Consider the following 55,077-nt stretch of genomic DNA (forward strand, 5'->3'; position numbering starts at 1 on the left):
AGGCTGGCTGCTTCCTGTTTGAACTCAGGAGAAAAAGAACGTCGCTTTCTGGTCATCAGACACCTCGTTTATGGTGGCGATATTACCACCTACGTTGGTGTCCGGAATCATTGAACCACTACACTTTTGCTTAGGTGCTGTGCCATTGACGCTCATTTTACGTGGTACAACGAGGCTATCCTCGTCTTCGTTGAGTTATCAGTGTTCTCACCTTTATCGGACAATCGAGTCTACCGATCTTAGGATATTTCCTGTGTTAGGGGCTTCCTCAATTCCGTTTTTCCTTGTGCTTGGGTTTGTTGAGGTCTCACTTCAGTTAGCACTAGGTGTTGTTGTTTCGGTTTTGGCTTCGCTCTTAATCGTTCATTCCGTGATGCTGAAAAGTGAGGTTGTACACTTCGACGGGAATGACAGTTTGTCTGGGTTCACCAGTCCGGTTTCAAGTTACAGTCTTTTCGGTGGGTTAATTCTGGGTGTTTTTTCTGCATTAGTTGTTTGGGGAGGGCCGGATGCGTTTCTCTTTGCGACTATGAAGCAAGCTGGTGTGATGTCGCTTGACCAGGATGTTTTCGTTGAGAAAAAGTATTGCCCTTTACTTGGTGATGCATTTGATCTCAAGTATGTCGATAACCATTGCTACCTCAAGGATGGCGATATCTTGTTCCAGGGCATGGGAGACAGGGTCTTGTTGGCAAACCTTGAGAAGGGGTATCGCATTTCTTTGCCCTCTGAATCACTTTTCGTGGTTGAGGGGTTTTCCTCGGTGGACAGTTCGTGGACACCAGAAACAACAAAGCCCGCACAAGGCGGGCTAAGTCGTTGAATCTTGGTGCCCGGAGGCGGAATCGAACCACCGACACGGGGATTTTCAATCCCCTGCTCTACCAACTGAGCTATCCGGGCATGTTGCGCTACTGCTGTGCAACGGGGCGCTATTAAACCGGTTTCGCTGTTTTGAGTCAAGGCTGAGCCGGAAAAATTTCTGAATCTTTTCAGGCATGCTCAGGCTTTGATCAATCCGGGGTTATTGTTCCGGTGGAACGTAGCCCTCGGCCTTGTCGAACGGTTCGTTGTTGAAGAAGTGTTCCATCTGCGCCTGCAGGTACTTGCGGGTGTTCGGGTCCATCAGGCTCAGGTGTTTTTCGTTGATCAGCATGGTCTGCTGGGCCTGCCATTCTTCCCAGGCCTGCTTCGAAATATTTTCGAAAATGTCCTGGCCCTTGGCGCCGGGCATAGGCGGGAAGTCCAGGCCTTCCAGTTCTTTCTGGTATTTGCGGCAGAAAACGGTACGGCTCATGGTGGCTCCTGTTGGCAAATGTTGCTGGCGGTGATGATAACAGATCGTTGCGGCTGAAGGCGCTCCCGGACCGGATCATCAAAGCAGGGCGGCTTGCTCCGGTTCGGTAAGCAGCGACCGGATCGGCGCCGGCAGACCAAGGTTCAGGGCTTCATGGCGGTGCAGCCATTTCAGATGATCCCTGTCTGCAACGGTGTTGGTGCCACCAGTGACGTTCAGACGGGCCGGCTGTATGTGCAGATGGTAATGGGAGAAGGTATGTCGGAAGCCGCTGATCAGCTCCGGCTCTCCGCAATCCAGCCCCAGGCTCTGTTCGCAGGCTTCCTGAAGCTCATCGGCGCCGTAGGCCGGGTCAAGTTCCGGCAGGCTCCAGAGGCCGCCCCAGATGCCACTGGGCGGTCGACGTTCCAGCAGGATGCGTCCCTCGCAGTCCTCGAGGATTACCATCCAGGTGGTTTTTTCCGGCTTGGCCTTTTTCGGTTTGGAGCCGGGGTAGAGTGATGTTTCACCCTGGGCGTAGGCCTTGCAGCCCTCTTGCAGCGGGCAGCTGTCACAGGCCGGCCGGCTGCGGGTACACACCATGGCGCCCAGATCCATAATGCCCTGGGTGTAGTCGCGCACCCGTTGTCCCGGTGTATGCTCCTCGGCCCGTTGCCAGAGCTGATTGAGAACGGCGTTCTGTCCGGGCCAGCCGGGGATGGCATGGTAGCGGGCCAGCACACGTTTCACGTTGCCGTCCAGTATGGCGGCGCGAATGCCGAAGGCCTGGGCCAGTATGGCGGCGGCCGTGGAGCGGCCGATTCCGGTCAGGGTTTCAAGCTCCTCCTGGGTCTGTGGAAATTCACCATCAAAGTCGCGAACCACCGTTTGCGCGGCTTTCTGCAGGTTGCGGGCCCGGGCGTAGTAACCAAGGCCAGACCAGTGGCTGAGTACATCATCCACGGGGGCTTCGGCCAGGGCATGGACGTCGGGAAAGCGTTCCATGAACGCCTCATAATAGGGGATAACGGTGGTTACCTGGGTCTGCTGCAACATGATTTCCGAAACCCATACCCGGTAGGCGTTTCGGTTGTGGTGCCACGGCAGGTCGTGCCGGCCGTGGCTGTCGTACCATTGCAGCAATTTGTCGGCGAAACGGTCGGGCATCAGTTGAACAGGCCCTTCAGCTTGTCGCCGACTTTGTCCTGTAGCTTCTCTTTCGCTTTCTCTTCGGCTTTTGCCTTGGCCTCGTCCACTTTTTCGTCAACTTTTGCCTTGGCGGCATTTTTTGCCATGGCTTGAAGGGTGTCGCGGAAGCGGGAGCCGTCAAAGGAACAAAGGCCAGCGGGATCTTCGGCGAAGTTGCCGCGGCACTCCACAGGAATAACCGCATTCTTCACGTATTCGGTAACACGGCAGGCGTTGTCCCTGTGGATTTCCCCGACGATCTTCAGGCCAACTTCGTAGTCCAGCTGGCTTTGGGCCAAATCGACGGTGCCATTGCCCTCAAGGCGCATCCCGGCCAGTGCTGCCACCAGATCGGTGTTGTTCAGGGTGTTGCCATTGATGTCGAGGGTGCCACGCATGTCGTTGAACGGTGTGCTGGTGCCCCAGTCTGTGGTTGTCAGATCCTCCTGGTTGACCAGAGCGATGCCCTGGCAGGCCATGCGGGTCAGGTTCATCTGGCGGAACTCGCCCTTCGCCAGGTTGAAGCTGATCTGGCCGTCGGCATTGCTGCGCAAGGCCGAGATGCGGTTGCCGGTGGTGGTGGCGTTCACCTTTAGGTTGGCGCCGCCGGCGAGCATCTCCACCTCCGCCAGATCGGTGAGCAGGGGCAGGGTCTGTACGTTGGTGACGTCTGAACCCACGGTCCATTTCGGATTATCGCTGCGGGCGTCGATGGTCACGTTGGCGCCAAAGCTGCCTTCATAGAGTTTGCCGCTGAACTCGTCAATTTTCAGAAGGCCGTTTTTTGCCGTTGTGCTGGCTTTGATTTCGTTGATGGTCAGGTTGCTGACGATCAGCTGGCCGAGGCCCAGATCAATATCCAGCAACAGGCTGCGAATGGTCTCCAGGGGCAGCAGATCGCCCTCCGGTCCGGCTGCAGCGGTTTCCTGGGATGCGGGTGCCTCCTCGGCTTCTCCCTCTGCCTGAGGTGGCAGGTACCGGTCGGCATTCAACTGGTCGCCCTGCAGATTGAAGACGATGCCTGAGTCGGCCAGGTTGTAGCTGCCGGAGCCATTGAAAGTGGTGTCATCCAGTTTGATGGTCAGGTCGGTAAGCTCCACCTTTCCGGCCGGGCCGCCAATGCCAGTAGAGAACGCGATAGCTTTCAGCACGTCCGGATCGCTGGTTTCCACCGCGGGCTGGCCGAGGTTGTTCAGCAGATCCTTCAGTGAGAACTCGGCGATGGACAATTCGCCACTCAGGGTTGGCTTGTCGCCGAAACCAGTGACATTCAGATCGGTAGAGAGTTTCAGATTGGCCAGGCTGGCGGTAAAGCCGCTCAGATTGGCGGTTTCGTTTTCCAGGTTTGCCCTGGCCGAGCCGCCAAGTTCAGCCGTCACCTTTTTGCTTCCAAATGGTTCGCCGGTCATGTCGAACACGGCATTCAGACCGGATACGGCGAACTCGTTGAGCGCCTCGTTGGCAGCAAGGCGCGCGCTAATGCTGCCATCCACTTCAAAGGTAGGTTGGGTGGTGGCAACCCGGAATCCGATCTCCAGCGGGAATTCGGAGCCCAGGGTGATGTTGCTGGCGTTAACGGTAAAGTTCTCCAGCGTAACCGACTGGCCGGTGCTCTTATCGGTGTAGTGCACCTGGGCATTGCTGATCTGAACGTTTTCAACGTTGAAGTTCAGAGGTTCGCTGCCGGCTCCCCCGTCTTCCTGTGCCTGCTCATCCTGGGTGCCGGCAGTTTCTTCCGTTGCCGCTCCGGCTGGCTTCTCGGGCATGATTCGGGTCCAGTTGCCGTTACCCTGTTCGTCAACTTCGAGGCGGGCGTCCAGGCCGTCCAGCACGAAGGTGTTTACCCTTGGCGACATGGCAATAAGCGACCAGAAATCGATCTGGGCAACCAACTGCTCCAGGGCCACAAAACGATCCCCTTCCAAAGTGGCTTCTACGGAATTCAGCTCAAGACCAAGCGGAATAAAAGACCAGCCAATGTCGCCTTCCAGAATCAGATCCAGATTCGTTGCATCTTCGACGGCCTGTTCAATTTGAGGCTTGTAGTCGTTGGGGTTGATCACGGCCATGGCGATGGCAACGGCGGCCACAGCAAGAACGACCAGTGCAACGACGGCAATCAGCACATAACGGACGGCTTTCATATTTCAGGCTTCCTTCCTAAAGTTGGGAGCTTGCAGTATTCGAGGCGAATACTGACGCCAATGACCCAAAGGATAACGCAGGGTTAACAAATTAACAGCGCGGAGTATGACAATGCGGTAGTGTTGGGCCAAAATACACCCCCTTAAAATTCCGACTACATTGATACCTATAAACACAAGAAGGAGTTGGCCGTGGCTATTACCGTTTCGATTGAGCTGAACCGGGAACTTGAGATTCCGGGAGGCTATGATGAAGTCTTTGATCTGCTGGCGGATGTGCCACGTTCTGCCAGTCATTTTCCCAAAGTTCACAAACTGACGGATCTGGGCGAAAACGCCTACCGCTGGGAAATGGAAAAAGTCGGCGTCGACAAACACGCAATCCAGTCGGTTTATGCCTGCAAGTACCATTCGGATAAGGACGCCGGGCGGATTACCTGGGAGCCGGTGAAAGGCGAGGGTAATGGTGTTGTGAGCGGTTCCTGGACCATCAAATCCAGGGGTGACAATGCCACTGCCGTAAAATTCCAGACCAGCGCCGAGTTGACTGTGCCCCTGCCCAGCCTGCTCAAACTGGCTATCAGCCCGGTCATCAAGCATGAGTTCAACAGCCTCGTGGATACTTACATGAACAATCTCAAGAAGGCCTTCTGACCAAGCCTTGCTTGCCGTTCACCCGCGCTTCGCTATCGTAGCGATTAAACCGGTTGTGGGACTCCAGCGGACATAAAAGGTATAATCGCCGGATAGAATTTTTCCGGCGATATGCCGCTCAATTGTCACGGAGTCCCCATGGCCGAACGTAAGGCTCGGGTAGAAAGAAATACCCTAGAAACCCAGATCACCGTTGAGATTGATCTCGACGGCACCGGCAAATCCAGTTTCGACACCGGCGTGCCCTTTCTGGAGCACATGATGGACCAGATTGCCCGTCATGGTCTGGTGGATCTGAACATCGTTTCCAGGGGCGATCTGCACATCGACGATCACCACACCGTGGAAGACATCGGTATTACCCTTGGCCAGGCCTTCAAGCAGGCCGTTGGCGACAAGAAGGGCATTCGTCGGTACGGCCACGCCTATGTGCCGCTGGATGAAGCTCTCTCGCGTGTGGTTATCGATCTGTCCGGCCGTCCTGGCCTGATGATGGATGTGCCGTATACGCGCGGCGCCGTGGGCGGTTTCGATGTTGATCTGTTCGAAGAGTTCTTCCACGGCTTCGTGAATCACTCCATGGTGACCCTGCACATCGACAATCTGAAGGGCAAGAACACCCACCACCAGATTGAAACCGTGTTCAAGGCCTTTGGCCGTGCCCTGCGCATGGCGATCGAAATGGACGAGCGCATGGCCGGCATTACGCCGTCCACCAAAGGTTCTCTGTAAAAGACTCGTCGCCAGAAGGCTCGCTTTAACCGGTCACTTGTGACCGGTCAATCAAGGACACCGCAACAACCATGAAAACCGTTGCCATAATCGACTACGGCATGGGCAACCTTCACTCTGCCAAAAAAGCGGTAGAGCACGTTGCCCCGGATACCACCGTACTGGTCACCGACAACGCCGAAAAAATTCGTGAAGCAGACCGTGTCATCCTCCCCGGCGTTGGCGCCATCCGCGACTGCATGGCAGAAATGCATCGCCTTGGAGTAGTGGACCTGGTCCGTGAGGTCTCTCAGGACCGCCCGTTCCTGGGCATCTGCGTAGGCATGCAGGCCCTGATGTCCCGTAGTGAGGAAAACGGCGGCGTCGACTGTATCGGCCTGTTCCCCTCGGAAGTGCGCTATTTCGGTGACCACCTCACGGAAAACGGTGAGCGCCTGAAAGTGCCTCACATGGGCTGGAACCAGGTGCAGCAGACCATTGATCATCCCCTGTGGAATAACATTCCCGAAGGGGACCGTTTCTACTTCGTGCACAGTTACTACGCAGAGGCCGAGGGCAACGCTGATATGGCGGGCCGCACGCACTATGGTGTAGACCTTGCGGCAGCGGTGGCACGAGACAATATCTTTGCGGTGCAATTCCACCCGGAGAAAAGTGCCCGGGCGGGCTTGCAGTTGCTTGAGAATTTTACGAACTGGACTGGAAAATGCTGATAATTCCCGCGATCGATCTGAAAGATGGCAAGTGCGTACGCCTTCGTCAGGGCCGCATGGACGACTCCACGGTGTTTGGTGACGACCCTGTCGATATGGCCACCCGCTGGGTGGAAGCCGGCGCCCGCCGCCTGCACCTGGTTGACCTGAACGGCGCCTTTGCCGGCGAGCCGGTCAACGGGGAAATCGTTCAGGCCATTGCCCGCAAATACCCGGATCTGCCGATCCAGATCGGCGGTGGCATCCGCTCGGCGGAAACCATCGAGGCCTATCTGAAGGCCGGCGTGCAATGGGTCATCATTGGCACCAAGGCGGTGAAAGAGCCGGAATTCGTGACCGAGATGTGCAAGAAGTTCCCGGGCCACATCATTGTTGGCCTTGACGCCAAAGACGGCCGCGTTGCGACCGATGGCTGGGCGGAGGTCTCTGAAGTGATGGCCACCGATCTCGCCAAACGGTTCGCCAACGACGGCGTGGACGCCATTGTTTACACCGACATCAGCCGCGACGGCATGATGCAGGGTGTAAACGTTGAGGCCACTGCGGCGCTGGCCGAAGAAGGGGGGATTCCCGTTATCGCCTCCGGCGGTGTCACCAACATGGACGACCTCAAGCGTCTGGCTGCCGTGGCGGACAAGGGTATCCTCGGTGCCATCACTGGCCGGGCTATCTATGAGGGTACCCTGGATGTGGCGGAAGCCCAGGCCTTCTGCGACAGTTTGAAGGGATAAGGACGACCTATGGCTCTGGCAAAACGCATCATTCCCTGCCTGGATGTCGACAAAGGCCGCGTGGTGAAGGGCGTCAATTTCGTTGATATCCGCGATGCCGGCGATCCGGTGGAAGTGGCTCGTCGTTACAATGAGCAGGGTGCCGACGAAATCACCTTCCTCGATATCACCGCCAGTCATGAAAGCCGTGACACCACCTATGAAACTGTGGAGCGGATGGCGGCAGAAGTCTTTATTCCGCTAACGGTTGGCGGCGGTGTTCGTACCGTGGATGACATTCGCAAACTGCTGAACGCCGGGGCTGACAAGGTCTCGATCAACACCGCAGCCGTGTTCAATCCGGAGTTTGTCCGGGAAGCGGCGGAGCGCTTTGGCAGCCAGTGCATTGTGGTGGCCATTGATGCCAAGCGGGTTAGTGAAGAAGGCGAGGAGCTCCGCTGGGAGATCTTTACCCACGGTGGCCGCAAGCCTACAGGGCTTGACGCCATTGAATGGGCGCGCAAGATGGTAGACATGGGCGCTGGTGAGTTACTGCTGACCAGTATGGACCGGGACGGCACCAAGGTCGGCTTTGATCTGGGGCTGACCAAAGCCATCAGCGATGCGGTGATTGTGCCGGTGATTGCCTCCGGCGGTGTCGGAGAGCTGCAGCACCTGGCCGATGGCGTCACCCAGGGCGGTGCCGATGCAGTTCTGGCGGCGTCTATCTTTCATTTCGGGCAGCACACCATTCCTGAGGCGAAAGCCTTTATGAAGGCTCAGGGAATCGAAGTCCGCGATTAATCCTTCTTCGCAAAAGCAGGTCGAATGGCCTGCTTTTCTCCCTCCGCAAACATCTCCCGATTGCCATTGCGCATGGCCCACAGGCCGCTGACGGTAGCAATGGCGATACCCTGCTCATCCAGTTTTGGCAGGTGCTTCTCCAGGTAATCCACGGTGACCTTGTGAGGATGGCCGATGCCTATGGCGCTGCCATTTTCCCGGGCGCGCTTGATCAGCAATTTGAACTGGCGGTCCACAAATTCCTCGGTTTGCTCATGGTCGAGAAACACGTCCCGGGTCATGGTAGGAATACGATAGGCGGCAGCGACATCACCGGCTACGGATGAGGCGATGGTGCGGCTGTCGATAAAGTACACCGGGTAGCGAAACAACTCCTTCATCACCCAGTCCATGGGCTGCAGCTGCTGGGTCAGCAGGCTGCCCATGTGGTTGTTGACTCCCTGAACGTGTGGGATGGACTGCAGTGCCCTGCGCAGCGTTGTTGCCATGCTCTGCTCGTTCATCTCAGGCGTCAGGCCACCCGGCCCGAGGCCGTAATTGCGGGTGTTGGCCATGGGAGCGTGCAGCATGATTTCCTTGTGCTGCTTGTGGGCGAGTCGGGCAAGGCTGTCCGTATGCCGGCGATAGGGCAGGAATGCCAGGGTGAGCGGCTGATCCAGATTGGCCAGTCGCTCACCTTCAGTCAGGCTGTGGCCCATGTCATCAATAATGATGGCAATGGTTGGTGGCAGGGCCTTGCTTGCCGGCTCCGCCGACACCGCGCCGGCGGCAATGCAGAATGCCAGGGCCAGCAGAGTACTCATTACTCTCACTGATCGCTTCCTTCTGCCTTGTCCTTTTTGTTCGGGTTCAGAATCCGGATGCCTTTAAGCAGGTTCAGTGCAGAGCGCAACTGATAATCCCGGTTCGCCATGGAGCCGGATTCGCCGTCTGCGCTGTTTTCATCCTCCTGTTGCTGGCCTTCATTCTGGCCTTCAAGATGCCCGCTCAGATCCGCTTCGGTAAAGAAGGGTTTGCTGTCGAGTTCTTTCAGCTCAGCAGGGCGCACTTCGATGTCCGGCTTGATTCCGGTCGCCTGGATGGAGCGGCCGTCCGGCGTGTAATAGCGCGCGGTGGTCATCTTGATGGCATGGGTCTCATCCAGCGGAATAACCGTCTGAACACTGCCCTTGCCGAAGGATTTGGTGCCCATTACCACGGCCCGTTCATGGTCCTGGAGGGCGCCGGCCAGGATTTCCGATGCGGAGGCGGAGCCGCCATTGATCAGAACCACAATGGGCGTGCCTTCCATGATGTCGCCGGCCCGTGCGCTGAAGCGCAGGCGGGAACTCTGGATACGGCCTTCGGTATAAACGATCAGCCCTTCATCGAGCAGGGCATCCGCCGTCTCTACAGCCGCCTGCAGCACGCCGCCCGGGTTGTTGCGCAGGTCGATGATGAGCCCATCAAGGTCCCGGCCCAGTTCGTCCTCCAGGCCGTTAAGGGCATTCTTGAACTGTGAGCCGGTATCAGCCTGGAACTGGGTAATGCGGACATAGCCGTAGCCATTTTCCAGCATGCGGGATTTCACGCTGGTCACTTTAATGATGTCGCGCTCGACTTCGATTTCGATAGGCGCGCTTTCGCCCTCACGCATAATGGTGAGCGTCAGTATGGAGCCTGGCTTGCCCCGCATAAGCTGTACCGCCTCTTCCAGGCTCATGCCCTTAACCGGCTTTTCATCAAGCTTGATGATCAGGTCGCCGGCCTGAACGCCCGCCTTCTGTGCCGGCGTGTCGTCTATGGGCGCAATCACTTTAACGAAGCCGTTTTCCATGCCCACTTCAATGCCCAGCCCGCCGAACTCGCCGGAGGTGCTTTCTTCCAGCTCTTCGTAGTCTTTGGGGGCCAAATAAGTGGAATGTGGATCAAGGTCTGACAGCATGCCTTTAATAGCGCTCTCGAGGAGTTTGCGATCGCTTACTTCCTCTACATAGGCATCTTTTATGCGGCTGAATACCTCGGTGAACTTCCGGAGGTCTTCCAGCGGCAGCTGTTTCTCGGGATCGGGCAGGTTGATTTCCACCCGTTCGCCGTTCTGGATACCTTCCAACAGCTGCTCGGTGGCGGCGCCTTCATCCTGGGCCCAGGCCAGTCCGGAAGCGGTTGCGAAACAGGTAGCGAGCGCAATGCTGCGTATTGGAAAGGCGTGGAGTGTACTTCTGACCCGTTTCATTCAGATATCCCGTTTTTATTCCGATAGTTGGACTGGATTCCCTGGCTCCGGACAGTATGGCGTTACCCGCGGCGTTTGTCAGCCCTCCCGGGGCTTCTCAGTTTGCCAGCCATCGGCCTGGATTGTCGGGCTTGCCATTGTGCCGGACTTCAAAATACAGGGCCGGGGAATCAGTGCCACCAGTTCGGCCCGCCTGGGCAATGGGTTCACCGGCGGCCACCCAGTCTCCGGGGCTGGTGAACAGGCTGCTGCTGTGGCCGTACAGTGTCATGTATCCGTCGCCGTGATCAATGATGGTGATCAGGCCAAACCCCCGAAGCCAGTTCGCAAACACGACCCGACCGTAGTGAATGGCGCGAATCTCTGCGGCGTCCCCGGTGGCGATGAGCAGGCCATTGCGTCGAAGTTTGCCGTCGGCGTAGCGGTCACCGTAGCGGCTCAATACCTGGCCCTTTACTGGCCAGGGCAGTTTGTTGCGCAGTGATGCAAATGGCTGGGATTCATTGGGTGAGGGGATGTTGTTGATTGCCTGCTGCACTTCCTCAAGCAGGTTTTCCAGCCGTTTGCGATCCGATTCCAGCTCCTCCCGTTCGCTGCGACGGTTCCGGATATCGGCATTCAGGGCGGCCAGTGTCTGCTGGCGCTCCTGCCTGGAGGCTGTCAGTTCCTGTTGGCGTTTGGCGACGCTTTCCTCGGTTCTGGCCAGCTCAACCCTGGTCGACTGCACTGCAGCCTGAGTGTTTCTTAGCTCTTGCAGGCTTTGCCTGAATGCCTCCAGTCGAGTGACTGTGTCCTTGCTGAGGTATTCGTAGTAGGTCATGGTCCGGGCAATCTTGTCCGGATCAATTTCATTGAGCAGAACTTTGACAGCAGGTGCATCCCCTTCCATCCAGGCGGCGCGGATCTGCCTCTTGAGGCTGTCTCGCTGGCGGTCGAGTGTGCGGGTGAGCTCCTGCGTCTCTTGCTCCAGTTCCCGGAGTCTTTGTTGCTGTTGCTCCGCCTGCTGGCGCAGGGAGCGGCGTTCACGGGTCAGGCGGCTGATGTTCTTCTCGGTCGCAGCAAGCTGCCGCTCCAGGGCGGAGCGGTCTTCTTCGGCATCCTCCAGCCAGTCGTCGATGTCCTCAATGCGTTCCTTGAGTTCCTCGATCTGGGCCGGGGTGACCTCCTGCTGGGCGAGTGCCGGCGCTGCACCCAGAGTGAGGGTGAGCGCCAGAATTGCGGTAAGTCGCAAAGGTTGGTTCCGTTCCCGGATCAGCCGATCTCGACCAGGCTGTGCCCGGTCATTTCCTCTGGTTGCTCCAGTCCCATCAGGGCGAGCAAAGAGGGTGCAACATCACTCAGGCTGCCGTCGTCTTTCAGCACAACCTTGCGATGGCCCGTGTACACCAGCGGCACCGGCCCGATCGTATGGGCGGTGTGAACCTGGCCAGAATTCGGATCGGTCATCTGTTCGCAGTTGCCGTGGTCGGCAGTGATCAGTGCTTCTCCGCCGACTTCATCCAGGGCCTCGACAACACGCTTCACGCAGTCGTCCAGGCATTCGGCCGCCTTGATAGCCGCATCCAGCTTGCCGGTGTGGCCAACCATATCGCCGTTGGCGTAGTTGCAGACCACCAGGTCGTATTTGCCGCTCTTGATGGCCTCCACCAGCTTGTCGGTGACCTCGGGCGCGCTCATTTCCGGCTGCAGATCGTAGGTCGCGACTTTCGGGGAAGGCACCAGGATCCGCTCTTCACCGTCGAACGGCGTTTCCAGGCCACCATTGAAAAAGAAGGTGACATGGGCATATTTTTCGGTTTCGGCGATGCGCAGCTGGGTTTTTCCCTGCTTGGCCATATACTCGCCAAGGCCGTTGCTGAGCTGCTCCGGCGGGTAGGCGCAGGAAGTTTTTATGTCGGCCGCGTACTCGGTCAGCATCACAAAATCGGCCAGTTCCGGGTGCTTCTTGCGCTCGAAACCGTCGAAGCCTTTCTCCACGAAGGTGCGGGTCATTTCCCGGGCGCGGTCAGCACGGAAATTCATGAACAGCACCGTGTCGCCATCGTTGATGGTGCCTTCCGGCTCCCCCGCGGCGTGGATGCGGGTTGGCGCTACGAACTCGTCGTTCTCTCCGCGCTCGTAAGCCTGTTCCAGCCCGGATACCGGATCGGCTGCGGTGAACTCTGCGGTGCCCTGGGTCATCAGATTATAGGCGGCTTCCACGCGGTCCCAGCGGTTATCGCGATCCATGGCATAGTAGCGGCCCACAATCGAGGCAACCCGGCCAACCCCAAGGCTTTTCAGCTTGGTTGCTGCCTTCTCCAGTGACGGTTTGGCGCTGCGGGGAGGCATATCGCGGCCATCGAGGAAGGCGTGAATGTAAACTTCCTTCGCCCCGCGGGCGGCGGCCAGTTCGGCAGCAGCAATGATGTGGTCTTCGTGGCTGTGTACACCACCGGGGGACATCAGCCCCATGAGATGTACGGCTCGGCCGCTCTGAACAGCTTTGTCGATTGCAGAGCAGAGCACTTCGTTTTTCTGGAAAGTGCCTTCTTCGAGATCCTTGTCGATACGAGTAAGGCTTTGATAGACCACGCGCCCTGCGCCCAGGTTCATGTGGCCAACTTCCGAGTTACCCATTTGCCCCTGCGGCAGCCCGACAAACATGCCTGAGGTGTTGATCAGGGTCTTGGGCTGGTTCTGCCAGAGTTGGTCCCAGAACGGGGTGCTGGCGTTGCTGATGGCGTTGTCTTCGGCCGGGTCGCGGTGGCCCCAGCCGTCCAGGATAATCAGTGCAGTCGGCTTGCGCTTTGCAGTCATCATTAAGTCCGGAAGTAAAATGTTAGTAAGTTTACTAAAACGAAAATGAAGTTTATCTATTTTCGCATTTACTGGCCACTTTCGTCACCTTCTGTCAGAGGAGCAGGCTGTGTATAATCCCGCCAAACTCATTATCAGGGTAAGTTCATGGACCGGTTGTTTGAATTTGTCGTTAACCACTACATTCTTGTGTCGCTGTTCGTGGCATTCCTGGTCGCCATCCTTATTCTGGAATCCCGCCGTGGCGGTGCCAAGATCTCGGCCCAGGGCGCGGTCAATCTGATCAACAAGGATGAAGCCGTTGTAGTCGACATCCGGGACCGCAAGGAGTTTGGTGAGGGGCGGATTACCGGCTCGATCAACATTCCTCTGAACAGCCTGAAGAGCCGCGTTGGCGAGCTGAGCAAGTTCAAGGACAAGCAGATCATCGTTGCCGACAAGATGGGCCAGCATTCCGCCATGGCGGTAAAGCAGCTGAACGCGGAAGGCTTCAGCAATGTGGTTCGCCTGAACGGTGGCGTGGCTGACTGGAAAGCCAGCAATCTTCCGTTGGTGAAGAAATAGGGCGGCCCTTGATCTGAAGAGCATTCTGCCGCACTGTTTCACATAAGCCGGCCCGGCCTGAACGTAAAATGTCCCGGCAGCACGCTCTAAAGCATCCCATAACAACGGGCCCCGAGCCCACGATCGAGAACGAAAGGACTGAAAATGGCTGAGAATCAGCAAGCCGCAGCAGGCAGTGACAACCAGAACCAACCCCAGTTTGCCCTTCAGCGCATCTATGTGAAGGACCTGTCTTTCGAGTCGCCCAACTCTCCAACTGTGTTTCAGGAGCAGTGGAAGCCGCAGGTTAACCTGGATCTGAACACCTCCCACAACAAGGTCAGCGACAACCAGTATGAGGTTGTGCTTTCCCTGACCGTCACCGCAAAAGTGGGTGAGAAGGTGGCTTACATCGTCGAGATCCAGCAGGGCGGCGTGTTCCTGGTGCAGGGCATCGAAGGCCAGCAGTTGGGCCAGATGCTCGGCGCCTACTGCCCGACCATACTGTTCCCCTACGCTCGCGAAGCAATTGACGGCATCGTCAATAAGGGTAGTTTCCCGGCCCTGATGTTGGCGCCGGTGAACTTCGATGCCATCTATGCCCAGGCGCTCAAGCGCAAGCAGGAAGAAACTGCGGGTGAGGCAAACGAAGAGCAGCAGACTCACTGATCTGCAGCAGATGAAGCAGTAATAGAAAAACCGGCTCCGGCCGGTTTTTTTGTGCCTATACAAAAATTCCAGCCCGGGCATTGATATAAATCTAAAATCAAACGATAATCGTTCGCACTAAGATCTGGGTCGTTTGGTTGGTTTATGTATTCTCGAATATCACATCTATCTTTGTCCTGCGCTTCCCTCATCGCCATGGTCTCCACGGCAACACTCGCCGACAGCCGGCCTGCCGGTTACCTGGATGAGCTTGTTGTCACCGGAACCCGCAGTGAGCGTCAGTTGCTGGACACCCCGGTGCGGACCGAAGTGGTTGCCGCCGAAGAGCTTGAGAAAACCCACGCTCGCAATCTGAAAGAGGCTCTGGAAAACGTGCCGGGTTTGCAGCTCCGGGAGATCCATGGCAAGCCCGGTTACGAGGTCTGGCTTCAGGGAATCGAATCCGAGCGTGTGCTGGTTCTGATCGATGGTCTGCCAATGACGGCCACCACCGGATCGACGGTGGACGTCAGCCAGTTGGCCGTGCTCGATATTGAGCGGGTGGAAGTGGTCAAGGGCGCTGTCTCTGCCCAGTATGGCAGCTCCGGTATCGGTGGTGTGGTTAATGTCATTACCCGTCCGCCGGCTTCCGGGCTCTCCGGCCAGTTCACCACCGATGCCGGTACCTATGGTGACCAGAATCCCTCGGGCGATGAAGCCGACCCCGCGCGATATTCCGCCCGAGCCACGGTCCAGGGAGGTAGTGAACAGCTGGCCCTGCGTCTGTCCGCATCTCACCAGCATTCCGATGGCATCGATCCGGAGCCGAAGACCTGGGCCCGACCGGGTGATGAATACGATCGCACCGATCTCAGCTTCCGCACCGACTGGTCTCCGAACGGGAATCACCGGCTGAGCGCTGCAGTCGCCCGGTTCGAGGAGGAGTCCGGGTCACGTTTCACCGAGCGCAACCCGCCTTTTGTGATCAATCAGGGTAAGGATGAAACAGTCACCCGTACCCGCTATACCCTGTCTGGAGATCATGGACGCAACTCCGATCTGCGTGCCGGCTGGTCCGCCGTCCATGAGATTCTCAATGACGATACCCTGAAGTATACCGGCAGCGGGGTCTTTGATGACCGTCGTGCCGAATCCACTCTGTCCCGTTTTTCGGCCCATCTGGGCAAGCCGATTGGGCTCAGTCACCACCTGCAGGGCGGTGTCGATTTCAACCGTGAAACGCTCGAGCAGACCAAGGACGGCGCTTCCGAGCTCGGTGCGGAACCTCGCCGACAGCGAGGAAGCCAGGAGGCCTGGGTTCAGGACACCTGGATGCCCACTGAACATCTTGAGCTGGTGCCCGGCGTCCGGTTCCAGAATGACTCTGACTTCGGAACCCACACGGCTCCCAAGATCAATGCACGTTACGACCTGGTCCGAACCGATTCACTGACGGGCTTTCTGCGTGCTGGCGTTGGCGCCGGATACCGGGTGCCAAATCTGAAGGAAAGGTACTTCACCTTTGACCACAGCCAGCTTGGCTACATCGTGCAAGGGACTCCGGATCTGCAACCGGAGGAGTCCGTCAGCTATCAGTTTGGAGGGGGGCTGTCCTGGAACCGGTCTGCATGGCTGGAAGCAAACGCCTTCCTCAATGACATCGAGCAGCTGATCCAGACCTCGCCGGATACCGAGGCTACCCAGGCGCGGAACGACGGCGTTCAGGTTTTCTCCTACGAAAACATTGCCGAAGCAAGGACCTGGGGGCTCGAGACCACGGCTGGCTGGGAACCTTCCGAGCACTGGCGGCTTACCGCCGGCTATACCCTGACCCGAACCGAAGATGGTGCAACAGGCAATGAGCTTAATCGCCGTCCGAGGCACCAGGCGCGTCTCGGGCTGGATGGTCCGCTTGGGCTGGCCGGCCTGTCCTGGAGTGCGCGGCTTCGGTACCAGAGTGAGGAGTTCGTGGATGCTGCCGTCGGAACCGAGTCCCCGGGGTATACAACGGCCGACCTGAAACTGAATTACCGGTTTTCAGGCCAGCTCCGACTGTTTGCCGGCGCCGACAACATCACCGACGAACAGCGCGATTTTTCCAATGCCAGTGAAGATTTCAGACCCGTTGCCGGGCGCTTCCTCTACGCCGGGCTCACGGTTTCCTTTGGCGAATGATGCCTGACCACCAAAAAACGATATGAAGGAGATATCCATGGATCTTTTTGATACCAGACCCCCGGCCATTGTGCTGGCCGCCCTGGCTCTGACGGCCTGTGGCGGAGGCAGCGACAACTCGATCGCGGAGGACGATGCGGATAACGTGAGCAGGTTTTCCGAGCAGTTGATGCCCGCGGCAACTGAGACCGTCTATCTGAATCTGGAAACCGGAGCGATGGTGGAAGAAAGCGACGACTGGCACATCGCTGCCAACCGTTTGAACTTCAAGTTGAACAGTGGTGCTTCCGGAAATGGCAACGTTGTCGGCGCGCTGGCAATTCCCCAAGACGATTTCTACGACAGTAATGGCGATCCCGATGCCAATGTGTTCACCAACGCGACCGCCAACTCCGAGGAGGAACATTTGTTGGGCATTCTCGAAGAGCCGGGGAGCTGGCAGGAGGATGCCTTCGCCAGTGCGTTTGGATCTTCAGATACCTGGTCTCAATACGACTTTGCCACGGGTGTGATCAGCGAGGCCGAAGATGTTGGCTATCTGGTGCGCTCTGCTGAGGGAAACAGCTATGCCCGTATGCGGGTTGTCGACTTCAATTTTCCGACCCGCGAAGGGCAGGGGATTGAAGGTTTCACCTTCGAGTTTGACGTGCAGGCCTCCGGCGCTTCGGGATTCAGTAACACGGCAATAACTTTCACTCCGCCTGCAAGCTATGAAGGCGGCGACGCATGTTTCGATTTTGATTCGGCTTCCGTTGTTGATTGCGAAACCAGCGAAGCCTGGGATGTCCAGGTCGGCTTCTCCGGTCGCGACTGGTACCTGAAATCCAACAGCGGGGTATCCGGCAACGGCAGTGGCGGGGCCTCGGACCCGATGACCTGGCAAGAACTTGCCGACACTCAAAGCGATCCGGGTGTTCCCCAGCTCTACAACACGGACTCAACGGGCGGGGTACTCACGGATAACACCTGGTGCGCCTACAACCTCACCGATCAGCACAAGATCTGGCCGAACTTCCGGACCTTCCTGATCAAGGCGGATGCCGATGATCCTGAGTCGACGGTCTGGGCGCTGCAGATTGTCGGTTACTACGACCAGAACGGAACCAGTGGCAAGCCCACGGTGCGTTGGCTGCCCGTTGAACTTCAGCAGGCGCAGGAGTAATCCCATGCAACAGACAGCGATGGCACCAGGCACGGCAACCGATTCGCTCGCAGCGCGCTGGCGGACACTGCAAGAAGCAGAGCCGAATATGAGGATCCGTCAGATGGCGGATAAGTTGGGCGTGAGCGAGATGGAGTTGGTTCGGCTGCGTGGCGGCGACGCACTGATTCCTCTCAAGGACAATTTCGGGGATCTTCTCAAGGCCCTTGAAAGCGTTGGCCCGGTCATGATTCTGAGCCGCAACAACGAAGTGGTCCATGAAGTGACCGGCACCTTCAAGGATTTCACCAGCGGACGGTCTGGAGCCATGGGCCTGGCCGTTGGTGAGATCGATATCCGCGTCTTTTTCAAACACTGGGCCTATGGCTACCGGGTGCAGGAAAAGGTTCGCTCCGGGTTGAGGGAGAGTCTGCAGTTCTTCGATCAGTACGGGGCTGCGGTCCACAAAATCTACCGGGTTGCCGATACCGATGGTGAGGCATGGGAGCGCCTGGCCCGTTCCTTCGCAGATCAAGAGCTGCGGCCGTTCAAACCTCAGGGCGCGCGCCCGGTTCCTCAACGGGTGGCGCCAGAAGCGGTCAACACAGAGGTTCTTCGCGAGGGTTGGCGGGAGCTCAAGGATGTCCATCATTTCGGTGCGCTTCTGAAACGGGCCGGCACTGATCGGCTGACGGCGCTGGAGCTGTTGAGAGGCGAATGGGCGACCGAGCTTGAGCGTACCGATGGCGACGTGTTGGAACGGCTACTGGAGCTGCTTCGGGATAATCAGTGCCCGGCCATGTTCTTCGTCGGCAATCCCGGAATCGTACAGATCTTCACGGGCAAGGTGGCGAATCTGCGCCGCACCGGTCCCTGGATGAACGTTCTGGACAGCGGGTTCAACCTCCATGCCAACACCGAATCAATCCGGTGCTGGTGGCTGGTCCGGCGCCCCTCTGCAGACGGCATCATCACCTCTGTGGAGGCCTTCAATTCCGACGGCGAGCTGGTGCTGACCGTGTTCGGTGAGCGCAAGCCTGGCATCCCTGAATCCGAACTCTGGCGGGAGCAGGCGGCGACCCTGGAGGCGTTGTCATGATATCCAGGCTTCTTGTGTGGCTCCTGTTGGCTGCCGCGTTCGGGTCTTCTGCCCAGGCGGGGGATTCGCCGCGGGTTGTGACGGCTGACGGAGCGATCACCGAGATCGTATACCGACTTGGGCTGGAGTCGTTGCTGGTCGGTGTGGACACCACCAGCGGGTATCCGGAACAGACCGAATCTCTGCCCAAAATTGGCTACCTGCGGGCGTTGCCTTTTGAAGGAGTGCTGGCCCTGAAGCCGGATCTGCTGATTACCTCGGAGCAGGCCGCTCCGGCAGAAAATCTGGAGCGCCTGGCCAGGGCCGGTGTTCAGGTTGAAAAACTGCCTTCGGCACGGACGCCGGAGGCTGCGCTGGAGCGGATTGTGACTGTGGGTGGATTACTGGGTGAGGCGGAAAAGGCAGAAGTCCTGGCCTCCGAGCTCCGGTCGAAGATCAACCGTATTCAGCAGGCATCGGCAACCCGGGGAAACCCGCCGACGGTGCTGTTCATTCTCGCTGCCGGAAATCACTCCGTGATGCTGGCGGGGGAGGGAACCTCCGCTTCTGCACTGCTGGATGCTGTCGGTGCGGTCAATGCCGTGTCCGGGATCCAGGGCTATAAGCCGGCCAACCGGGAAGCCATCCTGGCCTCCCGACCGGATGCCATTGTGATTGCCGAATCCACGCCGGGCCAGTTCGAGATCGGTTCCTGGCCGGAGGTGGAGCGTCTCGACGCCTGGCAGAGCGGGCACCGGCTGGTGGCAGACGGCATGCTGCTGCTGGGTTTCGGCCCGCGGCTGCCCGATGCCATGGCTGCGGTAAACGAAGTCTTACCTGCACCTTCGAACGTGGCAGCCAATGATTCGTGACGCCGCGGGCCGCTTGGGTTTTGCGCCGTCACTGGTGGTCGCGTTATTGGCCGCTGCGCTTGTTGCTCTGGTGTCTATCACCAGTGGAGCTTACCCGCTGGCACTTGGGGATATCCTGAGCGTGATCATTGGCCGGGAAGCGAGCGATCCGGTGGCTTCGATGGTGCTGCTGGAAGTGCGGATGCCGAGATTCCTGCTCGGCTTTCTGGTTGGAGCTGTGCTGGCAGTCTCCGGGGCCCTGCTGCAGGGGCTGTTTCGCAACCCACTGGCCGACCCGGGGCTGATCGGGGTCTCCGCCGGCGCCTCCCTGGCTGCCATTGCGGTGATCGTGCTGGGTAATACCTGGCTGGGTGGCTGGCTGGCCATGACCGGCGAATGGGCTTTGCCCATCGCCGCCTTTCTCGGAGGCAGTTGCACGGTGCTGCTGGCCTGGCGCATTGCCAATCGATCGGGACAGACCGCCGTGGCCACCCTGTTGCTCGCTGGTATTGCGATCAACGCCGTGGCTGGCGCTGCCACCGGGTTGCTGACCTTCTATGCCAACGACGAAGAGCTGCGTTCGCTGACCTTCTGGACCATGGGCAGCCTCGGCCACGCCGGGTGGGATGATCTGCTGGTTGGCGCTCCATTCATGCTGCTGGCGTTACTGGCCGCCCCCTGGCTGGCCCGTCCGCTGGATGCGTTTCTGCTGGGAGAATCCGTGGTCGGGCACCTGGGATATCGCACCGATACCGTCAAGAAGGCCGCGATCCTGGTGGTTGGCCTTGGGGTGGGAGCCGCCGTTGCGGTCAGCGGACTGATCGGGTTTGTTGGCCTGGTGGTGCCCCACCTCGTGCGCCAGTTGCTTGGTGCCAGTCACCGGGTGGTGTTGCCGCTAAGTGCTCTTGTGGGCGGCACACTTCTGGTGGCTGCGGATTCCCTGGCAAGGGTGGTGGTAGCGCCGGCGGAACTGCCTATTGGCCTGATGATGGCACTGATCGGCGGTCCCTTCTTTCTGGCGCTTCTGTTGAGAACAAAGGTGATCTGATGGTTCTTTGTGTTAACAACGTCAGTGTCTCTCTGGAGCGTTCCCGGATTGTCGATGGCATTGATTGCCAGCTGAAGGCAGGGGAGCTGTTGATGCTCCTGGGCCCGAACGGCGCTGGCAAGTCGACTTTGCTCAAGGCGATCAGCGGCGATCTCCCCTACGGCGGCAGCGTGACGCTTTCCGGCCGGGAACTCGGGCAATGGCGCCCGGAACGGCTGGCCCGTCAGCGTGCGGTAATGCCCCAGCGGGTGGAGGTGAATTTCCCGCTGACGGTCGAGGAGGTTGTACAGCTGGGGCGGCCTAAAATTGCGTCAGGCAGAAGCGACCTGGTGGTCGATGAGCTGATGAACGAGCTGGATATCGGTCACCTTAGGCACAGACTGGTGCCAGGTTTGTCCGGTGGTGAGCAGCAGCGGTTACAGCTGGCGCGGGTGTTGGCCCAGATCATCGACAGCCCGGGTGATAGATTGTTGCTGCTGGACGAGTGCACATCCGCCCTGGACCCGGCGCATCAGCAGATGGTACTGGATCTGGTGCGCCGCCTGGCCAAGGCCGAGGGCATGGCGGTTCTGGCGGTTGTGCACGATCTGAACCTCGCGGCCCAGTTTGCGGATCGGCTGCTGGTGATGAAGGCGGGCCGACTTGTCCACGAAGGCTCGGCGCGAGAGGTACTTACGCCTGAACTGCTGGACACCGTCTACGGCTTCACCGCGAGAGTAGTCGAGCTGGAGGAAGGCTACCCAATGGTGGTGCCACGGCGCAGAGGGCCATCCAGCGCTTATACCGCGCCCGTGAATCCCAGCTGCCGCCAGGCCTCGTAAACCACCAGGGCGGCGGTGTTGGAAAGATTCAGGCTGCGGCTATCCGGTTGCATTGGAACCCGCAGGCGATGTTCAGGCAGCAGACCCTCACGAACATTGGCGGGAAGGCCGCGGGTTTCCGGGCCGAACATCAGGTAGTCTCCATCCTGATAGCTCACCTGGTGGTAGTGGGTGCTGCCTTTGGTAGTCAGCCCGAACAGGCGTTCGGGCTGCTCGCTGGCCAGGAAGTCCTGGTAGTTCCTGTGGGTCTTCACCTTGGCGTACTCGCTGTAATCCAGCCCGGCCCGCCGCATCTGTTTGTCCTCCAGGTTAAAACCCAGCGGTTCAATCAGATGCAGCTGACAGCCGGTGTTGGCGCACAGCCGGATGATATTGCCGGTATTTGGCGGTATCTCCGGCTCGTACAGCACAACGTGGAGCATGAAACTCAGCGCTCGACGGCCAGGGCAACGCCCATGCCGCCACCGATGCACAGTGTGGCCAGGCCCTTGTGAACATCACGGCGAACCATCTCATGCAGCAGGGAGACCAGAATGCGGCAGCCGGATGCACCAATTGGATGGCCCAGGGCAATGGCACCGCCGTTCACGTTTACCTTGCTGGTGTCCCAGCCCATGTCGCGATTCACGGAAATGGCCTGGGCGGCGAAGGCTTCGTTGGCTTCCACTAGGTCCAGATCATCGGTGCTCCAGCCTGCAAGTTTCAGGCAGCGCTGGCTGGCCGGAATCGGGCCGGTTCCCATGATGGTCGGGTCCACGCCGGCGTTGGCATGAGCCTTGATAGTGGCGATCGGGGGCAGTCCCAGTTCCTTGGCCTTCTCGGCACTGCAGACCATCACGGCGGCTGCGCCATCGTTCAGGGACGAGGCGTTGCCGGCGGTGACAGTGCCGTCCTTCTTGAAGGCCGCACGCAGTTTGCCCAGTCCCTCGGCAGTGACGCCGTCGCGGGGGCCTTCGTCGCGGTCAACGACAATCGGGTCGCCCTTACGCTGGGGAATGGAGACCGGGACAATCTGGCCATCGAAGTAACCGGCCTCGAGAGCGGCGGCGGCCTTCTGCTGTGACGCAGCTGCGAATTCGTCCTGCTCGTCACGGCTGATGCCGTATTTCTCGACGATGTTCTCGGCGGTAATGCCCATGTGGTAATCGTTGAAGGCATCCCACAGGCCGTCCTTGATCATGGTGTCCACCATGGACCAGTTACCCATCCGCTGGCCGTTGCGGCTGTTGGGCAGCACATGGGGCGCCTGGCTCATGCTCTCCTGGCCGCCGGCAATCATCATCTCGGCATCGCCACAGCGGATGGCCTGGACTGCCATATGCACCGCTTTCAGACCGGAGCCGCAGACCTTGTTGATGGTCATGGCGGGCACCGACGCGGGAATGCCGGCGTTGATGGCAGACTGGCGAGCCGGGTTCTGGCCACAACCGGCGGTAAGAACCTGACCCAGCACCACCTCGTTGATCTGATCGCCGGCGACACCGGTTTCTTCCATTAGTGCCTTGATGACGGCAGTTCCCAGCTGGTCTGCGCTCAGGCTGGAGAGGCCTCCGCCAAACGTTCCAATGGCTGTACGGCGGGCGGCAACAATAACGACATCACGCATGGGAATTCTCCGGATCAGTAGCGCGCGCGGGACTGGGGCCGACGCGTGCAGGATTGAAAACTGCCCGCATTGTATCCGGAAAGCGGCGCCCGGCCAAAGAGCAGGCCTTGAGCGAGCAGAGTGCGCTACATATTCAGGCTTCGGCCGCCATCAACAGAGATGATCTGACCGGTGATGAACGGCGCATCGCAGATCAGGAACGCTATGGTTTTGGCGATATCATCGGGGTTGCCAGTGCGGGCCAGTGGGGTCTTTTGGAGAATTGCCCGCTGAGCGGATGGATTCATCTCCGCTTCGCCTTCTGGCCAGAGGATTGCGCCTGGCGATACGCCGTTCACCCGCACGTCCGGCGCCAGGTCTTTTGCCCAGGAGCGTGTCAGTGCGGCCAGGCCGGCCTTGCTGGCGCAGTAGAGTGGGTGGTCGTCGATGGGTTTTTCGCTGTAAATATCGATCAGATTTACCACGCTGCCCTGGTTTCGCCGCAGTTCGGCCAGACACGCCTGAAGCAGGAAAAATGGGGCCCTGAGGTTGGTGTTCAGGATGGTGTTCCAGTCGTCTTCGGTGGCGTCCGCTGTCGGGGTGGGGGAGAACACGGACGCATTGTTCACCAGCGCGTCCAGTCGGCCCCAGTGTTCGACGGCATCACTGGCCAGCCGGTATACGTCAGCTGTCTGGCTCAGATCCCCATGAAGGGCGCAGGCGGAGTCTGGTCGTTGTCGGTTCATCTGCGCAATCAGTGAGTTCGCCTGCTCTTCCCGGCTCCGGTAGTGAATCACCAGGTTCCAGCCTCTTTCGTGCAGTGTCCGGGCAGTCTGTGAGCCAAGACGGTGGGCTGCGCCGGTGACCAGGGCAACAGGCGTGGTGGACGGCATGGTGCCTCCTCAGTGGTTGATCGGGGCGACGGCGTCGCCGATGCGTTTCAGGCGTTCAGTACGGATCGCGCTGCCCAGTTCCTTGCCTTTGTAGCCCTGCGCCAGGAGGGCCTTCGGGTCAACGCCGGTAGCCGCTTTCGACGCGGTTCGAAGCAGGTTTAGTGGGCCGGAATCGCTGGGCAGGGCGCATTCGAGCACGTTCAGCAGTTGCGAAAAACGGTCCGGGCGGCGCCAGAAATCCGCCTGATCCAGCAGGTCCAGCAGCGCCTCGGCTTCAGGGTACTGCGGATCGACGTTCCGGATCTGCGGCGTAAAGGCAGTAACAAGTCGCGCCAGGTTCTGGCAGTCATTGGGGGCTTTCAAGGCTTTAGCCCGTGGCAGCGCAACAGAGTCGTCCAGGGGGGACAGGAATGCCGCAAAACGCTCTTCCGTCTCGGCGTCGGATTGGTCGTGGACGCAGCCAAGTGCCGCCATCGCGAGTTCGAACACCTTTTCTGGTGCTATTTCCGGAATAAGAACCTCAAGGGCCCCGCAGTCACGGAGAACTTCAAAGAAGGCCCGGGGCGCCTGTTCATGCAGCGCCCGCTGGAATTCCTGCCAGACCCGTTCGGGCACCAGGTCGTCCACTTCTCCGCTATCCACCATGCGCTTCATCAGGGCCATGGTCTGGTCGCACACGGTAAATCCCAGCGGCTGAAAGCGGGCTGCGAACCGGGCAGTGCGCAGAATTCTCAGGGGGTCCTCGGCAAAGGCTTCCGAGACATGCCGAAGCTTGCGATCTTCTATGTCTCTGAGGCCTTCAAAGGGGTCTACCAGATCGCCGTCTTCAGCTTTTGCCATCGCATTGATGGTCAGGTCCCGGCGCTTCAGATCCTGCTCAAGGGTGACGTCGGGCGCGCTGTAAACAGTGAAGCCGTGGTAGCCGCGCCCCTGTTTCCTCTCGGTACGAGCCAGGGCATATTCTTCCCGGGTTCGGGGATGCAGAAAAACGGGAAAGTCCGCACCCACCTGCTTGAATCCGTTGGCAAGCATTTCTCCGGGGGTTGCACCGACCACCACCCAGTCCCGGTCCTTGACCTCAAGGCCGAGTAATTCGTCACGAACGGCACCGCCAACCAGATAGGCCTGCATGAAATGTCTGATTCCTTTCGTGGAGTGTGTCGGTGGATTATCCGGTTCCCGGGCAGGGCAGGCAAACCTGTGGCGAAGTTCGCCATAAAAAAGCCCGCCCGGGATTGCCTGGGTGGGCTTTGATGGATGGTGGGGTCAGATGAAAATATTTCATCTGACCCCACTTTCAGTGCTTGCTCAGAACGCGGTGCCAAGCTCCAGGGCGGCGCCCACATCGGCATCGCTGTAAAGAGCGCCAATATCGAGGCGGACGCCAACAATATTCAGGCCAAGACCGGCGGTGAACTGGGTTTTCTCTTCAATGCCGTCGTTGTCTTCGTTGCTGGCCAGATTGTGGCGAACACCGACACGCAGCTGGGCGTAACGGAAGGCGTCGAATTCGGCACCGAGGGCTGCCCATTGAGTGTCGTCCTCAAAGCCGAAGGCTTCTTTCTTGGTCAGGTCAATTTCTGCGGTGACCACATGATATTCGCTCTTGTGGGCAATACCTGCGGTGGCCATGGGATTGAGTTCTAGCGTTCGGACTTCTTCTCCGAGCTCCGGGCGACTGGCGGCAGAGTCCAGCTCCATGGGAATGAGGTTTTTGACTACGATGCCCGCATTCCACTGTTTCTCATCGCCGAATGCGTAAGCCGCGCCGATATCCAGGTTGAAGCCGCTCTTGTCGGTCTGGTACTGGTCGCCGTCGAATTCGTCATCCTCAAATCCGGAGACAGATTCCGTGTATTGGAAGGTACGGAGCTCGACGTATTTCGGTGAAAGCCCCAGCTGGAAGCTATTTCCGTTGGAAAGCTCGAATTGGCGGGCGAAGGAAACGCCCACTTCACCAACTGCCGACGCGAGAATCCTGCCTCTGGAGTTAAACAGAATATTTCCGTCCTGATCGACCGCAGCGTTGTCGATTACGTTCTCCACGTCGCCAACATTGCCGGTTTCTGAGGCTGCAACAATATTATCGAGCAGTAATCGGTCATCATTGGAGAGCTCGCCGCGAACGGTGGCGGTGAGGTTTGCGTTGGTAAAGACGCCAACAGAAACAGACTTGCTGGGAACTGCCAAGGCGATACCTAAGCCAGCATTGGCGCGCATGGTATCCCTGTCGAAATCCACCAGACGGTCGCGAAGGTCCCCGGCAGTTAATGCCAGTGAGTCGGCATTGGCCGGGCTGGGATCAATTTTGAGTTGTGACACCAGTTGATCAAATTCGTCGATCACATCCTGGATATCATCCACCTGATCAACCGTCTCTTCCTCGTCCGCTGCCCGTACATTCAGGGAAGGCAGCGTAAGCCCGAAATCGTCGTTCCAGCTATGATGATCCGCAGCCATCATGGCCGGGTTTTCCGCAGGGGCGTCAGATGGCGCTGCAACAGCAACCCCGGTGCCGCCCATGGCAAAAGAGCGGGCCGACATAAAAGATTGTGGGCTGGCCAAGGCAGAGGAAGTGGCAATGGATAGGCCAATGGCGACAGAAAGTTTGGTCAGACGATGTCCGGTCATGAAGAATCCTGTTGTTTAAAAAGGCAAAATAGATATTACGTAGCTGAAAGGTTAATGCAGAACGTTTGCCGGTACATGACGCATGGGGTAACGGTTTGTTTTTGATGTGTAAACAGAGGCAGTTTTTTGCCGCATACCGATATCAGAAAGATCCGGCTTGGCATTGTTGATCGGAATATCAGTGGCTTAGAAAAACTGGCGTAATTCTTTCATGGAAAGCCGGAAATGATGTTTTCTGGAGACACGCAATGAACCTTCGCTGGATACTCATGCCTCTGCTGGCAACAACGGTGGCTGCCTGTGCGCCGGTTGGCAGTTACCAGGGTGATAACGGCAGTCAGTCCCGTCCGGATACCGAGCTGGAGCCAATCACAGTTCGGGTGAGTGGCCTTGGTACCTACGAGGATGTTGCGGTCGATCGTTCGAATACCCGCAAGCGCCTCATGGCTCGGCGTGCCTCCCAGCTGGATGCCTACCGGAACCTGGTTGAACGGGTATACGGCACCGTGGTCTATGGCAGTTCCACCGTTAATGATTTTGTTCTGCGCAATGACATGTTCAGAACCTACGTCGACAGTTACATTCGCGGCGCCAAGCTGGTGGCAGTCAATGAGCACAGCGACGGCGTGTTCGAGACCGTGATGGAACTGAAGCTTGAGCCACGTTTCCGGGCCTGTGTGGCCAAGGTCGCTGATGATCAGGTGCAGGATCTATGCCCGATCCCAATGCCGCAGGAAAATGACAGCGTGGGCGATGTCCAGAGCAAGGGCGTGGATTCCCTGTATTACCTTGATTGATCGAGAGTGTTGAGAACTATGAAACGCTTGTTGCCACTGGTCTTGCTCGGGTCTCTGGCCCTTGTCCTGGTTTCCGGCGCCCATGCCGTTGTTCTGGAGGGCGTAGGCCACGCCAATATCCACAACGGAGATCTGGAAGCCGCCCGGGCTGAGGCCCGCAAGGCCGCGATCCGGGACCTGTCTCTGCAGTATGAGGCCCGGGTAAGCACGCACGACACTATGGAAAACGGCGTTATCACCGAGTCCCGGATGGATCTGGCGTCAAGCGCCAGGGCCCGGAACGTACGGATAATTGATGAGTACCAGAGCGGCAACCTGTTGAGGGTGATTGTCCGCGGAGATATCAGCGAGAGCCGCAGTCAGTGTGGTGCGGGCGTTGCTGGCCGACTGAAAAAGCGGGTCGCGGTAACCGGCTTCCCGATGCTTTATCCGGACCAGGCCAGAGTAGGGCGTATTGACGATGCCGGCGAAATCTTGCCGCAACAGCTTCAACAGCGTCTGGTGGCCCAGGGCGGGCTGCAGGTTTTTGGGGCTACCACTTCCCGAATGTTTACTGACCTGCTGAATGCACCGACGGTTCAGCAGAGCGACAACCGATTGAGCAATGTTCTCGAACTGGCCCGGGAAATGGGCGTGCAATTCGTGGTAACCGCGGTTATTCGGGATCTTGGCGTTGCTGACCCCTCGGCGTGGGGCACTTCCGTACTGGACAGGATTCAACGGGGTATTGGGTTAGTGGATCAACGGCGTCGGTTTGCGGCGGATCTCATTATCTTTGACGGATTCAGTGGTGCTCCGGTTTACCGGCAGCGGTTTGCTACAGCGGCAGACTGGAATGCCGGCCCCGGCAGTTCAGCCGGGTTCGGTTCAGCGGGTTTCCAGAAGACCGCCTATGGTCAGTCAGTCAATGGCGTTATCGGGGAAATGGCGGCGGCTGTGACCGAGGCGCTGGCGTGTCAGCCCTTTATTACCCGGATAGCGCGGGTGGACGGCCACGGGGTGACGCTGGAATCGGGTGCCACAGCGGGGCTCCGGCCAGGTGACGAGCTGAAACTTTACCGGAGCACTCGGTATCTCGAAGCGCCTGAGGATTCGCCGGAATTGCAGGACAGCGGAGTTGCAGTAACGCTTGATAAGGTACAGCCTCACTTCAGTCGAGGCACCATACCGCAGCTAGGCGGCATCATTAATATCCAGCGGGATGATATTGCGATTATCTGGTGAGGCTGGCGGATATCAGTTGCTGGCGCCGGCCACTTGGGCGGCTGCAATATCCCGGATTTTGCCGACCATGGCCCGAAGCCCGTTGCCACGGGTCGGCGAAATATGGCGAAACAGATCCAGTTGCTCAAACAGCTCATCGATGTCTGTGGCCAGCAGGTCCCTCGGGGTTTTGCCGTTGAGGGCGACCAGGATGATGGCGGCCAGCCCGCGGACAATCATGGCGTCCGAGTCAATCAGCAGGTACAGGCGGCCACTGTCTTCGTCATAGTGGTGAATCAGCCAGACCTGGCTCTGGCAGCCGTGAACATAGTTTTCCTCAACCCTTGATTCTTCCGGGAAGGCAGGAAGCTGCTTGCCCAGATCAATGATAAAGGCGTAACGCTCTTCCCAGTCGTCAAGCAGTTCAAAGCCATCCAGAACGTCTTCGAGGGTGGTGTCTTTACCCAGGGGGTTGTTCAGAAAGGTCTGTTCACTGGCAGTCATTTACAGCATTCCCAGTTCGAGTTTGGCTTCGTCGGTGAGCATATCGTTGCTCCAGGGCGGATCGAAGGTCAGTTCAACGGTGACCTTGTCCACGTTGGGAACGTGCTCGAGCTTGGTTTTCACATCTTCGGTAATCACCGGGCCCATGCCACAGCCGGCGGCGGTCAGGGTCATCAGGACGTAGACATGGTTGCCGTCTTCGGTGCCATTTTCAATCTTGCAATCGTAGATCAGGCCCAGATCGACCACGTTCACGGGAATTTCCGGATCGTAGCAGTTCCGCATGGCTTCCCAGACCTGGTTTTCGTTCACCGTGCCGTCTTCAGGGGTGTCGAAGCTGCTTTCCAGGGGTTTCTTGCCGAGCGCGTCGGCATTGTGGCCTTCAATCCGGGCGAGATTGCCGTTCACGGCGACCGTGAAGGTGCCGCCCAGTGACTGTGTGATGGTCACAAAGGTGTCCGACGGAATCATGATTTCGGTTCCGGAAGGAACAAGGCGGGCTTCCACCTCGCGTTTGGTCAGGACCACTTCCCTTTCTTGCATGCCTGTTCGGGCCTCGCTTTTTTCAATCTTTGGTGTCGGATTACGCTGCGCTAATCCGACCTACATGTTCAGTGAGGGATTACGCTACGGTAAAGCTCTCGCCGCAGCCGCATTCTGCGGTGGCGTTCGGATTGCGGAACTGGAACATGGAGTTCACGCCCTCAGTGACAAAATCAATCTCGATGCCGTTTACCAATGGTAGGTGTTCCTCTTTAACGAAGACATCAACGCCATCAATGTGGAACACCTTGTCGTCGGCTGCGACGTCTTCCACCCATTGGGTTTCGTATTTGAAGCCGGAGCAGCCACTCTTTTTGATGGCCAGCCGAATGCCCTTGGCTTCCGGCTTTTTCTCCAGCTGTTTGCGCACGTGCTTGACCGCGCTGGGCGTCATGGTGACGGCAACGGTCGGGGTGAAGACTTCGGCTGTCATGATTCCACCTCCATCAGGCAAACAGACGCTGGACTTTCTGCAGGGCGGTAAACAATGTATCCACCTCGTCCAGTGTATTGTAGAACGCGAATGACGCCCGGGCTGTACCGGGAACTCCATAGAAATCCATCAACGGCATGGCGCAATGGTGGCCGGTGCGGATCGCAATACCCTGCTGATCCAGCAACGTGCCTATATCACTGGGGTGCAGGCCGGCAATTTTAAAGGACATGACAGGCACTTTCTGTTTTGCGGTGCCGATGATTTCCATGCCGGGGACCGTTTCAACCAACTGGTTGGCCCGCTCAAGCAGGGCGGCCTCGGCCGCTTCCATGGCGGAGCGGTCCAGGCCGTTCAGGTAATCGATGGCCGCTCCCAGCCCAACCGCCTCGGCAATGGCCGGGGTGCCGGCTTCAAATTTGTAGGGCAGGGTGTTCCAGGTGGTCCGCTCGAAGGACACCAGTTCGATCATCTCGCCGCCGCCCTGATAGGGAGGCATTTCCTCCAGCAACTGGGCCTTGCCGTAGAGTATGCCAATACCGGTCGGGCCGAACAGCTTATGTGAGGAGAACACGTAGAAGTCACAGCCCAGGGCCCGAACATCCGGCTGGTAATGTGGTACCGCCTGGGCGCCATCCACCAGGGTAATGATGCCATGGGCTTTTGCCTGTTCAATCAGGGCCGCGACCGGGTTCACCGTGCCAAGCACATTGGAAACGTGGGTGATGGCCAGTACCCGGGTTTTTTCATTGAGCAGGCTGGTAAAGGATTCCATGTCCAGCTCGCCATCCGGTGTGACCTGAACAGGAACCACTTTCGCACCTGTGCGTTCGGCAATCATCTGCCAGGGCACGATATTGGCGTGGTGCTCCATGTAGCTCACCAGAATCTCGTCGCCCGCCTTCAGGCGCGGAGCCAGGCCATTGGCAACCAGATTGATGGCCTCGGTCGTACCACGGGTCCAGATGATCTCCCGGGTGCTTTCGGCATTCAGGAAGCTGCGGACCGTCTCACGGGCGCCCTCGAAGGCGGCGGTGGCCCGGTCACCGAGTGTATGGGCGCCGCGATGAACATTGGAGTGCATCTCACGGTAATACCGATCCATGGCTTTAAGCACGGCCTCCGGCTTCTGGGCCGAGGCACCATTATCCAGATACACCAGGGGTTTACCGTTCACCTGCTGTGACAGGATCGGGAAATCCCGGCGAATCGCGTCCACATCAAAAGTGGTACGCTTGGCGGTGCTTGCCACGGACAGATCGGTCATAACCGGTTACGCCTCCTGGAATGTCTGTTCGAAGAAGTGGTTCAGCCGGCCCTGGACCGTCTCCCGCACTGCTTCAACCGGAATCTGCTCGACCAGCTCGTTGATAAAGGCCATGGTGAGCAGGACGTTGGCCTCGCGTCGGCCGATACCCCGTGAAACCAGATAGAACAGCGAAATCTCATTAAGCTGGCCGATGGTTGCGCCGTGGGCACACTTTACGTCATCGGCGTAGATTTCTAGTTCCGGCTTGGTATCGATTTCTGCCCCGTTGGACAGCAGCAGGTTCTTGTTGTTCATATCCGCATTGGACTTCTGGGCGTCCTGATGGATATGAATCCGGCCATTGAAAACCGCATGGGACTGATCTGCTGCAATGTTGCGATAGGTCTCCTCGCTGTTGCAGTGGGCAGCCACGTGCTCAATGGTGGTGTGGTTGTCGTAGTGCTGCTTGCCCTGGGTAACAACCACGCCGTTTAGCTTGCACTCGGCGCCTTCGCCTTCCAGCCTGACCTGAAGGTCGTGCCGGCGCAGGGGGCCGCCAAAGCCGACCGTGTGGCTTTCAAAACGGGAGCTGCGCTGCTGCACGACGCCGGTGGAGCCGATGTGCTGAACATTCTCGCCTTCCATATTGAGGCGGATGCTGGTGATGTTGGCGCCTTCGGTTACATTGAACTCGGTAACGGTATTGACCATCACCTGGGCCGAGCCGCTGGAGATATATTCCTCAACGAGGGTAATCTGGCTGTGTCGACCGGCATCCACGAAAATACGCGGGAAAGCGGAACCGCTAGCCTCAGCCGTTACTTCGTGAACAATGAACAGGGGCTGGTCGAGTACGGCTTCCGGCTTGAGGCGAATCAGAAGGCCGTCTTCAAAACGCGCGGAGTTCAGCCGGGCCATCTGGACCGCCTTGTTGTCCAGGGTGCTGTCCAGACGGTCCGCCAGGTCACTGGCTTCCTCGTCGCTCAGATCACTGAAGCTCTGAATGCTGATGCCGTCGAGATCCGGGTATTCGCAGGCTTCCGGCATCATCACGCCATTGAGAAACGCGACCTTGTAGCCGGGCACCGCCAGGCTGCTGCCGGTCTTGCCTTCCGCCGGCAGGGAAATGGCCATGTCGTCGGTCAGCTTCAGGTACTTGCTGGAGTACTTCCAGTTTTCGGTTTTCCGGGTCGGCAACGGCATGTCGACCAGTGCGGTTCCCCGTTGCTTGCGCAGGGCGAGCAGGGGCTTAGGCAGTGACTGACCGGCCGGATACAGGAACGCGGTGGAAAGCGTGGGTGCTGGTTTCATTCCGCGAACTCCTTAATTGACTGAACTGTCGGCAGTTTCTTCATCCTTGATGCCCAGCCAGCCGTAGCCGCGTTCTTCCAGCTCCAGGGCCAGTTCGCGGCCGCCGGATTTGATAATCTTGCCGCCAGCCAGAACGTGCACGTAATCCGGCACGATGTGGTTCAGAAGACGCTGGTAGTGGGTCACCATCAGGATGGCACGGTCTTCCGCACGCAACGCGTTTACGCCGTCAGAAACAACCTTCAGGGCATCGATGTCGAGGCCGGAATCGGTCTCGTCAAGAATTGCCAGCTTCGGCTGCAGCAGCAGCGCCTGCATGATCTCGTTACGCTTTTTCTCACCACCGGAGAAGCCTTCGTTGACACCCCGCTTGAGGAACGCCGGATCCAGATCCACCTGTTTGGAGATCTCTTTGGCGAGCTTCATGAACTCGGCCGCGTTCATCTCATCCTGACCCTTGTGCTGGCGCATGGCGTTCACGGCGGTGCGCAGGAACTGCAGGTTGCTAACGCCGGGAATTTCCACCGGGTACTGGAAGGCCAGGAAGATGCCTTCACGGGCGCGCTCTTCGGTTTCAAGTTCCAGCAGGTTCTCGCCATTCAGGGTGATCTCACCCTCGGTGACTTCAAATGCTTCGTTGCCTGCAAGCACCTGCGACAGGGTGCTCTTACCAGAGCCATTGGGGCCCATGATGGCGTGAACTTCCCCGGCCTTGATTTCCAGGTTGATGCCCTTGAGGATTTCTTTGCCCTCAACGGATGCGTGCAGGTTCTTGATGCTCAGCATTTGTAGCGTCTCTCTCATTTAACCGTCTGAATTCTGTTGCTTGCCCCTGACTCGGGGAGTCAGCCGTCCTGTTAACCAACGGAGCCTTCGAGGCTCACCTCGAGCAATTTGCCGGCTTCGACAGCGAACTCCATGGGCAGCTCCTTGAAGACTTCCTTACAGAAGCCGTTCACGATCATGGAGACCGCCTGTTCCGGGTCGATACCGCGCTGGCGGCAGAGGAACATCTGCTCGTCGCTGACCTTGGAGGTGGTTGCCTCGTGCTCGACGATGGCCGACTTGTTCTTGCTCTCGATGTAGGGGAAAGTGTGCGCGCCACAGCGATCGCCGATCAGCAGCGAATCACACTGGGTAAAGTTACGCGCGCCCTCCGCTCCCGGGCCGAATTTCACCAGGCCGCGGTAGGCGTTGGAGCTCTTGCCTGCGGAAATACCCTTGGAGATGATCGTGCTGGAGGTGTTCTTGCCCAGGTGGATCATCTTGGTGCCGGTGTCGGCCTGCTGGTAGTTGTTGGTCAGCGCTACAGAATAGAACTCACCAACACTGTTCTCGCCCCGAAGGATGCAGCTCGGGTACTTCCAGGTAACCGCGGAGCCGGTTTCGACCTGGGTCCAGGAGATCTTGGAGTTCTTGCCGATGGCAGCGCCACGCTTGGTAACGAAGTTAAAGATGCCGCCTTTGCCTTCTTCGTCGCCCGGGTACCAGTTCTGTACGGTGGAGTACTTGATCTGGGCGTCGTCCAGGGCCACCAGCTCAACAACCGCAGCGTGCAGCTGGTTCTCGTCCCGCATGGGCGCGGTGCAGCCTTCAAGGTAGCTTACGTAGCTGCTGTCTTCGGCGATAATGAGGGTACGCTCGAACTGGCCGGTGTTGGCCGCGTTGATGCGGAAGTAGGTGGACAGCTCCATGGGGCAGCGAACGCCCTTGGGTACATACACAAAGGTACCATCGGAGAAGACCGCGGAGTTCAGGCCGGCGAAGAAGTTGTCACCAGCGGGCACTACCGAGCCCAGGTATTTTTTGACCAGCTCCGGGTAATCCTGAATCGCTTCGGAGATAGAGCAGAAGATCACGCCGGCCTTGGCCAGCGGTTCCTTGAATGTGGTTGCCACGGAGACGGAATCAAAAACCGCATCCACAGCCACGCCCGCGAGCTTCTCGCGCTCGTGCAGGGGAATGCCCAGCTTCTCGTAGGTTTTCAGTAGTTCCGGATCCACTTCGTCCAGGCTCTGGGGCATGTCTTCCTTGCGCTTGGGCGCGGAATAGTAGGAAATCGAGTTGTAGTCGATTTTCGGGTAGCCCACGTGGGCCCAGTCCGGCTCGTCCATCTCGAGCCAGCGACGGTAGGCTTTCAGACGCCACTCCAGCATCCACTCCGGCTCTTTCTTGATGCCGGACAGGCGGGCGATAACGTCTTCATTCAGTCCGGGTTCGAACGTGTCGGATTCAATGTCTGTTACGAATCCGTGCTCGTATTCCCGTTTGATCAGCTCGTTCACCTCTTGGTCGGTGGTCGCCATGATCGTCGCTCCGTATTCTCTCATCGCGGGCTTGCGCCCTTGGTGTCGCCGACAGCCTCAAGAATGGGCTGCCGATCGGATGTCATCAGTTTGGGTGTTGCAGTGGTCGCTCATCCTGTGAGTACGCCCTGCAATCGCTTTTTGGATGACGGATTTCCAAAGCTGGTATTGAAAAATAAGCAGATTAGGCAGCTTTGATCCATCGCTTCTGGCGAGCGATTATACAATACCATAGTAAAATAGTCAGGTATTAATTTGTGCGTGGGGAGATTATACCTTAATCGGCCTTTGGGGCACTAAGGGGTAGGCAATGAGGCTGATAGTCTGGTTATTGCAGAGCTGGGCTATTTAGGTGAGTGCAGGGCAGGGTGAGCGGGGTGTCTCCCCAGACACGCCGTGAACCCATCCATGGGGGCTTGGTGTTGCCATCCCTGGCAACACACAGTCTGGGGAGACACCCCGCTCACCCCGCCTCAGACTAATTGCTATGCGCCGAGGGCAAGATTCTGGTTAGGTAACTGTGCTCCAGAGCCTGTGGAAGATCAGCGGGTTTTGGAATTCGAACGATATGCCCGCTGCCAGGCGCACAGTCCATGGCCTGGCCGTTTCGGTTTTCCATGATGCTGGCCGAGAACCGGATGTTGCCGGCCGGGCTGATCAGTTCCAGTTGGTCGCCGGGTGCGAATTTGTTTTTCACGTCGATGGTGAGCCACTGGTCATTCGCAGCGGTGATGGTGCCGACCACCTGCTGGGTGCCAAGGAATGAGGAGCCCTTTTCGTAGGACTGGTACTCGCGGGGGAGGTGGCGGCGGAGGAAGCCTTCCGTGTAGCCCCGGTTGGAGAGGGCTTCCAGTTCGTTCATCAGGCCCATGTCGAAGGGCTTGCCCTGCGCGGCTTCGTCGATGGCTCGGCGGTAGACCTGGGTGGTGCGGGCCACGTAGTAGGTACTCTTTGTTCGCCCTTCGATTTTCAGAGAGTGCACGCCCAACTTTGCCAGTTCGGCGACATGCTGAACGGCTCTCAAATCCTTTGAGTTCATGATGTAGGTGCCGTGCTCGTCTTCGTAGGCGGGAATGAATCCGCCCGGGCGGTTGGGCTCTTCCAGCAGGATTTCCTTTGGCGCCACTTCCTGTCCGTCGCCGCTGCCACAGGTGGCGATCAGGTCGCCGGTCTGGTCATGACCGTGCTCTACCTGCTTGTAGTTCCAGCGGCAGGCGTTGGTGCAGGCACCCTGGTTGGCATCCCGGTGGTTCATGTAGCCGGAGAGCAGGCAGCGGCCGGAGTAGGCCATGCACAGAGCGCCGTGTACGAAGACTTCCAGTTCCATATCCGGCACCCGGTCGCGGATCTCGCGAATTTCATTCAGGGCCAGTTCCCTGGACAGGATGACCCGGCTGATTCCCTGACGGCGCCAGAACTCGACGGTTGCCCAGTTCACCGCGTTGGCCTGTACCGAGAGATGGATGGGCTGGTCTGGCCATTTTTCCCGCACCAGCATGATCAGGCCGGGGTCAGACATGATCAGGGCGTCGGGTTTTTGTTCCAGTACCGGTGCCAGATCCCTGAGATAGGACCGTACCTTATCGTTGTGAGGTGCTATGTTGGAGACAAGGTAGAACTGTTTACCGATTTCGTGGGCCCGTTCAATGCCGGCGCCGAGGGCTGCAACATCTTTGAAACTGTTGTTTCTTACTCTCAGCGAATAGCGGGGCTGGCCGGCGTAGACCGCATCGGCGCCATAGGCAAAGGCGGTTTCCAGATGTTCAGGGGTGCCGGCGGGGGCGAGCAGTTCCGGGGTGTTCATAGTGGCTCCTGGCGATTCTGAAAGCGGGGCATTTTGCCCCATGCTAACGGACGTTCCCTTGATCCTGCTCAAAGGTCGTATTGATTGTTTTCGGCTAACATGTGTACGCTCACGGTTCCGGTTTTCGGGCCGAAGCGTTGCAAAGGAGGAGTTCCAGATGGCATTAAAGCCTCTGACGCCAGAGGTGGCGCGGGCTTCGCTGAGTGTCAGGGTCAGTTCCCTGATCAGTGTACAGCTTGCTCGTGGCAAAGTTGGTGTGGAAGTCGTGGCGTCGCAGCTGCATATGAGTCGCTACACGCTGCACAAGAAGTTGAAGCGTGAAGGGCTGACATTCGCCCGTTTGCTGGAGGATGTTCGCCGCAGGCAGGCGCTGACCTACATGCAGGACAAGACCAAGCCGCTGGTGGAGATTGCCGAGCAGCTCGGTTTTTCGGAGTTGAGCGCATTCAGCCGGGCTTTCAAGCGCTGGATGGGTACATCCCCGGCTGAATATCGCTCGGTCAGGCTGTCCTGATCCGGATCAGACCTTTTTGAACACCAGAGAGGCATTGGTGCCGCCAAAGCCAAAGCTGTTGCTCATCACCAGGTCCAGTTTCTGGTTATCCATGCGTTCCCGTACGATCGGGTAGCCTTCGGCTCCCTCGTCCAGGCTCTGGATATTTGCTGACGGAGCAATAAAGCCTTCACGCAGCATGATCAGGCTGTAAATAGCCTCATGTACGCCCGCCGCGCCCAGGGCATGGCCGCAAAGGGGTTTGGTGGAGCTTAATGGCGGTATTTTGTCGCCAAACGTCTCTTTCAGGGCTTTCAGCTCGGTGATATCCCCGGCCGGGGTGCTGGTGCCGTGAGTGTTCACGTAGCTGATTTCGCCATCCAGATTCTTCATCGCCTGCTTCATGCAGCGCACTGCGCCCTCGCCACTCGGGGCAACCATGTCTGCGCCATCGGAAGTTGCACCGAAGCCGACGAGCTCTGCCAGTATATTTGCGCCCCGCGCTTCCGCGTGCTCCAGCGCTTCGAGAGCCAGCACACCGCCACCACCAGAAATGACGAAGCCGTCGCGGTTCGCGTCATAGGTGCGCGAAGCCATTTCCGGGGTGTCGTTGTATTTGGTCGACAGAGCGCCCATGGCATCGAACAGAAGGCTGAGGGTCCAGTGGATATCCTCGCCGCCGCCGGCAAACATCACATCCTGGCGCCCGAGAGCGATAAGGTCCGCGGCATGGCCAATGGAATGCGCGCTGGTGGCGCAGGCAGAGGTGATGCCGTAGTTGATGCCACGAATGCCGAACCCGGTTGCCAGTGACGCGTTAATGGCACTGCCCATGGTGCGGGGCACACGATAGGGGCCAACCCGGCGGATGCCGCGGTCGCGATGGGTGTCGATGGAGTCGAGAAGCTCAACCGTCGAGGCGCCACCCTGGCCAAAGATAATACCGGTGGTATCTGCCTTGATGTGCTCGTCGGTCAGCCCGGCCTGTTCGATGGCTTCGAGCATTGCCAGATAGGTATAGCCAGAAGCCGGGCACATGAAACGCCAAAGTTTCCGGTCAATCAGTTCGGGCAGGTTCAGGTTGATCTGGCCGCATATGTGGCTGCGCAGACCGTTATCCCGGGCTTCATCGCTGAAACCGATGCCGGAACGGGATTCCTTGAGTGACTGGGCGACTTCCTTCTGGTTGGTACCAAGGCTGGAAACTATGCCCATACCGGTGATTACAACACGACGCATCCTGTTAACTCCTAAAAATCATCGGTCGAGGTGAACATGCCAACCCGCAGGTCTTTGGCAGTGTAGATTTCCCGGCCGTCTACTTCCATCCGGCCATCAGCGATTGCCATGGTCAGCTTGCGTCTGATCACGCGCTTGAGATCCAGACGGTAAGTAACCTTCTTGGCTGTGGGCAACACCTGGCCGGTAAACTTCACTTCACCAGCGCCCAGGGCGCGACCCTTGCCTTCACCGCCACCCCAGGCCAGGAAGAAACCTACCAACTGCCACATGGCGTCCAGGCCAAGACAGCCCGGCATCACGGGATCGTCAACAAAGTGCACCTTGAAGAACCACAGGTCCGGATTGATGTCGAGCTCCGCTACCAGGCTGCCCTTGCCGTAGAGGCCGTCGTCGTCAGCGATATGCGTGACGCGGTCAAACATCAGCATTTCATTGATGGGTAGACGCATGGAGCCAGGAAAGAGCTCGCCGTGGCCGCATTTGATCAGGTCTTCTTTATCAAAATGATCCGGGTTCATAGTGCCAGTATCTCTGTTACAAAATGATTTCCTCATACTTTAGCTCGAATTTCGCGAGGAGCTATTGACCTTTAGTGGATGATTGCCGCTTTGGAGTTCCCGGATTGGGACTTTTTGGTCTGTTTAATGAGCGACAAGGTCGGTTTTCTTCCGCCTTGGAAGCGACTCAACCTTCGCGGCCATCAGGCCTTGGGCTGGCCAGGATGCCGGTGTACCGGTACAGGAACATACCGAAGGCAAACAACCAGAGCAGGGTGCTGCTGCCAATCCCGGGGTGCCAGGGAATGATTTCGAATGCTGTGAGCACCCGTATCAGTGCGGCTAGATGAATTGCAACGAACGCAAGCACCATGCCTTTGGGCAGCACCAGGGGTCTGCCGCTGTGGCCGAGGGCGACCCGGGCAATGACCCCGAGAATCAGGCACGCGACCGCGCCGGTTCCGGCGGCGTGACTCCAGGCGTTGGAAGGCCAGCCTGCGAACAATGTACCCGCCAGCAGGAACAGGGACACCGGCACCCAAAGTATTGACAGGTGCAGAATCCAGAGCAGTGGTTCCTGGCGAACGAGCCAGCCTTTCCAGCCAGCAAGACGCACAAGCATAAGCACGCCAGACAGCAGGGCCAGCACACCGGTCACGGTTTGCCAGCCGGTGACCAGTGATGCCATCAGCAGAATCAGGCTGAATACAGTTGCCATATCCAGCGCGGGCACCGTTTTCACTGCGGTGCTGTCGAGGCCCCGCTGGCGCAGCCATCCGGTTGAAAATGCCGGAGTGATGCGACCACCGATAATGCTGATCAGTGCCATGGCCATGATCAGGGCGCCATAGCTGAAGGCCATGTCGAGCCGGGTTACAAAGCCGATCTGCATCAGCCAGAGCAGGCCGAGAACCACCATGATCATCAGTTGCCGTTTTTGCCGCGCGTGCCAGATTCGCCAGCCGGCATCCACCATAACCAGGGGCAGGAATGCCAGATTCACGCCCTGAACCAGCCAGTAAGGCAGTTCGGCACCGGTTGCCAGCAGCAGACGGCCAGCCAGCCAGACACCCCAGAGCAGCACCAATCTGAATCCGTGGGTGCGTTCCGTCTGAGTCCAGACGCACACTGCGGTTAGCAGGAACCCCGCGATTGCTGCCGACAAAAAACCGAACAGCATCTCGTGCTGGTGCCAGAACAAACCGGGCATGGCCAGCGGTAGGTTGATAACACCGTTTACCTGCATCACCCAGAGCGGAATGGCGGCAAGGGCCAGAACGGTCATCGACAGAAAGAAAATCCTGAAAGGATAGGAAAATAACTGACCGACGCTGGCAGACGCCCGTTCAGGGGATGTTGGAATGGCCTGCATAGATGTCTCCCATATACATGTATTCTTGGTATATGTTAAACCCTGCCACCTTCGTTAACCATACCTGCTTGGGGGTAGATTGCGTACAATGGCCGCAAGCCATTCAGTCACAAAGGAAATTCCATGACGTCGTACATGATTCTGAAGCACCTGCACATGACCACCGCGTACCTGACCATCACCCTGTTTGCCCTGCGTCTGCTGCTGGACGCTGTTGGAAGACCAGGCTGGCGCCAGACACCGCTTCGGTTTATCCCCCACATCAACGACACCATTCTGCTGGTGGCGGCGATCTCACTGGTTTTTGTGGCCGGGTACGCTTCGGCCATGCCCGGGTGGCTGATTGCCAAAATTGTCTTGCTGTTCGGCTACATCATTGCCGGCGTCTTTGCCCTGAAAACCACCCTCGGCAAGCCCGTTCGGATTTCCGCTGCGGTACTCGCTCTGGTGCAGGTGAGCGCCATCCTGCATCTGGCCATGACCAAGCCATTCTGAGTCAGCGCTTGTCGCTGATCTGCTTCGTCAGCTCCGCCAGTTGAACCTGAACGGCCTGGAGCTGGCGGGCAATCTCATCCCGCTCATCATGGGCCTTCTGGGCCTGCTTGGCGTTCTGCTCCTCGCTCATGACCTCCAGGATCGCCCCGATCATCATGTTCAGGAATACAAACGCTGTCAGGAAAATAAAGGTGATGTAGAAAACCCAGCTGAGCGGGTATTGCTCCATGGTGGCGTACATCACGTCCGTCCAGTCCTCGAAGGTGGCCACTCGGAACAGGGTCAGCATGGCAATGGCCACGTCGCCCCAGAGCTCCTCATCGACGCTGGCGAAGAACATCGAGCCCATGGCCGCGTAGATATAGAAAATGATAAACATCAGCAGGGCGATATAGCCCATGCGCGGAATCGCTTTTAACAGCGAGTTGATCAGGAACCGGAGCTCCGGAACCACAGACACTAGACGCAACACCCGGAACACCCGCAACAGACGCCCCAGCAAAACCGCTTCGGAGTTATCCAGAGGAATCAGGCTGCCGATCACCACCAGGGTGTCGAACAGGTTCCAGCCGTCGAACAGAAATCGCTTTTTGTTGGCGCACACACCAAAGCGGAACAGGATCTCCACCAGGAAAAACAGGGTGATGGCGTTGTCCATGAGGATCAGCGACTTCTCCACCAGGGGTGGCAGATCATAGGTTTTGGCGCCAATGGTCAGGGCCGACAGGATGATGATGGTGATGACTGCGCCCTGAAAAATCTTGCTGGATTCAATGTGGCGGAGTTTCTCGAAACCGGAGGCGGGGCTTAATTGGGACGACATGGCAGGCGGCGGCTCCAGATAATTCGGGGAAGGCCGAATTCTAAAGGGCCGGGACGCAATTGGATAGCCTGAATGACAGGCGAAACCTGTTGTACCGCGTAACTGGAGGCAATTAGCAGGATTTATTCAGCTTGATCAGAAATATTCATTCGTGCGATGGGCAAACCCTTCCCATAATCAGGTCACAAACAACAAAACCAATAAGCGAGTGACATTCCATGGAAGATAGACCGGAGTTAGCCGGCTGGCGCTGGGGGCCGTTCACTTTCCGCGTGCCGTTTTACCACACGCGCCTGTGCTGGTCCGAGTTCCTGCAGGGGCTGTTTGTTTCCGCCGCCACAGGCCTGGCGCTGATCCCCGTTATGACCGCCTTCTTTGGTCTGAGCTTTGAAGAAGCCGTGGCGTTATCCATGATTCACGCCTCCCTGATTGCCTCGGCGGTGATCTTTTTCGGCGAGCCCTACGCGGGAGGCTGGATTACCCCGGCGTTACCCCTGATTCTGGCGTTTGTGATAGGCGGCTATGAGGACCCGGTCAGCCGCTTCCAGGCAATGACCGCCTTGAGTCTGGTATTCGCCACCCTTGTGCTGTTTCTCGGGATTACCGGCCTGGGCCGGCGCTTTGTGATCTGGCTGCCCGACACCCTCAAGGCGGGTATTATCCTGGGCGCCTCGATTGCCGCGCTTAAGCGGGTCTTCGTGGATGACGCCGAACGCTTTCTGCTTGAGCAGCCCATTGCCACGGGGCTTGCCTGCGCCATCTGCCTGATATTCACTTTCTCGATCCCGATGCAGAAGCTCAAGGAACGGAGCCGTTTCTTCTTCATGCTGGGAGCCCTGGGCCTGCTGCCGGGCTTCCTGGCCGCGGCCATCGTCGGACCACTGGTGGGCGAGGTGACCTTCGATATCCAGTGGGGGTTCCTGGTGCCACCTCTGGGTGAGGCCCTGGCGAAAGTGTCTCCGCTGGCCATTGGCTGGCCGTCCCAGGAAATGATTCTCCAGAGCATTCCCCTGGCGCTGATTGCCTACATCATTCTGTTCGGCGATCTGGTTACCGGTAACGAAGTCCTGCGGGAAGGCTTGAAGGTGCGCAAGGATGAGCATGTGGATATCAACCTCAACCGCACTCATTTCTCCCTGTCGATCCGCAACGCCATCATGGGTATTGTGGCGCCCTTTTTCCCGACCCAGGGCGCCGTCTGGACTGGCGTGCACGTGATTGTGGTGCAACGCTGGAAGCAGGGGCCGAAGGCGATGAACAGCCTGCACAGCGGCCTGGCCTCCTACTACCTGATGGGCCTGCCGTTTATCTTCTTCCTGTTGCCACTGCTGACCGGGCTCAAACCGTTGCTGGGTGTTGCCCTGTCGCTGACCCTGGTGCTTACCGGCTTTGCCTGCGCTTACATTGCCATGTCGATCCCGAGGGATAATGCTTCCCGGGGCACGGTGGTTCTGATTGGCGCCGCCCTGGCGTTCTTTGAGCCGTGGATGGGGCTGTTGATTGGCGTGGTGGCTACGCTGGCACTGGTGGGCTGGGACCGGAGCCCGGATCCAATTCCCCACGACGAGTGACGCGCCGATGGCAGATCCCTGGTCTCAGCCCGCCTGGCCCAGGATGATCTGCCAATCCTCATCACTGACAGGCATGACGGATAGCCGGTTACCTTTGCGAACCAGGGGCAGGTCTTCGAGCCCGGCCATGGATTTCAGCTCCGCCAGCGGGATCAACCTTGGCAGGGTGCGAACATACTTCATGTCGACAGCTTGCCAGCGAGGCTTCTCCTTCGTGCTCTTGCCATCGTAGTAGGGCGATTCCGGGTCAAACTGGGTTGGGTCCGGATAACCGCTGCGAACAACCTTGACTATTCCGGCAATCCCGATGTGCTTGCAGCTGGAGTGATAGAGGAAAACTTCGTCGCCCTCTGCCATTTGGGCCAGGAAATTCCGGGCCTGGTAGTTACGCACGCCGTCCCACGGGATCACCCCGTCCGGGGCTTTGGCAAAATCCTCAATGCCACATTCCGCGGGTTCTGATTTAACCAGCCACTTGGCCATGATGTTTCTCCCATTTACCGAATCAGCCTCATTCCAGTCCCCGCGATTATACGAAAAAGCCCCGCAGTGCGGGGCAACGAGGGGCAATCAATCAAGCGGCGTCAGGATTGGCCGGCTGTTGGCGGTGGCGCCAGAGGTTCTTTGGGTTTTTTCCGGTTCAGTGGATAAAACAGCTGTGGCGAGGCCAGTTCCGGCAAATCCGTTCTTTCCTCGTTGGCGGCCCACTCCACCCGCTCGGCAGAGCGGATCGCGTAGTGCATCCACGCCAGGGCAGCTGCAACGATCACAAACATCAGCATAAAGCAGCTCTGCCAGATGCCCGTAAGGTCGTTCAGTACACCGAAGGTCAGTGGCAGGATAAATCCTCCAAGCCCGCCAATCATGCCGACCACACCGCCTACGGCGCCGACATGCATGGGGTAGTAAACCGGAATGTGTTTGTACACCGCTGCCTTGCCCAGGGACATAAAGAATCCGAGGATAAAGATCAGCGCCACGAACATGGGCAGGTTCATGGCCAGGGTAAAGCGGATATCGCCATCAATGCCCTGAACGACGTAGTCGGTGGGCGGATAGCTCAGCAGAAACGTGCACAGAACCGACGCACCGAAGGTCCAGTACATTACTCGACGGGCGCCGAAACGGTCAGACATCCAGCCGCCGAGAATCCGGAACAGGGAGGCCGGAATGGTGTAGAGCGCGGCAATGATGCCGGCGGTTTTGATATCCAGGCCGTAAACGCCAATCAGGAAGTGCGGCAGCCAGAGCGCCAAAGCCACAAAGGCGCCGAACACAAAGAAGTAGTACAGGGCAAAGCGCCAGACTCTCAGCTCCCGCAGAGGCTCCATCTGCTCCAGAAAAGACTTGGACTTGCTGCCAGCCCGCTCTGCCGCCATGGGATCTTCCTTGGCCAGCAGAATGAAAACGACGCCCATGATCGCCAGCACCGTGGCGTAGATCTGCGCGGTGCTTTCCCAGCCGAATGCCACCAGCAGGAACGGAGCCCCGAAATTGGTCACCGCTGCGCCCACATTGCCCGCCCCGAAAATGCCCAGTGCCGTGCCCTGACGCTCCGGTTCAAACCAGGCCGCCGTGTAGGCAACCCCCACGATAAAGGCACCACCTGCCAGCCCAACGCCCAGGGCACCTACCAACAGCATGAGGTAAGTGGTTGCGAAGGTGAGCAGGTACACGCAGGCGGCGGTCGTAAGCATCAGAATGCCGAAGACCCAGCGGCCGCCGTACCGGTCTGTCCATATGCCCAGGAAAAGTCGACTTATCGAGCCGGTAAGAATGGGGGTGGCCATTAGCAGACCCAACTGGGTATCCGACAGCCCGAGATCCTCGCTGATGCGAATCCCGATGATGGAGAAAATCGTCCACACCGCAAAGCACAGGGTGAAGGCGAAAGTGGATAAACCCAGCGCGCGATATTGCTCGGGTTTTGACGGGCTAATAGCCATGTTTCCCCTCCTTTCAGGTATCCATCGAGTGCTGTCTGAAAGCACCTCTTAAACCATACCAAAAACAGGGTTTTTCCATGCGGGGCATTGGAGGTACCTCCTGCTGGGTGCAGTGGTGGTAGGCAATCTGAGGCTTTTAGGGGGCAGGGGATAGACCCTTGATTTCTCTCGTGGGGTACGCGTTGTCAGGGTTGATTTACGTCAATTATGGGCGGCGCCGGAGTGTGGGCTAATGCTGACAGATATCAATGGATGCCCCTTGAAATGACTTTTGAAAGGGCGCCGAAAACGCCCTCGGGAGAACCCAAAATGAAAATCATGATTGCCTACGACGGCTCGCGAAATGCCAGGTTGGCACTGGCTCAGACCATCACCATGTTTCGCGATCTCAAACCCGTCATCACCCTGGTTGCAGTTGCCGAGAATCCGCGGGACATCACCTCTGGAAACGAGGACATGTTCCAGCAAGAAGTGACAGAGCTCAAAAACCACCTGGCTGAGGCGATGGAGGTCTGCGAGCAGGAGCAGGTCTCTGCTGAGAACATGCTTCTGGAGGGCGACCCGAGAAAGATGCTGCTGTTCGCCGCGGAAAAGAAGGTCCACCCGGAGATGCTGGTTATCGCACGCCACAGCCACGAGCCCGACGGTGGCTTCATTGCCCGCTCACTGACCTATTTCGTGGACGAACTGGATTACATGACCTTCGGCAGCGTGAGTTCCTTCCTTGCCCGCCGCATCCAGTGCCCGCTTCTTATTCTGCCCAGCCGTTGAGTCTGGCCATAACCGTTTCTGTACCTGAAAGCCCAGGGAGGCTGACATGAAAGTCGCAGACGTTTTCCACGTCAAGAATCCGGAAGTCAGGGCGCTGCACCTGACCTGGATCGCATTCTTTATCACGTTCTACGTGTGGTTCAACATGGCGCCGCTGGCGTCAAGCATGCTTAAAAGCGTCGACTGGCTGACCGCCGATGACCTCCGCCTGTTTGCCATCTGTAACGTGGCGCTGACCATTCCTGCCCGGATCATTGTGGGCATGGCCCTGGACCGCTTTGGTCCCCGTCGCGTGTTCTCCGTTCTGATGGTGCTGATGTCCATCCCGGCGCTGGTGTTTGCATTTGGTAACACCATGACCCAGCTCCTGGTCAGCCGCCTGGTGCTCAGCTCCATCGGCGCCAGCTTTGTGGTGGGTATTCACATGACCGCCATGTGGTTCAAGCCGAAAGACATCGGCTTTGCCGAAGGCTTCTATGCCGGTTGGGGCAATTTCGGCTCTGCCGCTGCAGCCATCACACTGCCAACCATTGCACTGCACATGTACGGTGGTGAGGACGGCTGGCGCTGGGCCATCGCCCAGAGTGCGATTGTGATGGCCGGCTACGGCATCTATTACTGGTTCGCGATTACCGACGGCCCTGTCGGCACCGTTCATCGCAAGCCGCGCAAGGCCGTGGCTCTGGAAGTCAGCAGCTGGGGCGATATGATCAAGCTGATCCTGTGGACCATTCCCCTGGTGGGCGTTCTGGGCATTCTGGTATGGCGCATCGAGAACATGGGGTATCTGAGTGCTACCGGAGCCGCTATTTGTTACGCAGTGATTGTCGCCATCGTGTGTTACCAGATCATCCAGATTCTCAGGGTAAACGTTCCCTTGCTGAAACAGGGCGTGCCCGAGGATGACAAGTACCCGTTTAACAGCGTGGCAGCGTTGAACAGCACTTACTTCGCCAACTTTGGTGCCGAGCTGGCGGTGGTGTCCATGCTGCCGATGTTCTTTGAGGAAACCTGGAGCCTGAGTGCGACGGCCGCCGGCCTTATCGCTGCCTCCTTTGCCTTCGTGAACCTGGTGGCGCGCCCCATGGGTGGCCTGGTTTCAGACCGCATGGGCAACCGCCGGTTTGTGATGCTCAGCTACATGTTCGGCATCTCTGTCGGCTTCGCGCTAATGGGCCTGATGAACTCCAACTGGCCGTTGATTATTGCCGTGGGCATTACTGTATTCACCTCGTTCTTCGTGCAGGGTGCCGAGGGCGCAACCTTTGGCATTATTCCCTCCATCAAGCGGCGTCTTACCGGGCAGATCTCCGGCATGGCGGGCGCTTATGGCAACGTGGGTGCGGTGGTGTACCTCACCATCTTCACCTTCGTAACCCCGACCCAGTTCTTCTACATCATTGCTGGTGGCGCGTTTATCAGCTGGTTGCTGTGCATCATGTGGCTGAAGGAGCCGGAGTCAGGCTTTGCCGACGAATACCAGGTGTCCTCTGTTGATCTCCAGATCGAAGAGGAAGAGCGTCGCCGGCAGGCTGCCGCTACCAGCTAACCCGGAACTGTTGAAGAAGAGGCCGCCGAGGCATTGCCCGGCGGCTTTTTTGCGTTTGAAGGGACATCATTTCGGGGGCAAGCCTGTCCTACTGTGCCCACGGATCAGAAGTGGTCGTAGCCGAATTTCATGTAGGTGATTCCAGGGCTCAGAACCAACCGCCAGGCCAGTTCGATATCGTCGCTGCACTCCTGGTCATAGGCTCTTAGGGTGTCCGTCAGGCAGTCGAGCCAGAGGTCGTAGAGGTAGGGCTTGATGCTCAGATGGCGGGCGCTGTGCAGGCAGGCAATTCGATGAAGGACATCGTCAACGTTGCCGCTGGCGTAAAAGGCTAGGAGGCTGAAAAAGGATTTCTTCAGCATACTCCGCTGAACGGCCATATCGGTATTGCGAAACAGTGCCCGGACCTCCGGAGAAGACATCAGGAACCGGCGATAGAAGGCTTCAAAGAAATCAGGGACCTCGGGTGGGGTCTGAAGGACACGTTCGTAGCTCGCGTCGAAGAGCTCTTCGAAGGACATGGCAGGCTCCCTGGTTCTGTCGGGATTAAATCCAATATCCTGAATCTAGCATTTGCCAGCGTGTGCGTCATTTTGTGCAGATAGGGAGGTAGCCCTTGATGGAAAGCAGGCATAAAAAAACCGGCGCCCTTCACGGACGCCGGCTGTTACCTGAACCCGGTGTCAGGGGTTCTTGATATACGCATCCTTGCGCAGGTAGAACCACCAGTTAACCACCAGACAGAGTGCATAGAATACCGCAAACCCGTACATGGCCACCTCCGGAGTGCCGGCCTGGATTTCCTGGCCCATCACCCGCGGGGCGATGAATGCACCGTAGGCGGCAACCGCGGAGGTCCAGCCCAGAACCGGGCCTTTCTGCTGCTGGTTGAAGATGAAGCCGATGCTGCGGAAGGTGGAGCCGTTACCGATACCGCTGGCCGCAAACATGATGATGAACAGGATCAGGAACGGCGCAAAGTAGGTGTTTGGATCGGTGGAGTTGTAGGCCAGCATCATCACATAGCCGGTGGCCACAGAGGCTGCCACCATCACAACCGAGATGATCTGGGTAACGATAGATCCGCCCACCTTGTCGGAAATCCAGCCGCCCACCGGGCGAATCAGTGCGCCGACAAACGGCCCCATCCAGGCCCAGGTCAGTGCGCTCGGCGCATCAGGGTTGACTACACGGGTTACCGTGCCATCGGCCGCCACTTCCATCATGTTGCCGAAGATAACGGTAATGGACAGCGGCAGGGCAGCGGAGAAGCCGATAAACGAACCGAATGTGAGGATGTAGAGCACGGTCATGGACCAGGTGTGCTTGTTGCTGAAGATCGCGAACTGGGCCTGGATGTTGGGCTTGATATCGCCGGGGATCAGTCGCAGAAGAATCAGTGTGAGCACGATGGTCAGTGGCAGGGCCAGCCACATGTTCAGTACGCTGAGGGCCCAGACGCCTGCAATAGAGGCGAGAATGCCCACGCCATAGAGCCCCAGAATCTTGCCGAAGGCCGAGAGCGGGTTGCCCGGATTCGGGGTAACCACTTTCAGGTTGTTCATGCCAAACCAGCCGGCAAACGCCAGCGGAATCAGGAACACCAGCCAGATAAAGCCGGCGTTCTGGATCCAGGTGTCGGTGCCTGCCTCAATCCGGCCAATCAGGGTGCCGCTGGGGCTTTGCAGCTGCATCGGATCACCGGCCAGGGCGCCGAAGATACCCACGGTCATGACCAGTGGGATGACCACCTGCATGGTGGTGACGCCGAAGTTACCGAGACCGGCGTTCATCCCCAGGCCATAACCTTGCTTGCTTTTCGGGTAGAAGGTACTGATGTTGCTCATGGAGCAGGCAAAGTTACCGCCGCCGATACCGGAGAGCAGTGCCAGGGCCTGGAACACGATAAACGGTGTATCCGGGTTCATCAGGGCGATGCCGGTACCGGCAGCAGGAATCATCAGCAGGGCGGTGGTCAGGAACACCGTGTTTCGTCCGCCGGCGATCTTGATCATGAACGACGCGGGGATCCGCAGGGTGGCACCAGACAGCCCTGCAATCGCAGACAGTGTAAACAGTTGCTCAATACTGAAAGGAAAGCCCAGGTTCTTCATCTGGGTGGTAATCATTCCCCACATCAGCCAGACGGCAAAGCCCATCAGCAGGCTGGGGATGGAAATCCACAGGTTGCGGGAAGCAATGCGCTTGCCCTCCCGCTCCCAGAATTCTTCGCTCTCGACATCCCAGTTATCGATGTCTGCGTTGGTCCTGTTCCTCGCGCCAATGTTGCCGGCGCTCGCTGTACTGTTAGCCATGATTCGTGCTCCTCGGTTTGCATGACCCTTTGACTCCGCTCAGGGGCTTCAGGGCTTTGTGCCATTGTGCAAAGCAGGAGGGGGACTAATTCTTGATATTGCTCAAGGACAAGGCTGCGGGGTGAGCGGCCGGTTTTTATACGCTCTTTGAGGGCTGTTTCGGTGTCTAAAAAGTGTTTTAAATCAGAAATATATGATGGTGATAATCCGAAGGGGGTAGGCAAGCCGGTTGTCAGCGCAGTGGAGGTAGCCAATCATTTCCACCCGGGCGGGCGTGAGTTGCTCTAGGTCATGCCGCATTCTTGACCCTCAGGACTCCCGAAACTATCAGTAAAAATAACGCGGGAAACATTTTAAAGGTGCATCATGAATATTACACAACTTGCCCGTCTACCATTTTCCGGCAATGGCGCCTGGTCGGAGTTGCGGCGCCTTGAGCTGTCTATTCCGTTCCTGGCGTGGGTGGTGGTAGTGCCGATGTCGTTTCTGCCGCCGGTGCTGCTCTACTATGCCGGCACGCATTACGGAGACGCCTTCATGCAGGGATTCGGAGGCAAGGAGTGGCGGTTCATCACCACGATCCTTTTCCTGGCAGAGTTACTCACGTTCTTCGTGATGGGCTGGCTGATCCATGCCGTCATGGGCAGTCATCAACTGAAAATCAGTTATCAGGATGCCTATTTGCTGGCTGCAATTGCGCCGCTACCGCTCTGGCTGTCATCACTGGCACTGCTGGTGCCTGTTCTGGCAGTCAGCGTTGTGGCGGTGTTTGCCGCCTTGTTCCTGTCCTGTGCGCTGGTGTACCAGGGCGTTCGCTCATTCTGCGAGCGAAGCGATAATGATGTGGTGGTTATGTCCGCCACCTACACCGTTATGTCGGCGTCTTTGCTGGCATGGGGCGTGCTGATGGCGATGGTTTGGGCGTTCTGATCACGCCGTGTGGGGTAGGACGCCAAAATAGATGGCACTGAAGTGGCAGGCGCTGCCGCCGATTACGAACAGGTGCCAGATCGCATGCATGTAAGGTATGCGGTCGGCCAGATAGAAGGCGACACCGGCGGTGTACACAATGCCGCCGGCAATCGTCAGGTTCAGGGCTGTTTCACTCAGGTTGGCCACCAGATCGGATGAGGCGAACGTGATCAGCCAGCCCATGGCCACGTAGATGCCAACCCTCGCGAGCTTGAAGCGGTTTTTAAAAATAACCTTCAGAACCACGCCGGTGATCGCCAGTGACCAGATCACCGCAAACAGTGTCCAGCCCACCGTGCCACGCATGTTCACGAGCAGAAACGGCGTGTAGGTGCCGGCGATCAGCAGAAAAATGGCGCAATGATCAAGGGTTTTGAACGCCCTTTTCAGTTCTGGCCGTTGGGCACCGTGGTACAGGGCAGAAGCCAGATAGAGAAGAATCAGGGACGCGCCGAAAATACTGAAACTGACAATCTTCCAGGCATCTCCGAATTGACTGGCACCCACGATCAATGCGGCCGTGCCAATCACGCTCAATATCGCGCCGAGCCCGTGAGTGGCGCTGTTCAGCCACTCTTCAATGCGGTGATGGTTATTCTTTGCGAGGGATGGGGTTGCTGTCACTGAGCGGTCTTCCGTATAAGTCATGGCCATAAAATACTTCAGCGTACACCTGTACGCAATGGCTGATCGTGAACATCCTGTGACCCTGTTCAGAAAAACTGAACGACCTGTCGGAAAACTTCCGATTTCTCTCGAGTCTGCCACTGGTTAGCATGCGTATATCCGATCACAGACAGAGGAGGTTCTCCCGATGGCAAAAGTACTTGTGCTCTACTATTCGATGTATGGCCATATCGAAACAATGGCAAACACCATCGCCGAAGGCGCCAAAGAGGTTAGCGGTGTAGACGTCACGATCAAACGCGTACCGGAAACCATGGCCGATCAGGCGTTTCTGGGTGCCGGCGGCAAGGCGGACCAGGAAGCTCCGGTAGCCGATCCGAAAGAGTTGGCAGAGTACGACGCCATCATCTTCGGTACGCCCACCCGGTTCGGCAACATGGCCGGGCAGATGCGCAACTTCCTGGATCAGACAGGCGGTTTGTGGGCCGAAGGCAAGCTTCACGGCAAGGTGGCCAGTGTGTTTACCTCCACAGGCACCGGTGGCGGGCAGGAGCATACCATCAGCTCATTCTGGACCACACTGGCCCACCACGGCATGGTCATTGTGCCCCTGGGCTACGGCATCCCGGAGTTCTTCGATATCTCGGAAGTGAATGGTGGGACTCCCTACGGAGCGTCAACCATCGCAGGTGGAGACGGCTCACGGCAGCCCAGCGAGAAAGAGTTGGCTATTGCCCGTTTCCAGGGTAAGCACGTTGCCGAGCTGGCAGTAAAACTGCACGGTTGAACCTGAAGTTTTAGCAAAGCGTTGAGCGTTTTCCAGGGCAGCAGGCGAGAGCTTGCTGCCCTTTTTTATGCGGTATCCGGTTGGTTTCAGGGCCGGCTCTTCGCAGTTGCGGTTTTGAGGCGAGAGAAGGTCGCCGGCACAACACCGAGCCATGATGCCAGTTGATTATCCGGCACCCGTTTAACCAGTTCCGGGTATTCCTCCAGCAATAACTTGTAGCGTTCTCTTGCCGGCATGGTGTGCTTGCGGAACTCCCTCATGCTGGTCAGCTCGGCAATTTCCTCGGTCAAGGCCAGGGCGAACCGGGGCCAGAGCCCTTCACCGTGGGACTGGATTGCGGAACGGAAGGCCGCGAAGTCAGCCACCCAGGCCGTCACCGGCGTTACTGAAGTCAGGCAAAGGGTGTTTCGTACGGTTCGGCTACGGCCAAAAACCGGCCAGATCATATCGCCTTCGGAAAAGAAGTGGTGGACGGACACCTTGCCGCTGGGTGCTTCCCGGAACAGCCGAAGGATGCCGTACTGAACCAGATAAACGTTTGCCCAGGGTGTGTCGTGCTTTTCCAGAGCGGTTTCGGAGTCAACCCTGCAGAGGTGAAACAGGCGGGCGAGGTCTGCCAGAAACCGTGCGTCCGGATCATTCTCGTGCCCTGCCAGGCGAATACCGAAGACCCGGCTGAGGCCATGCAGCAGGGCAGCTGACTCCGGTGCGGCATCCTGCTGGATAATCTCGGGGTTGTTTTCTCCCAACATGCACGGGGCGGAGGAAACGTCTGGCCTGAAGATGCTGTTCATTGCGTTGACCCTGTTACGAGTGTCAGGTCAATTATGGTATCAGAGAAACATCTTTTGAAATGACTTAAATCATTAAGGCTTTTTCACTGAGTCGATATCGCGATCTGACGAACGTTCAGTGGTAGACTCCGGCACCTGTTGCTGGAAGTTTCCCCCTTTCCCCACGGAGTCCCGATGGCCGCAGCCTTTGCCCTTTTCTTCAAACTTATACCGCTCTATGTGACGGTCGCCCTGGGTTGGGTAGCCGGTCGTTATCTTGAGGCCAGTGGTCGTCATATCGCCGGTATCATGCTCTATGTCGTCACACCGTCAGTGGTGTTTTCCGGAGTTATGGCAGCGCCGCTTTCTCCGGAAGTCATCCTGCTGCCATTTCTGGTATTCGGAATCTCTTCTGTTCTGGGAATTGTGCAATTAAAGCTGGCAAGGCGGGTTCTCTCCGACGGCAGTGCCAACATCATTCCCCTGTGTGTGGGTTCCGGTAACACCGGGTACTTCGGTGTGCCGGTGGCATTGTTGCTTTTCGGGGAAGAAGGGCTTGGGCTTTATATTGTGTGCATGCTGGGCACCACGCTGTTCGAGAACTCCGTGGGCTTCTATCTGGCGGTGAGAGGGCGCTATAGCATCAAGGATGCGCTCTGGCGGGTGCTGAAGCTCCCGTCGGTATACGCCTTCCTGGCGGCAGTCTTCCTGAATCTGGCGGGTGTTGGTATTCCCGATATCTTTGTGCCGCTGTTCGAGAACCTGCGCGGTGCCTACAGCATTCTGGGCATGATGATCATCGGCATGAGCATCACCAGCTTTCGCGGCCTGGCGGGCAATGTCCGTTTTACCGCACTGGCGTTTTTCGGGAAGTTCGTTATCTGGCCATTGGTGGCGATCGTGTTCTGGTGGCTTGATTCAGCGGTTCTGGGCATTTATGAACCGGCCGTGCACAAGGCCATGTTCCTGATTTCGATCACGCCGATTGCCGCGAATACTGTGGTCATTGCCACCCTGTTGGATACCTCGCCAAGGCAGGCAGCGGGTACCGTATTGCTTACCACGCTGTTTGCCCTGGCGTTTATCCCGGTGATGATCTCACTGGCTTTCTAGCGGCTGCTTGACGGTGTTGCCGCCGGCTGCGCTTCGCTGGTCCTGGCTTCTGCGATATCGCTGCGGGCATGGCGCACCACACTGATGCCGGCTGTTATTGCCAGTGTCCCCATGATCGCGGCAACGATCAGGTCGGGCCAGGCAGTTCCGGTTCCGAACACACCGAGGGCAGCTACCATAACGGCGATGTTGCTGATGGCATCGTTCCGGCTGCACAGCCAGACCGAGCGCATGTCGGAATCGCCTTCACGGAATTTGAATAGTATTGCGGCCACGCTCACGTTGGCGGCAAGTGCCAGCAGACCAACCGCTCCCATGGTCAGCGGCTCTGGTGTAATGCCTGCCTGCACCACCCAGACTGCCCGGGCCCAGACGACCAGGCCGAACACCGTCATAGTAATGCCTTTGACCATGGCAGCGCGTCCGCGCCAGAGCATACCCATGGAGAGTACTGTGAGGGATAGAATGTAGTTGGCGCTGTCGCCGAAGAAGTCGATGGCATCCGCCATCAGAGAGACCGAGCCGGATGACAGGCTGGCGATGCCTTCCACTACGAACATGGCCAGGTTCACCCACAAGGCAATCCATAACGCTTTGCGAAAGCCCGGGGCAGGGGATTTTGGTTCGGGGGCGGAGCAACTGCACGCCATAAAGACCTCCTTGGTTCAGATAGTCTTATTGAAAACCCTGTAGCAGCTACAGGGTCAACAGTTGCCGCAGAAAATTTTTGAGATTCGTCAGTTCTGGCCCGGCCCATGAGTGCCGGGAACGTGGTTGTGGCGGTCCTCGGACTCTGGAGTCTCAAGCTCCGTGCTAAGCCCGCCAAGAATGCCGCATTCGCGCACAGTGCGCCCATCGGTACAGGCTTCCTGAAGCTGCTCGAGAGTTTCTTCAAGGCTCGCCAGCTCCTTCAGCCGTTCCCGCACGTGATT

The 55,077-nt window shown here is 58.1% G+C and carries 56 protein-coding genes and 1 tRNA gene (1 of these 57 only partly in view); 24 read left to right on the forward strand and 33 right to left on the reverse strand.

What is annotated here, in order from left to right; genetic code table 11:
* The first annotated feature begins 253 nt into the window (after positions 1 to 253).
* Positions 254 to 823, forward strand: coding sequence for a hypothetical protein (locus KEHDKFFH_RS08700; RefSeq protein ID WP_104321564.1), 570 nt, complete (start codon positions 254 to 256; stop codon positions 821 to 823).
* A 4-nt stretch (positions 824 to 827) separates the two neighbouring features.
* Here KEHDKFFH_RS08700 and KEHDKFFH_RS08705 read toward each other — a convergent pair.
* The 4 genes from KEHDKFFH_RS08705 to KEHDKFFH_RS08720 all read right to left on the reverse strand — a co-directional run bounded on the left by KEHDKFFH_RS08705 (position 828) and on the right by KEHDKFFH_RS08720 (position 4,608).
* Positions 828 to 903: transfer RNA gene (locus tag KEHDKFFH_RS08705), tRNA-Phe, on the reverse strand.
* Positions 904 to 1,024: 121 nt separating this feature from the next.
* A complete protein-coding gene (locus tag KEHDKFFH_RS08710) occupies positions 1,025 to 1,297 on the reverse strand; it encodes an oxidative damage protection protein (protein ID WP_008169302.1) in 273 nt (90 codons plus the stop codon).
* A 78-nt stretch (positions 1,298 to 1,375) separates the two neighbouring features.
* Complete coding sequence (mutY, locus tag KEHDKFFH_RS08715) at positions 1,376 to 2,443, reverse strand: A/G-specific adenine glycosylase (RefSeq protein WP_104321565.1); 1,068 nt, start codon at positions 2,441 to 2,443, stop codon at positions 1,376 to 1,378.
* Positions 2,443 to 4,608 (reverse strand): AsmA family protein, encoded by a 2,166-nt coding sequence (locus KEHDKFFH_RS08720; protein ID WP_104321566.1) that lies wholly within the window; start codon positions 4,606 to 4,608, stop codon positions 2,443 to 2,445. The genes mutY and KEHDKFFH_RS08720 overlap by 1 nt, the downstream gene beginning before the upstream one ends.
* A gap of 192 nt (positions 4,609 to 4,800) precedes the next feature.
* On the opposite strand from KEHDKFFH_RS08720, the gene KEHDKFFH_RS08725 reads away from it, so the two are divergent.
* The 5 genes from KEHDKFFH_RS08725 to hisF all read left to right on the forward strand — a co-directional run bounded on the left by KEHDKFFH_RS08725 (position 4,801) and on the right by hisF (position 8,221).
* Positions 4,801 to 5,262, forward strand: a complete 462-nt coding sequence (locus tag KEHDKFFH_RS08725; protein ID WP_104321567.1) for an SRPBCC family protein — start codon at positions 4,801 to 4,803, stop codon at positions 5,260 to 5,262.
* A 138-nt stretch (positions 5,263 to 5,400) separates the two neighbouring features.
* Positions 5,401 to 5,994 carry an imidazoleglycerol-phosphate dehydratase HisB gene (gene hisB / locus KEHDKFFH_RS08730; protein WP_014578250.1) on the forward strand — a complete coding sequence of 198 codons (594 nt, stop codon included), beginning with the start codon at positions 5,401 to 5,403 and terminating at the stop codon, positions 5,992 to 5,994.
* Between the two features lie 71 nt (positions 5,995 to 6,065).
* On the forward strand, positions 6,066 to 6,707 hold the full coding sequence (gene hisH, locus KEHDKFFH_RS08735; protein ID WP_104321568.1) for an imidazole glycerol phosphate synthase subunit HisH: 642 nt from the start codon (positions 6,066 to 6,068) through the stop codon (positions 6,705 to 6,707).
* Complete coding sequence (gene hisA / locus KEHDKFFH_RS08740) at positions 6,701 to 7,438, forward strand: 1-(5-phosphoribosyl)-5-[(5-phosphoribosylamino)methylideneamino]imidazole-4-carboxamide isomerase (protein WP_104321569.1); 738 nt, start codon at positions 6,701 to 6,703, stop codon at positions 7,436 to 7,438. The genes hisH and hisA overlap by 7 nt, the downstream gene beginning before the upstream one ends.
* 9 nt (positions 7,439 to 7,447) lie before the next feature.
* Complete coding sequence (gene hisF, locus KEHDKFFH_RS08745) at positions 7,448 to 8,221, forward strand: imidazole glycerol phosphate synthase subunit HisF (protein WP_104321570.1); 774 nt, start codon at positions 7,448 to 7,450, stop codon at positions 8,219 to 8,221.
* Here hisF and KEHDKFFH_RS08750 read toward each other — a convergent pair.
* The 4 genes from KEHDKFFH_RS08750 to gpmM all read right to left on the reverse strand — a co-directional run bounded on the left by KEHDKFFH_RS08750 (position 8,218) and on the right by gpmM (position 13,235).
* The gene (locus tag KEHDKFFH_RS08750; RefSeq protein ID WP_104321571.1) at positions 8,218 to 9,033 is read right to left on the reverse strand and encodes a divergent polysaccharide deacetylase family protein; all 816 of its coding nucleotides are present in this window, start codon (positions 9,031 to 9,033) and stop codon (positions 8,218 to 8,220) included. The two genes, hisF and KEHDKFFH_RS08750, sit on opposite strands and share 4 nt — an antisense overlap.
* A complete protein-coding gene (locus KEHDKFFH_RS08755) occupies positions 9,030 to 10,436 on the reverse strand; it encodes a S41 family peptidase (protein WP_104321572.1) in 1,407 nt (468 codons plus the stop codon). The genes KEHDKFFH_RS08750 and KEHDKFFH_RS08755 overlap by 4 nt, the downstream gene beginning before the upstream one ends.
* A 97-nt stretch (positions 10,437 to 10,533) precedes the next feature.
* Positions 10,534 to 11,667, reverse strand: coding sequence for a murein hydrolase activator EnvC family protein (locus KEHDKFFH_RS08760; RefSeq protein ID WP_104321573.1), 1,134 nt, complete (start codon positions 11,665 to 11,667; stop codon positions 10,534 to 10,536).
* Between the two features lie 20 nt (positions 11,668 to 11,687).
* Positions 11,688 to 13,235, reverse strand: coding sequence for a 2,3-bisphosphoglycerate-independent phosphoglycerate mutase (gene gpmM, locus KEHDKFFH_RS08765; protein ID WP_104321574.1), 1,548 nt, complete (start codon positions 13,233 to 13,235; stop codon positions 11,688 to 11,690).
* A 147-nt stretch (positions 13,236 to 13,382) separates the two neighbouring features.
* Here gpmM and KEHDKFFH_RS08770 point away from each other — a divergent pair, with 147 nt between their 5' ends.
* From KEHDKFFH_RS08770 to KEHDKFFH_RS08805, 8 genes are all read left to right on the forward strand, one after another.
* Entirely contained in the window at positions 13,383 to 13,799 is a 417-nt protein-coding gene (locus KEHDKFFH_RS08770; RefSeq protein ID WP_008169323.1) for a rhodanese-like domain-containing protein, read from the forward strand.
* A 144-nt stretch (positions 13,800 to 13,943) separates the two neighbouring features.
* A complete protein-coding gene (secB, locus tag KEHDKFFH_RS08775) occupies positions 13,944 to 14,447 on the forward strand; it encodes a protein-export chaperone SecB (protein WP_104321575.1) in 504 nt (167 codons plus the stop codon).
* Between the two features lie 171 nt (positions 14,448 to 14,618).
* Entirely contained in the window at positions 14,619 to 16,601 is a 1,983-nt protein-coding gene (locus tag KEHDKFFH_RS08780) for a TonB-dependent receptor plug domain-containing protein (RefSeq protein WP_241956469.1), read from the forward strand.
* 37 nt (positions 16,602 to 16,638) lie between these two features.
* Entirely contained in the window at positions 16,639 to 17,763 is a 1,125-nt protein-coding gene (locus KEHDKFFH_RS08785) for an HmuY family protein (RefSeq protein ID WP_104321577.1), read from the forward strand.
* A gap of 4 nt (positions 17,764 to 17,767) precedes the next feature.
* Positions 17,768 to 18,841: a hemin-degrading factor gene (locus KEHDKFFH_RS08790; RefSeq protein ID WP_104321578.1), complete on the forward strand. Its 1,074-nt coding sequence runs from the start codon at positions 17,768 to 17,770 to the stop codon at positions 18,839 to 18,841.
* The gene (locus KEHDKFFH_RS08795; protein ID WP_241956470.1) at positions 18,838 to 19,692 is read left to right on the forward strand and encodes a heme/hemin ABC transporter substrate-binding protein; all 855 of its coding nucleotides are present in this window, start codon (positions 18,838 to 18,840) and stop codon (positions 19,690 to 19,692) included. The genes KEHDKFFH_RS08790 and KEHDKFFH_RS08795 overlap by 4 nt, the downstream gene beginning before the upstream one ends.
* Complete coding sequence (locus KEHDKFFH_RS08800; protein WP_104321579.1) at positions 19,682 to 20,719, forward strand: FecCD family ABC transporter permease; 1,038 nt, start codon at positions 19,682 to 19,684, stop codon at positions 20,717 to 20,719. The genes KEHDKFFH_RS08795 and KEHDKFFH_RS08800 overlap by 11 nt, the downstream gene beginning before the upstream one ends.
* A complete protein-coding gene (locus tag KEHDKFFH_RS08805) occupies positions 20,719 to 21,540 on the forward strand; it encodes a heme ABC transporter ATP-binding protein (RefSeq protein ID WP_104321580.1) in 822 nt (273 codons plus the stop codon). The genes KEHDKFFH_RS08800 and KEHDKFFH_RS08805 overlap by 1 nt, the downstream gene beginning before the upstream one ends.
* On the opposite strand, the gene trmL is transcribed toward KEHDKFFH_RS08805, so the two are convergent.
* The 5 genes from trmL to traF form a co-directional block, all read right to left on the reverse strand.
* A complete protein-coding gene (gene trmL, locus KEHDKFFH_RS08810; RefSeq protein ID WP_104321581.1) occupies positions 21,498 to 21,962 on the reverse strand; it encodes a tRNA (uridine(34)/cytosine(34)/5-carboxymethylaminomethyluridine(34)-2'-O)-methyltransferase TrmL in 465 nt (154 codons plus the stop codon). The genes KEHDKFFH_RS08805 and trmL overlap by 43 nt on opposite strands.
* Positions 21,963 to 21,967: 5 nt before the next feature.
* Positions 21,968 to 23,146: an acetyl-CoA C-acetyltransferase gene (locus tag KEHDKFFH_RS08815; protein WP_104321582.1), complete on the reverse strand. Its 1,179-nt coding sequence runs from the start codon at positions 23,144 to 23,146 to the stop codon at positions 21,968 to 21,970.
* A gap of 125 nt (positions 23,147 to 23,271) precedes the next feature.
* Positions 23,272 to 24,018, reverse strand: coding sequence for a pteridine reductase (locus KEHDKFFH_RS08820; protein WP_104321583.1), 747 nt, complete (start codon positions 24,016 to 24,018; stop codon positions 23,272 to 23,274).
* Between the two features lie 9 nt (positions 24,019 to 24,027).
* Positions 24,028 to 25,149 carry a tRNA nucleotidyltransferase/poly(A) polymerase-related protein gene (locus tag KEHDKFFH_RS08825; protein WP_104321584.1) on the reverse strand — a complete coding sequence of 374 codons (1,122 nt, stop codon included), beginning with the start codon at positions 25,147 to 25,149 and terminating at the stop codon, positions 24,028 to 24,030.
* Positions 25,150 to 25,326: 177 nt separating this feature from the next.
* Positions 25,327 to 26,649, reverse strand: coding sequence for a conjugal transfer protein TraF (gene traF / locus KEHDKFFH_RS08830; RefSeq protein WP_104321585.1), 1,323 nt, complete (start codon positions 26,647 to 26,649; stop codon positions 25,327 to 25,329).
* Between the two features lie 248 nt (positions 26,650 to 26,897).
* On the opposite strand from traF, the gene KEHDKFFH_RS08835 reads away from it, so the two are divergent.
* Both KEHDKFFH_RS08835 and KEHDKFFH_RS08840 read left to right on the forward strand, forming a co-directional pair.
* Positions 26,898 to 27,446, forward strand: a complete 549-nt coding sequence (locus KEHDKFFH_RS08835) for an LPP20 family lipoprotein (protein WP_104321586.1) — start codon at positions 26,898 to 26,900, stop codon at positions 27,444 to 27,446.
* An 18-nt stretch (positions 27,447 to 27,464) separates the two neighbouring features.
* Complete coding sequence (locus tag KEHDKFFH_RS08840) at positions 27,465 to 28,670, forward strand: flagellar assembly protein T N-terminal domain-containing protein (protein ID WP_104321587.1); 1,206 nt, start codon at positions 27,465 to 27,467, stop codon at positions 28,668 to 28,670.
* Positions 28,671 to 28,682: 12 nt separating this feature from the next.
* Here the strand turns inward: KEHDKFFH_RS08840 and KEHDKFFH_RS08845 are convergent, their stop codons facing one another.
* The 8 genes from KEHDKFFH_RS08845 to trhP form a co-directional block, all read right to left on the reverse strand.
* On the reverse strand, positions 28,683 to 29,153 hold the full coding sequence (locus KEHDKFFH_RS08845; RefSeq protein WP_104321588.1) for a SufE family protein: 471 nt from the start codon (positions 29,151 to 29,153) through the stop codon (positions 28,683 to 28,685).
* Complete coding sequence (gene sufT / locus KEHDKFFH_RS08850; RefSeq protein WP_064227552.1) at positions 29,154 to 29,696, reverse strand: putative Fe-S cluster assembly protein SufT; 543 nt, start codon at positions 29,694 to 29,696, stop codon at positions 29,154 to 29,156.
* A 79-nt stretch (positions 29,697 to 29,775) separates the two neighbouring features.
* Positions 29,776 to 30,129 carry a HesB/IscA family protein gene (locus tag KEHDKFFH_RS08855; RefSeq protein WP_104321589.1) on the reverse strand — a complete coding sequence of 118 codons (354 nt, stop codon included), beginning with the start codon at positions 30,127 to 30,129 and terminating at the stop codon, positions 29,776 to 29,778.
* Positions 30,130 to 30,142: 13 nt separating this feature from the next.
* Complete coding sequence (locus KEHDKFFH_RS08860; RefSeq protein ID WP_104321590.1) at positions 30,143 to 31,396, reverse strand: cysteine desulfurase; 1,254 nt, start codon at positions 31,394 to 31,396, stop codon at positions 30,143 to 30,145.
* Positions 31,397 to 31,402: 6 nt separating this feature from the next.
* Complete coding sequence (gene sufD / locus KEHDKFFH_RS08865; protein WP_104321591.1) at positions 31,403 to 32,689, reverse strand: Fe-S cluster assembly protein SufD; 1,287 nt, start codon at positions 32,687 to 32,689, stop codon at positions 31,403 to 31,405.
* A gap of 12 nt (positions 32,690 to 32,701) precedes the next feature.
* Complete coding sequence (gene sufC / locus KEHDKFFH_RS08870) at positions 32,702 to 33,475, reverse strand: Fe-S cluster assembly ATPase SufC (protein WP_104321592.1); 774 nt, start codon at positions 33,473 to 33,475, stop codon at positions 32,702 to 32,704.
* 71 nt (positions 33,476 to 33,546) lie between these two features.
* On the reverse strand, positions 33,547 to 34,995 hold the full coding sequence (sufB, locus tag KEHDKFFH_RS08875; RefSeq protein WP_104321593.1) for a Fe-S cluster assembly protein SufB: 1,449 nt from the start codon (positions 34,993 to 34,995) through the stop codon (positions 33,547 to 33,549).
* Positions 34,996 to 35,473: 478 nt separating this feature from the next.
* Entirely contained in the window at positions 35,474 to 36,799 is a 1,326-nt protein-coding gene (trhP, locus tag KEHDKFFH_RS08880) for a prephenate-dependent tRNA uridine(34) hydroxylase TrhP (protein WP_104321594.1), read from the reverse strand.
* 157 nt (positions 36,800 to 36,956) lie between these two features.
* Between trhP and KEHDKFFH_RS08885 the strand changes: the two genes are divergently transcribed.
* Positions 36,957 to 37,313, forward strand: coding sequence for a helix-turn-helix transcriptional regulator (locus KEHDKFFH_RS08885; RefSeq protein ID WP_064227559.1), 357 nt, complete (start codon positions 36,957 to 36,959; stop codon positions 37,311 to 37,313).
* 6 nt (positions 37,314 to 37,319) lie between these two features.
* Here KEHDKFFH_RS08885 and fabB read toward each other — a convergent pair whose 3' ends face one another.
* The 3 genes from fabB to KEHDKFFH_RS08900 all read right to left on the reverse strand — a co-directional run bounded on the left by fabB (position 37,320) and on the right by KEHDKFFH_RS08900 (position 40,403).
* Positions 37,320 to 38,531: a beta-ketoacyl-ACP synthase I gene (gene fabB / locus KEHDKFFH_RS08890; protein ID WP_104321595.1), complete on the reverse strand. Its 1,212-nt coding sequence runs from the start codon at positions 38,529 to 38,531 to the stop codon at positions 37,320 to 37,322.
* An 11-nt stretch (positions 38,532 to 38,542) separates the two neighbouring features.
* Positions 38,543 to 39,052, reverse strand: a complete 510-nt coding sequence (gene fabA, locus KEHDKFFH_RS08895; RefSeq protein WP_008169354.1) for a bifunctional 3-hydroxydecanoyl-ACP dehydratase/trans-2-decenoyl-ACP isomerase — start codon at positions 39,050 to 39,052, stop codon at positions 38,543 to 38,545.
* A gap of 166 nt (positions 39,053 to 39,218) precedes the next feature.
* Positions 39,219 to 40,403: an NnrS family protein gene (locus KEHDKFFH_RS08900; protein ID WP_104321596.1), complete on the reverse strand. Its 1,185-nt coding sequence runs from the start codon at positions 40,401 to 40,403 to the stop codon at positions 39,219 to 39,221.
* Between the two features lie 123 nt (positions 40,404 to 40,526).
* On the opposite strand from KEHDKFFH_RS08900, the gene KEHDKFFH_RS08905 reads away from it, so the two are divergent.
* On the forward strand, positions 40,527 to 40,898 hold the full coding sequence (locus KEHDKFFH_RS08905; RefSeq protein WP_104321597.1) for a SirB2 family protein: 372 nt from the start codon (positions 40,527 to 40,529) through the stop codon (positions 40,896 to 40,898).
* A gap of 1 nt (position 40,899) precedes the next feature.
* Here KEHDKFFH_RS08905 and KEHDKFFH_RS08910 read toward each other — a convergent pair whose 3' ends face one another.
* Entirely contained in the window at positions 40,900 to 41,721 is an 822-nt protein-coding gene (locus KEHDKFFH_RS08910) for an ion transporter (protein ID WP_104321598.1), read from the reverse strand.
* A 218-nt stretch (positions 41,722 to 41,939) separates the two neighbouring features.
* Here KEHDKFFH_RS08910 and KEHDKFFH_RS08915 point away from each other — a divergent pair, with 218 nt between their 5' ends.
* The gene (locus KEHDKFFH_RS08915) at positions 41,940 to 43,292 is read left to right on the forward strand and encodes a hypothetical protein (protein WP_104321599.1); all 1,353 of its coding nucleotides are present in this window, start codon (positions 41,940 to 41,942) and stop codon (positions 43,290 to 43,292) included.
* Between the two features lie 24 nt (positions 43,293 to 43,316).
* On the opposite strand, the gene KEHDKFFH_RS08920 is transcribed toward KEHDKFFH_RS08915, so the two are convergent.
* A complete protein-coding gene (locus tag KEHDKFFH_RS08920; RefSeq protein WP_104321600.1) occupies positions 43,317 to 43,775 on the reverse strand; it encodes an EVE domain-containing protein in 459 nt (152 codons plus the stop codon).
* A gap of 101 nt (positions 43,776 to 43,876) precedes the next feature.
* Complete coding sequence (locus tag KEHDKFFH_RS08925; RefSeq protein ID WP_104321601.1) at positions 43,877 to 45,238, reverse strand: MFS transporter; 1,362 nt, start codon at positions 45,236 to 45,238, stop codon at positions 43,877 to 43,879.
* 309 nt (positions 45,239 to 45,547) lie between these two features.
* Here KEHDKFFH_RS08925 and KEHDKFFH_RS08930 point away from each other — a divergent pair, with 309 nt between their 5' ends.
* A complete protein-coding gene (locus tag KEHDKFFH_RS08930; RefSeq protein WP_104321602.1) occupies positions 45,548 to 46,009 on the forward strand; it encodes a universal stress protein in 462 nt (153 codons plus the stop codon).
* Positions 46,010 to 46,055: 46 nt separating this feature from the next.
* Entirely contained in the window at positions 46,056 to 47,558 is a 1,503-nt protein-coding gene (locus KEHDKFFH_RS08935) for an MFS transporter (protein WP_104321603.1), read from the forward strand.
* Positions 47,559 to 47,662: 104 nt separating this feature from the next.
* Here KEHDKFFH_RS08935 and KEHDKFFH_RS08940 read toward each other — a convergent pair whose 3' ends face one another.
* Together KEHDKFFH_RS08940 and KEHDKFFH_RS08945 are read right to left on the reverse strand one after the other, a co-directional pair.
* Positions 47,663 to 48,079, reverse strand: coding sequence for a globin family protein (locus KEHDKFFH_RS08940; protein ID WP_104321604.1), 417 nt, complete (start codon positions 48,077 to 48,079; stop codon positions 47,663 to 47,665).
* Positions 48,080 to 48,241: 162 nt separating this feature from the next.
* The gene (locus KEHDKFFH_RS08945; protein ID WP_104321605.1) at positions 48,242 to 49,873 is read right to left on the reverse strand and encodes an MFS transporter; all 1,632 of its coding nucleotides are present in this window, start codon (positions 49,871 to 49,873) and stop codon (positions 48,242 to 48,244) included.
* 366 nt (positions 49,874 to 50,239) lie between these two features.
* On the opposite strand from KEHDKFFH_RS08945, the gene KEHDKFFH_RS08950 reads away from it, so the two are divergent.
* Entirely contained in the window at positions 50,240 to 50,803 is a 564-nt protein-coding gene (locus KEHDKFFH_RS08950) for a Yip1 family protein (protein ID WP_104321606.1), read from the forward strand.
* On the opposite strand, the gene trhA is transcribed toward KEHDKFFH_RS08950, so the two are convergent.
* Positions 50,804 to 51,493 (reverse strand): PAQR family membrane homeostasis protein TrhA, encoded by a 690-nt coding sequence (gene trhA, locus KEHDKFFH_RS08955; RefSeq protein ID WP_104321736.1) that lies wholly within the window; start codon positions 51,491 to 51,493, stop codon positions 50,804 to 50,806.
* Positions 51,494 to 51,659: 166 nt separating this feature from the next.
* Here trhA and wrbA point away from each other — a divergent pair, with 166 nt between their 5' ends.
* Positions 51,660 to 52,259, forward strand: a complete 600-nt coding sequence (wrbA, locus tag KEHDKFFH_RS08960) for an NAD(P)H:quinone oxidoreductase (RefSeq protein ID WP_104321607.1) — start codon at positions 51,660 to 51,662, stop codon at positions 52,257 to 52,259.
* An 86-nt stretch (positions 52,260 to 52,345) separates the two neighbouring features.
* Here the strand turns inward: wrbA and KEHDKFFH_RS08965 are convergent, their stop codons facing one another.
* Positions 52,346 to 53,053, reverse strand: coding sequence for a Crp/Fnr family transcriptional regulator (locus KEHDKFFH_RS08965; RefSeq protein WP_104321608.1), 708 nt, complete (start codon positions 53,051 to 53,053; stop codon positions 52,346 to 52,348).
* Between the two features lie 174 nt (positions 53,054 to 53,227).
* Between KEHDKFFH_RS08965 and KEHDKFFH_RS08970 the strand changes: the two genes are divergently transcribed.
* Positions 53,228 to 54,145 (forward strand): AEC family transporter, encoded by a 918-nt coding sequence (locus KEHDKFFH_RS08970; RefSeq protein ID WP_104321609.1) that lies wholly within the window; start codon positions 53,228 to 53,230, stop codon positions 54,143 to 54,145.
* Here the strand turns inward: KEHDKFFH_RS08970 and KEHDKFFH_RS08975 are convergent.
* Positions 54,142 to 54,795 (reverse strand): cation efflux transmembrane domain-containing protein, encoded by a 654-nt coding sequence (locus KEHDKFFH_RS08975; protein ID WP_104321610.1) that lies wholly within the window; start codon positions 54,793 to 54,795, stop codon positions 54,142 to 54,144. The genes KEHDKFFH_RS08970 and KEHDKFFH_RS08975 overlap by 4 nt on opposite strands.
* 87 nt (positions 54,796 to 54,882) lie before the next feature.
* On the reverse strand, positions 54,883 to 55,077 hold the end of the coding sequence (gene cadR, locus KEHDKFFH_RS08980) for a Cd(II)/Pb(II)-responsive transcriptional regulator (RefSeq protein ID WP_104321611.1). Its footprint extends 264 nt past the window's final position; the window shows 195 of its 459 coding nt (coding positions 265-459); its start codon lies beyond the right edge, outside the window; the stop codon is at positions 54,883 to 54,885.

This window comes from Marinobacter maroccanus (assembly GCF_002933275.1).
GTDB classification, from domain to species: Bacteria; Pseudomonadota; Gammaproteobacteria; order Pseudomonadales; family Oleiphilaceae; genus Marinobacter; species Marinobacter maroccanus.

Coding starts and splice junctions, on each gene's coding strand:
- KEHDKFFH_RS08710 (WP_008169302.1), bottom strand. CDS start 1,297: ATGAGCCGTACCGTTTTCTGCCGCAAATACCAGAAAGAACTGGAAGGC.
- mutY (WP_104321565.1), bottom strand. CDS start 2,443: ATGCCCGACCGTTTCGCCGACAAATTGCTGCAATGGTACGACAGCCAC.
- KEHDKFFH_RS08720 (WP_104321566.1), bottom strand. CDS start 4,608: ATGAAAGCCGTCCGTTATGTGCTGATTGCCGTCGTTGCACTGGTCGTT.
- hisB (WP_014578250.1), top strand. CDS start 5,401: ATGGCCGAACGTAAGGCTCGGGTAGAAAGAAATACCCTAGAAACCCAG.
- hisH (WP_104321568.1), top strand. CDS start 6,066: ATGAAAACCGTTGCCATAATCGACTACGGCATGGGCAACCTTCACTCT.
- hisA (WP_104321569.1), top strand. CDS start 6,701: ATGCTGATAATTCCCGCGATCGATCTGAAAGATGGCAAGTGCGTACGC.
- hisF (WP_104321570.1), top strand. CDS start 7,448: ATGGCTCTGGCAAAACGCATCATTCCCTGCCTGGATGTCGACAAAGGC.
- KEHDKFFH_RS08755 (WP_104321572.1), bottom strand. CDS start 10,436: ATGAAACGGGTCAGAAGTACACTCCACGCCTTTCCAATACGCAGCATT.
- gpmM (WP_104321574.1), bottom strand. CDS start 13,235: ATGACTGCAAAGCGCAAGCCGACTGCACTGATTATCCTGGACGGCTGG.
- KEHDKFFH_RS08770 (WP_008169323.1), top strand. CDS start 13,383: ATGGACCGGTTGTTTGAATTTGTCGTTAACCACTACATTCTTGTGTCG.
- secB (WP_104321575.1), top strand. CDS start 13,944: ATGGCTGAGAATCAGCAAGCCGCAGCAGGCAGTGACAACCAGAACCAA.
- KEHDKFFH_RS08785 (WP_104321577.1), top strand. CDS start 16,639: ATGGATCTTTTTGATACCAGACCCCCGGCCATTGTGCTGGCCGCCCTG.
- KEHDKFFH_RS08790 (WP_104321578.1), top strand. CDS start 17,768: ATGCAACAGACAGCGATGGCACCAGGCACGGCAACCGATTCGCTCGCA.
- KEHDKFFH_RS08795 (WP_241956470.1), top strand. CDS start 18,838: ATGATATCCAGGCTTCTTGTGTGGCTCCTGTTGGCTGCCGCGTTCGGG.
- KEHDKFFH_RS08800 (WP_104321579.1), top strand. CDS start 19,682: ATGATTCGTGACGCCGCGGGCCGCTTGGGTTTTGCGCCGTCACTGGTG.
- KEHDKFFH_RS08805 (WP_104321580.1), top strand. CDS start 20,719: ATGGTTCTTTGTGTTAACAACGTCAGTGTCTCTCTGGAGCGTTCCCGG.
- trmL (WP_104321581.1), bottom strand. CDS start 21,962: ATGCTCCACGTTGTGCTGTACGAGCCGGAGATACCGCCAAATACCGGC.
- KEHDKFFH_RS08815 (WP_104321582.1), bottom strand. CDS start 23,146: ATGCGTGATGTCGTTATTGTTGCCGCCCGCCGTACAGCCATTGGAACG.
- KEHDKFFH_RS08820 (WP_104321583.1), bottom strand. CDS start 24,018: ATGCCGTCCACCACGCCTGTTGCCCTGGTCACCGGCGCAGCCCACCGT.
- KEHDKFFH_RS08825 (WP_104321584.1), bottom strand. CDS start 25,149: ATGCAGGCCTATCTGGTTGGCGGTGCCGTTCGTGACGAATTACTCGGC.
- traF (WP_104321585.1), bottom strand. CDS start 26,649: ATGACCGGACATCGTCTGACCAAACTTTCTGTCGCCATTGGCCTATCC.
- KEHDKFFH_RS08835 (WP_104321586.1), top strand. CDS start 26,898: ATGAACCTTCGCTGGATACTCATGCCTCTGCTGGCAACAACGGTGGCT.
- KEHDKFFH_RS08840 (WP_104321587.1), top strand. CDS start 27,465: ATGAAACGCTTGTTGCCACTGGTCTTGCTCGGGTCTCTGGCCCTTGTC.
- KEHDKFFH_RS08845 (WP_104321588.1), bottom strand. CDS start 29,153: ATGACTGCCAGTGAACAGACCTTTCTGAACAACCCCCTGGGTAAAGAC.
- sufT (WP_064227552.1), bottom strand. CDS start 29,696: ATGCAAGAAAGGGAAGTGGTCCTGACCAAACGCGAGGTGGAAGCCCGC.
- KEHDKFFH_RS08855 (WP_104321589.1), bottom strand. CDS start 30,129: ATGACAGCCGAAGTCTTCACCCCGACCGTTGCCGTCACCATGACGCCC.
- KEHDKFFH_RS08860 (WP_104321590.1), bottom strand. CDS start 31,396: ATGACCGATCTGTCCGTGGCAAGCACCGCCAAGCGTACCACTTTTGAT.
- sufD (WP_104321591.1), bottom strand. CDS start 32,689: ATGAAACCAGCACCCACGCTTTCCACCGCGTTCCTGTATCCGGCCGGT.
- sufC (WP_104321592.1), bottom strand. CDS start 33,475: ATGCTGAGCATCAAGAACCTGCACGCATCCGTTGAGGGCAAAGAAATC.
- sufB (WP_104321593.1), bottom strand. CDS start 34,995: ATGGCGACCACCGACCAAGAGGTGAACGAGCTGATCAAACGGGAATAC.
- trhP (WP_104321594.1), bottom strand. CDS start 36,799: ATGAACACCCCGGAACTGCTCGCCCCCGCCGGCACCCCTGAACATCTG.
- KEHDKFFH_RS08885 (WP_064227559.1), top strand. CDS start 36,957: ATGGCATTAAAGCCTCTGACGCCAGAGGTGGCGCGGGCTTCGCTGAGT.
- fabB (WP_104321595.1), bottom strand. CDS start 38,531: ATGCGTCGTGTTGTAATCACCGGTATGGGCATAGTTTCCAGCCTTGGT.
- fabA (WP_008169354.1), bottom strand. CDS start 39,052: ATGAACCCGGATCATTTTGATAAAGAAGACCTGATCAAATGCGGCCAC.
- KEHDKFFH_RS08900 (WP_104321596.1), bottom strand. CDS start 40,403: ATGCAGGCCATTCCAACATCCCCTGAACGGGCGTCTGCCAGCGTCGGT.
- KEHDKFFH_RS08905 (WP_104321597.1), top strand. CDS start 40,527: ATGACGTCGTACATGATTCTGAAGCACCTGCACATGACCACCGCGTAC.
- KEHDKFFH_RS08910 (WP_104321598.1), bottom strand. CDS start 41,721: ATGTCGTCCCAATTAAGCCCCGCCTCCGGTTTCGAGAAACTCCGCCAC.
- KEHDKFFH_RS08915 (WP_104321599.1), top strand. CDS start 41,940: ATGGAAGATAGACCGGAGTTAGCCGGCTGGCGCTGGGGGCCGTTCACT.
- KEHDKFFH_RS08920 (WP_104321600.1), bottom strand. CDS start 43,775: ATGGCCAAGTGGCTGGTTAAATCAGAACCCGCGGAATGTGGCATTGAG.
- KEHDKFFH_RS08925 (WP_104321601.1), bottom strand. CDS start 45,238: ATGGCTATTAGCCCGTCAAAACCCGAGCAATATCGCGCGCTGGGTTTA.
- KEHDKFFH_RS08930 (WP_104321602.1), top strand. CDS start 45,548: ATGAAAATCATGATTGCCTACGACGGCTCGCGAAATGCCAGGTTGGCA.
- KEHDKFFH_RS08935 (WP_104321603.1), top strand. CDS start 46,056: ATGAAAGTCGCAGACGTTTTCCACGTCAAGAATCCGGAAGTCAGGGCG.
- KEHDKFFH_RS08940 (WP_104321604.1), bottom strand. CDS start 48,079: ATGTCCTTCGAAGAGCTCTTCGACGCGAGCTACGAACGTGTCCTTCAG.
- KEHDKFFH_RS08945 (WP_104321605.1), bottom strand. CDS start 49,873: ATGGCTAACAGTACAGCGAGCGCCGGCAACATTGGCGCGAGGAACAGG.
- KEHDKFFH_RS08950 (WP_104321606.1), top strand. CDS start 50,240: ATGAATATTACACAACTTGCCCGTCTACCATTTTCCGGCAATGGCGCC.
- trhA (WP_104321736.1), bottom strand. CDS start 51,493: ATGACTTATACGGAAGACCGCTCAGTGACAGCAACCCCATCCCTCGCA.
- wrbA (WP_104321607.1), top strand. CDS start 51,660: ATGGCAAAAGTACTTGTGCTCTACTATTCGATGTATGGCCATATCGAA.
- KEHDKFFH_RS08965 (WP_104321608.1), bottom strand. CDS start 53,053: ATGAACAGCATCTTCAGGCCAGACGTTTCCTCCGCCCCGTGCATGTTG.
- KEHDKFFH_RS08970 (WP_104321609.1), top strand. CDS start 53,228: ATGGCCGCAGCCTTTGCCCTTTTCTTCAAACTTATACCGCTCTATGTG.
- KEHDKFFH_RS08975 (WP_104321610.1), bottom strand. CDS start 54,795: ATGGCGTGCAGTTGCTCCGCCCCCGAACCAAAATCCCCTGCCCCGGGC.